This is a genomic window from uncultured Planococcus sp. (assembly GCF_947501725.1).
GTDB lineage: Bacteria > Bacillota > Bacilli > Bacillales_A > Planococcaceae > Planococcus > Planococcus donghaensis_C.
Map to the genome: position 1 here is coordinate 230,687 of NZ_CANMXD010000005.1, position 57,671 is coordinate 288,357.

The 57,671-nt window shown below is 46.7% G+C and carries 58 protein-coding genes (2 of these 58 running past the window's edge); 11 read left to right on the forward strand and 47 right to left on the reverse strand.

Going from position 1 to position 57,671, the window contains the following annotated elements; all coding sequences use genetic code 11:
* From parC to Q0785_RS09735, 3 genes are all read right to left on the reverse strand, one after another.
* Window positions 1-1,029 carry the 5' portion of a DNA topoisomerase IV subunit A gene (parC, locus tag Q0785_RS09725; protein WP_298829164.1) on the reverse strand. 1,398 nt of this gene lie to the left of the window's left edge, so only the first 1,029 of its 2,427 coding nucleotides appear in the window; the start codon lies at window positions 1,027-1,029; its stop codon lies off the left edge, out of view.
* A complete protein-coding gene (parE, locus tag Q0785_RS09730) occupies window positions 1,026-2,996 on the reverse strand; it encodes a DNA topoisomerase IV subunit B (protein ID WP_298829166.1) in 1,971 nt (656 codons plus the stop codon). The genes parC and parE overlap by 4 nt, the downstream gene beginning before the upstream one ends.
* Window positions 2,997-3,115: 119 nt before the next feature.
* Window positions 3,116-3,529, reverse strand: coding sequence for a CoA-binding protein (locus Q0785_RS09735; protein WP_298829168.1), 414 nt, complete (start codon window positions 3,527-3,529; stop codon window positions 3,116-3,118).
* Window positions 3,530-3,659: 130 nt separating this feature from the next.
* Here Q0785_RS09735 and plsY point away from each other — a divergent pair, with 130 nt between their 5' ends.
* Together plsY and Q0785_RS09745 are read left to right on the forward strand one after the other, a co-directional pair.
* The gene (plsY, locus tag Q0785_RS09740; protein WP_298829170.1) at window positions 3,660-4,250 is read left to right on the forward strand and encodes a glycerol-3-phosphate 1-O-acyltransferase PlsY; all 591 of its coding nucleotides are present in this window, start codon (window positions 3,660-3,662) and stop codon (window positions 4,248-4,250) included.
* Window positions 4,251-4,272: 22 nt separating this feature from the next.
* On the forward strand, window positions 4,273-4,563 hold the full coding sequence (locus Q0785_RS09745) for a HesB/YadR/YfhF family protein (RefSeq protein ID WP_298829172.1): 291 nt from the start codon (window positions 4,273-4,275) through the stop codon (window positions 4,561-4,563).
* A gap of 15 nt (window positions 4,564-4,578) precedes the next feature.
* On the opposite strand, the gene Q0785_RS09750 is transcribed toward Q0785_RS09745, so the two are convergent.
* From Q0785_RS09750 to Q0785_RS09765, 4 genes are all read right to left on the reverse strand, one after another.
* The gene (locus tag Q0785_RS09750) at window positions 4,579-4,887 is read right to left on the reverse strand and encodes a hypothetical protein (protein ID WP_298829173.1); all 309 of its coding nucleotides are present in this window, start codon (window positions 4,885-4,887) and stop codon (window positions 4,579-4,581) included.
* Window positions 4,871-5,311, reverse strand: coding sequence for a thioesterase family protein (locus tag Q0785_RS09755; RefSeq protein ID WP_298829175.1), 441 nt, complete (start codon window positions 5,309-5,311; stop codon window positions 4,871-4,873). The genes Q0785_RS09750 and Q0785_RS09755 overlap by 17 nt, the downstream gene beginning before the upstream one ends.
* A 224-nt stretch (window positions 5,312-5,535) precedes the next feature.
* Window positions 5,536-8,250: an aconitate hydratase AcnA gene (gene acnA / locus Q0785_RS09760; RefSeq protein WP_298829177.1), complete on the reverse strand. Its 2,715-nt coding sequence runs from the start codon at window positions 8,248-8,250 to the stop codon at window positions 5,536-5,538.
* 141 nt (window positions 8,251-8,391) lie between these two features.
* Window positions 8,392-8,883, reverse strand: a complete 492-nt coding sequence (locus Q0785_RS09765) for a DinB family protein (RefSeq protein WP_298829179.1) — start codon at window positions 8,881-8,883, stop codon at window positions 8,392-8,394.
* Window positions 8,884-9,107: 224 nt separating this feature from the next.
* Between Q0785_RS09765 and Q0785_RS09770 the strand changes: the two genes are divergently transcribed.
* The 3 genes from Q0785_RS09770 to Q0785_RS09780 all read left to right on the forward strand — a co-directional run bounded on the left by Q0785_RS09770 (window position 9,108) and on the right by Q0785_RS09780 (window position 11,143).
* Window positions 9,108-9,968 (forward strand): site-specific integrase, encoded by an 861-nt coding sequence (locus Q0785_RS09770; RefSeq protein ID WP_298829181.1) that lies wholly within the window; start codon window positions 9,108-9,110, stop codon window positions 9,966-9,968.
* Window positions 9,969-10,247: 279 nt separating this feature from the next.
* Window positions 10,248-10,790 (forward strand): isochorismatase family cysteine hydrolase, encoded by a 543-nt coding sequence (locus Q0785_RS09775; RefSeq protein WP_298829184.1) that lies wholly within the window; start codon window positions 10,248-10,250, stop codon window positions 10,788-10,790.
* 92 nt (window positions 10,791-10,882) lie between these two features.
* Window positions 10,883-11,143: a GlsB/YeaQ/YmgE family stress response membrane protein gene (locus Q0785_RS09780; RefSeq protein WP_298829186.1), complete on the forward strand. Its 261-nt coding sequence runs from the start codon at window positions 10,883-10,885 to the stop codon at window positions 11,141-11,143.
* A gap of 39 nt (window positions 11,144-11,182) precedes the next feature.
* On the opposite strand, the gene Q0785_RS09785 is transcribed toward Q0785_RS09780, so the two are convergent.
* The gene (locus Q0785_RS09785; protein WP_298829188.1) at window positions 11,183-11,821 is read right to left on the reverse strand and encodes a lytic transglycosylase domain-containing protein; all 639 of its coding nucleotides are present in this window, start codon (window positions 11,819-11,821) and stop codon (window positions 11,183-11,185) included.
* 154 nt (window positions 11,822-11,975) lie between these two features.
* Between Q0785_RS09785 and mscL the strand changes: the two genes are divergently transcribed.
* Window positions 11,976-12,365, forward strand: coding sequence for a large conductance mechanosensitive channel protein MscL (gene mscL / locus Q0785_RS09790; RefSeq protein ID WP_223639223.1), 390 nt, complete (start codon window positions 11,976-11,978; stop codon window positions 12,363-12,365).
* An 11-nt stretch (window positions 12,366-12,376) separates the two neighbouring features.
* Here the strand turns inward: mscL and Q0785_RS09795 are convergent, their stop codons facing one another.
* The 4 genes from Q0785_RS09795 to Q0785_RS09810 all read right to left on the reverse strand — a co-directional run bounded on the left by Q0785_RS09795 (window position 12,377) and on the right by Q0785_RS09810 (window position 13,674).
* Window positions 12,377-12,937, reverse strand: coding sequence for an SCO family protein (locus Q0785_RS09795; protein ID WP_298829191.1), 561 nt, complete (start codon window positions 12,935-12,937; stop codon window positions 12,377-12,379).
* 95 nt (window positions 12,938-13,032) lie between these two features.
* Window positions 13,033-13,161, reverse strand: a complete 129-nt coding sequence (locus Q0785_RS09800; RefSeq protein WP_142827916.1) for a YvrJ family protein — start codon at window positions 13,159-13,161, stop codon at window positions 13,033-13,035.
* A gap of 56 nt (window positions 13,162-13,217) precedes the next feature.
* Window positions 13,218-13,433, reverse strand: a complete 216-nt coding sequence (locus Q0785_RS09805; protein WP_298829199.1) for a DUF2922 domain-containing protein — start codon at window positions 13,431-13,433, stop codon at window positions 13,218-13,220.
* 22 nt (window positions 13,434-13,455) lie between these two features.
* Window positions 13,456-13,674 carry a DUF1659 domain-containing protein gene (locus Q0785_RS09810; RefSeq protein ID WP_223639232.1) on the reverse strand — a complete coding sequence of 73 codons (219 nt, stop codon included), beginning with the start codon at window positions 13,672-13,674 and terminating at the stop codon, window positions 13,456-13,458.
* A gap of 119 nt (window positions 13,675-13,793) precedes the next feature.
* Between Q0785_RS09810 and Q0785_RS09815 the strand changes: the two genes are divergently transcribed.
* Window positions 13,794-14,228, forward strand: coding sequence for a DUF2621 domain-containing protein (locus Q0785_RS09815; RefSeq protein ID WP_298829202.1), 435 nt, complete (start codon window positions 13,794-13,796; stop codon window positions 14,226-14,228).
* A gap of 14 nt (window positions 14,229-14,242) precedes the next feature.
* Here Q0785_RS09815 and Q0785_RS09820 read toward each other — a convergent pair whose 3' ends face one another.
* The 9 genes from Q0785_RS09820 to Q0785_RS09860 form a co-directional block, all read right to left on the reverse strand.
* Window positions 14,243-14,743 carry a cytochrome c biogenesis protein CcdC gene (locus Q0785_RS09820; RefSeq protein WP_298829204.1) on the reverse strand — a complete coding sequence of 167 codons (501 nt, stop codon included), beginning with the start codon at window positions 14,741-14,743 and terminating at the stop codon, window positions 14,243-14,245.
* The gene (locus Q0785_RS09825; RefSeq protein ID WP_298829206.1) at window positions 14,736-15,059 is read right to left on the reverse strand and encodes a thioredoxin family protein; all 324 of its coding nucleotides are present in this window, start codon (window positions 15,057-15,059) and stop codon (window positions 14,736-14,738) included. The genes Q0785_RS09820 and Q0785_RS09825 overlap by 8 nt, the downstream gene beginning before the upstream one ends.
* A 24-nt stretch (window positions 15,060-15,083) precedes the next feature.
* A complete protein-coding gene (locus Q0785_RS09830; protein WP_298829208.1) occupies window positions 15,084-15,794 on the reverse strand; it encodes a cytochrome c biogenesis protein CcdA in 711 nt (236 codons plus the stop codon).
* A 378-nt stretch (window positions 15,795-16,172) separates the two neighbouring features.
* Window positions 16,173-17,957 carry an ABC transporter transmembrane domain-containing protein gene (locus tag Q0785_RS09835; RefSeq protein ID WP_298829210.1) on the reverse strand — a complete coding sequence of 595 codons (1,785 nt, stop codon included), beginning with the start codon at window positions 17,955-17,957 and terminating at the stop codon, window positions 16,173-16,175.
* Window positions 17,957-19,711: an ABC transporter transmembrane domain-containing protein gene (locus Q0785_RS09840; RefSeq protein ID WP_298829212.1), complete on the reverse strand. Its 1,755-nt coding sequence runs from the start codon at window positions 19,709-19,711 to the stop codon at window positions 17,957-17,959. Before Q0785_RS09840 ends, Q0785_RS09835 begins: the two co-directional genes overlap by 1 nt.
* Window positions 19,712-20,059: 348 nt before the next feature.
* The gene (argH, locus tag Q0785_RS09845; protein WP_298829214.1) at window positions 20,060-21,433 is read right to left on the reverse strand and encodes an argininosuccinate lyase; all 1,374 of its coding nucleotides are present in this window, start codon (window positions 21,431-21,433) and stop codon (window positions 20,060-20,062) included.
* The gene (locus tag Q0785_RS09850; protein ID WP_298829354.1) at window positions 21,430-22,665 is read right to left on the reverse strand and encodes an argininosuccinate synthase; all 1,236 of its coding nucleotides are present in this window, start codon (window positions 22,663-22,665) and stop codon (window positions 21,430-21,432) included. The genes argH and Q0785_RS09850 overlap by 4 nt, the downstream gene beginning before the upstream one ends.
* 133 nt (window positions 22,666-22,798) lie before the next feature.
* On the reverse strand, window positions 22,799-23,359 hold the full coding sequence (locus Q0785_RS09855; protein WP_298829215.1) for a DUF3221 domain-containing protein: 561 nt from the start codon (window positions 23,357-23,359) through the stop codon (window positions 22,799-22,801).
* Window positions 23,360-23,555: 196 nt separating this feature from the next.
* Entirely contained in the window at window positions 23,556-24,503 is a 948-nt protein-coding gene (locus Q0785_RS09860; RefSeq protein ID WP_298829216.1) for an MBL fold metallo-hydrolase, read from the reverse strand.
* Window positions 24,504-24,876: 373 nt separating this feature from the next.
* On the opposite strand from Q0785_RS09860, the gene proC reads away from it, so the two are divergent.
* Window positions 24,877-25,680 carry a pyrroline-5-carboxylate reductase gene (gene proC, locus Q0785_RS09865; protein ID WP_298829218.1) on the forward strand — a complete coding sequence of 268 codons (804 nt, stop codon included), beginning with the start codon at window positions 24,877-24,879 and terminating at the stop codon, window positions 25,678-25,680.
* 45 nt (window positions 25,681-25,725) lie between these two features.
* Window positions 25,726-26,742, forward strand: coding sequence for an NADPH dehydrogenase NamA (namA, locus tag Q0785_RS09870; protein WP_298829220.1), 1,017 nt, complete (start codon window positions 25,726-25,728; stop codon window positions 26,740-26,742).
* A 389-nt stretch (window positions 26,743-27,131) separates the two neighbouring features.
* Here the strand turns inward: namA and rnz are convergent, their stop codons facing one another.
* The 5 genes from rnz to mce all read right to left on the reverse strand — a co-directional run bounded on the left by rnz (window position 27,132) and on the right by mce (window position 32,525).
* Entirely contained in the window at window positions 27,132-28,091 is a 960-nt protein-coding gene (rnz, locus tag Q0785_RS09875) for a ribonuclease Z (RefSeq protein ID WP_298829222.1), read from the reverse strand.
* Between the two features lie 7 nt (window positions 28,092-28,098).
* Window positions 28,099-29,340, reverse strand: a complete 1,242-nt coding sequence (locus Q0785_RS09880; protein WP_298829224.1) for a DNA polymerase IV — start codon at window positions 29,338-29,340, stop codon at window positions 28,099-28,101.
* 91 nt (window positions 29,341-29,431) lie between these two features.
* On the reverse strand, window positions 29,432-30,550 hold the full coding sequence (locus Q0785_RS09885; RefSeq protein ID WP_298829226.1) for a M20/M25/M40 family metallo-hydrolase: 1,119 nt from the start codon (window positions 30,548-30,550) through the stop codon (window positions 29,432-29,434).
* 20 nt (window positions 30,551-30,570) lie between these two features.
* Window positions 30,571-32,112: an acyl-CoA carboxylase subunit beta gene (locus Q0785_RS09890; RefSeq protein ID WP_298829228.1), complete on the reverse strand. Its 1,542-nt coding sequence runs from the start codon at window positions 32,110-32,112 to the stop codon at window positions 30,571-30,573.
* A gap of 14 nt (window positions 32,113-32,126) precedes the next feature.
* Window positions 32,127-32,525 (reverse strand): methylmalonyl-CoA epimerase, encoded by a 399-nt coding sequence (gene mce, locus Q0785_RS09895; protein WP_298829229.1) that lies wholly within the window; start codon window positions 32,523-32,525, stop codon window positions 32,127-32,129.
* Between the two features lie 168 nt (window positions 32,526-32,693).
* Here mce and prli42 point away from each other — a divergent pair, with 168 nt between their 5' ends.
* Window positions 32,694-32,789: a stressosome-associated protein Prli42 gene (gene prli42 / locus Q0785_RS09900; protein WP_223639336.1), complete on the forward strand. Its 96-nt coding sequence runs from the start codon at window positions 32,694-32,696 to the stop codon at window positions 32,787-32,789.
* Window positions 32,790-33,429: 640 nt separating this feature from the next.
* Here prli42 and Q0785_RS09905 read toward each other — a convergent pair.
* The 13 genes from Q0785_RS09905 to Q0785_RS09965 all read right to left on the reverse strand — a co-directional run bounded on the left by Q0785_RS09905 (window position 33,430) and on the right by Q0785_RS09965 (window position 50,769).
* Complete coding sequence (locus tag Q0785_RS09905; protein ID WP_298829234.1) at window positions 33,430-34,422, reverse strand: aromatic acid exporter family protein; 993 nt, start codon at window positions 34,420-34,422, stop codon at window positions 33,430-33,432.
* Between the two features lie 54 nt (window positions 34,423-34,476).
* Window positions 34,477-34,917 (reverse strand): BrxA/BrxB family bacilliredoxin, encoded by a 441-nt coding sequence (locus Q0785_RS09910; RefSeq protein WP_223637719.1) that lies wholly within the window; start codon window positions 34,915-34,917, stop codon window positions 34,477-34,479.
* Between the two features lie 65 nt (window positions 34,918-34,982).
* Window positions 34,983-36,050, reverse strand: coding sequence for a methylmalonyl Co-A mutase-associated GTPase MeaB (gene meaB, locus Q0785_RS09915; RefSeq protein WP_298829242.1), 1,068 nt, complete (start codon window positions 36,048-36,050; stop codon window positions 34,983-34,985).
* Window positions 36,050-38,197 carry a methylmalonyl-CoA mutase gene (gene scpA / locus Q0785_RS09920; RefSeq protein WP_298829244.1) on the reverse strand — a complete coding sequence of 716 codons (2,148 nt, stop codon included), beginning with the start codon at window positions 38,195-38,197 and terminating at the stop codon, window positions 36,050-36,052. The genes meaB and scpA overlap by 1 nt, the downstream gene beginning before the upstream one ends.
* Window positions 38,198-39,892 (reverse strand): methylmalonyl-CoA mutase family protein, encoded by a 1,695-nt coding sequence (locus Q0785_RS09925; RefSeq protein WP_298829246.1) that lies wholly within the window; start codon window positions 39,890-39,892, stop codon window positions 38,198-38,200.
* Window positions 39,893-39,990: 98 nt separating this feature from the next.
* On the reverse strand, window positions 39,991-41,328 hold the full coding sequence (locus Q0785_RS09930; RefSeq protein ID WP_298829248.1) for a dihydrolipoamide acetyltransferase family protein: 1,338 nt from the start codon (window positions 41,326-41,328) through the stop codon (window positions 39,991-39,993).
* A 520-nt stretch (window positions 41,329-41,848) separates the two neighbouring features.
* On the reverse strand, window positions 41,849-42,832 hold the full coding sequence (locus Q0785_RS09935; protein WP_298829249.1) for an alpha-ketoacid dehydrogenase subunit beta: 984 nt from the start codon (window positions 42,830-42,832) through the stop codon (window positions 41,849-41,851).
* Window positions 42,832-43,836 (reverse strand): thiamine pyrophosphate-dependent dehydrogenase E1 component subunit alpha, encoded by a 1,005-nt coding sequence (locus tag Q0785_RS09940; RefSeq protein WP_298829251.1) that lies wholly within the window; start codon window positions 43,834-43,836, stop codon window positions 42,832-42,834. The genes Q0785_RS09935 and Q0785_RS09940 overlap by 1 nt, the downstream gene beginning before the upstream one ends.
* 14 nt (window positions 43,837-43,850) lie before the next feature.
* Window positions 43,851-45,278 carry a dihydrolipoyl dehydrogenase gene (gene lpdA, locus Q0785_RS09945; RefSeq protein WP_298829253.1) on the reverse strand — a complete coding sequence of 476 codons (1,428 nt, stop codon included), beginning with the start codon at window positions 45,276-45,278 and terminating at the stop codon, window positions 43,851-43,853.
* Window positions 45,279-45,352: 74 nt separating this feature from the next.
* Window positions 45,353-46,435 (reverse strand): butyrate kinase, encoded by a 1,083-nt coding sequence (gene buk, locus Q0785_RS09950; protein ID WP_298829255.1) that lies wholly within the window; start codon window positions 46,433-46,435, stop codon window positions 45,353-45,355.
* Window positions 46,436-46,560: 125 nt separating this feature from the next.
* Window positions 46,561-47,655, reverse strand: coding sequence for a Glu/Leu/Phe/Val dehydrogenase (locus Q0785_RS09955; protein ID WP_298829257.1), 1,095 nt, complete (start codon window positions 47,653-47,655; stop codon window positions 46,561-46,563).
* Between the two features lie 2 nt (window positions 47,656-47,657).
* Complete coding sequence (gene yqiS, locus Q0785_RS09960; protein ID WP_298829259.1) at window positions 47,658-48,590, reverse strand: phosphate butyryltransferase; 933 nt, start codon at window positions 48,588-48,590, stop codon at window positions 47,658-47,660.
* Window positions 48,591-48,723: 133 nt separating this feature from the next.
* Window positions 48,724-50,769 (reverse strand): sigma-54-dependent Fis family transcriptional regulator, encoded by a 2,046-nt coding sequence (locus Q0785_RS09965; RefSeq protein ID WP_298829261.1) that lies wholly within the window; start codon window positions 50,767-50,769, stop codon window positions 48,724-48,726.
* Window positions 50,770-50,893: 124 nt separating this feature from the next.
* Between Q0785_RS09965 and Q0785_RS09970 the strand changes: the two genes are divergently transcribed.
* On the forward strand, window positions 50,894-51,127 hold the full coding sequence (locus tag Q0785_RS09970) for a DUF2627 domain-containing protein (RefSeq protein ID WP_223638459.1): 234 nt from the start codon (window positions 50,894-50,896) through the stop codon (window positions 51,125-51,127).
* A gap of 12 nt (window positions 51,128-51,139) precedes the next feature.
* Here Q0785_RS09970 and Q0785_RS09975 read toward each other — a convergent pair whose 3' ends face one another.
* From Q0785_RS09975 to dxs, 8 genes are all read right to left on the reverse strand, one after another.
* On the reverse strand, window positions 51,140-51,865 hold the full coding sequence (locus Q0785_RS09975) for a glycerophosphodiester phosphodiesterase family protein (RefSeq protein WP_298829263.1): 726 nt from the start codon (window positions 51,863-51,865) through the stop codon (window positions 51,140-51,142).
* Window positions 51,866-52,125: 260 nt separating this feature from the next.
* Window positions 52,126-52,638 (reverse strand): DUF6241 domain-containing protein, encoded by a 513-nt coding sequence (locus Q0785_RS09980; protein WP_298829265.1) that lies wholly within the window; start codon window positions 52,636-52,638, stop codon window positions 52,126-52,128.
* Between the two features lie 231 nt (window positions 52,639-52,869).
* Window positions 52,870-53,001 (reverse strand): hypothetical protein, encoded by a 132-nt coding sequence (locus tag Q0785_RS09985; protein ID WP_263298637.1) that lies wholly within the window; start codon window positions 52,999-53,001, stop codon window positions 52,870-52,872.
* Window positions 53,002-53,243: 242 nt separating this feature from the next.
* Entirely contained in the window at window positions 53,244-54,017 is a 774-nt protein-coding gene (gene spo0A / locus Q0785_RS09990) for a sporulation transcription factor Spo0A (RefSeq protein ID WP_298829270.1), read from the reverse strand.
* 90 nt (window positions 54,018-54,107) lie between these two features.
* Entirely contained in the window at window positions 54,108-55,805 is a 1,698-nt protein-coding gene (gene recN, locus Q0785_RS09995; protein ID WP_298829272.1) for a DNA repair protein RecN, read from the reverse strand.
* 16 nt (window positions 55,806-55,821) lie between these two features.
* Window positions 55,822-56,271, reverse strand: coding sequence for a transcriptional regulator ArgR (gene argR, locus Q0785_RS10000; RefSeq protein WP_142827854.1), 450 nt, complete (start codon window positions 56,269-56,271; stop codon window positions 55,822-55,824).
* A gap of 96 nt (window positions 56,272-56,367) precedes the next feature.
* A complete protein-coding gene (locus tag Q0785_RS10005) occupies window positions 56,368-57,189 on the reverse strand; it encodes a TlyA family RNA methyltransferase (RefSeq protein ID WP_223637788.1) in 822 nt (273 codons plus the stop codon).
* A protein-coding gene (gene dxs, locus Q0785_RS10010) for a 1-deoxy-D-xylulose-5-phosphate synthase (protein ID WP_223638462.1) crosses the window boundary here: on the reverse strand, window positions 57,186-57,671 show its 3' end. It continues 1,419 nt past the right edge of the window; 486 of the gene's 1,905 nt are visible here — the last part of the coding sequence; the start codon falls outside the window, past its right edge; the stop codon is at window positions 57,186-57,188. Before dxs ends, Q0785_RS10005 begins: the two co-directional genes overlap by 4 nt.

Sequence of the window (57,671 nt, forward strand, 5' to 3'; positions counted from 1 at the left end):
CATCATTGTCGGACGGCGTTTGTAGATGGCCACCATATTGAAGTTGTAGCTGACCTGCAGATCGGTATTTTTATAGAGATAGCTCAAAATTCCGTTTGCCTGGACATCTTTCTTCAATTCAATGACAATCCGCAATCCGCTTCTGTCCGATTCATCCCGTACTTCGGAAATGCCTTCAAGCTTGCGGTCGAACCGGTGGTCGTCAATTTTTTTGATCATATTGGCTTTATTGACTTCAAAAGGGATTTCTGTAATGACGATCTGTTCTTTTCCGCCTTTTAACGGTTCCACCCGGGCTTTTGAACGGACAATGATTTTGCCTTTGCCGGTTTCATAAGCTTTACGGATGCCATCCACTCCCTGGATGATGCCGCCGGTCGGGAAATCCGGTCCTTTAATGACGGTCATCAGTTCCGCGACTGTCGCTTGTGGGTTATCCATGCGCATCAATACCGCATCGAGTACTTCGTGAAGGGCATGCGGCGGGATATCGGTGGCATAGCCGGCAGAAATACCGGTCGACCCGTTGACCAGAAGGTTCGGGAATCGAGCCGGCAAAACAGTCGGTTCCATATCAGAATCATCAAAGTTTGGGATGAAATCCACGGTGCCTTTATTGATGTCCCGTAGCAGTTCAGATGAAATAGCAGATAGACGGGCTTCAGTGTAACGCATCGCAGCAGGCGAATCGCCGTCCATCGAGCCGTTATTGCCGTGCATTTCAACGAGCATGTGTCGGATTTTCCAATCCTGGCTCAAGCGCACCATCGCCTCGTAGACAGAGCTGTCTCCGTGTGGATGGTAGTTACCGATGACGTTACCGACGGTTTTAGCCGATTTACGGAACGCTTTATCATTGGTGTTGCCCTCGTGGTACATTGCATATAAAATACGGCGCTGAACAGGTTTCAACCCGTCACGTGCGTCCGGCAATGCCCGGTCCTGGATAATGTATTTACTGTAACGGCCAAACCGATCGCCGATTACTTCTTCCAGTGGCAAATCCTGAAATCTTTCGGTTTGTGTCATACAAGTTCCTCCTCAGCGTGAATCAAATCATTTTCAAGAATATTGCTGTCTTCTTCAAGTCCGAAGTCGACGTTGTTTTCGATCCATCTGCGCCGCGGTTCCACTTTATCACCCATCAAGGTAGTGATGCCGCGTTCTGCGCGTGCACTGTCTTCAATCGTAACCCGGATCAATGTACGGGATTCTGGGTTCATGGTCGTTTCCCATAACTGGTCTGCGTTCATCTCACCCAAACCTTTGTAGCGCTGCAGTGTATAGCCTTTACCGACTTTTTGGATCGATGCATCCAAATCCGATTCTGTCCAAGCGTAGTCGACCACTTCTTTTTTGCCGATGCCTTTGGAAACCTTGTATAGCGGCGGAAGCGCGATAAACACTTTTCCAGCCTCGATCAGTGGCTTCATATACCGGAAGAAGAACGTCAGCAGCAGCACTTGGATATGCGCTCCATCCGTATCTGCATCGGTCATGATGATGATTTTATTGTAGGCGATGTCGTCGATTGAAAAATCGGAAGATACCCCTCCGCCAATCGCGTGGATGATGGTTGAAATCTCTTCGTTCTTCATGATTTCCTCGAGTTTCGCTTTTTCCGTGTTGACGACTTTCCCGCGCAGCGGCAGGATAGCCTGGAAGGTCCGGTCGCGCCCTTGTTTGGCAGAACCGCCGGCCGAGTCTCCCTCCACCAGGTATAATTCGTTCTTCGAGGCGTTGCGGGATTGGGCAGGCGTCAATTTACCGGACAGCAACGCGTCCGATTTCTTGCGCTTTTTGCCGTTTCGCGCGTCTTCGCGCGCTTTTCTGGCGGCCACTCGAGCCTGTGACGCACGAATTGCTTTCCGCACCAAAGAAGCGCTGAGATCAGCATTTTCTTCCAGGAAATACATCAATTTTTGGGACACGACTGAATCGACGATGCTTCTTGCTTCACTGGTTCCAAGCTTGCTTTTAGTCTGTCCTTCAAATTGCAGCATGCCTTCGGGGATGCGGACGGAAACGATGGCTGCCAATCCTTCGCGGATGTCGGAGCCTTCAAGGTTTTTGTCTTTTTCCTTCAGCAAGTTGATTTTTCTGGCATAGTCATTGAAGACGCGTGTCATGGCCGCTTTTGCGCCGGTTTCGTGGGTACCACCATCGCGGGTCCGGACGTTGTTGACAAACGACAGGATCGTTTCGGAATAGCCATCGTTGAACTGGAACGAAAATTCAATCTCCATTTCGTCCTGCTGCCCTTCGATATAGGCTACTGGGTGCAGCACGTCTTTTTCCTCGTTCAGGTAAGATACAAACGCTTCAATGCCGGTTTCATAGTGAAAAATGTCCTTTGCTTCTGTCCGTTGGTCGAACAACTCGATCTTCAGCCCCTTCAACAGGAAAGCAGACTCGCGCAGACGTTCGGAAAGCGTTTCATAATTGTATTTGGACACGGAAAAAATAGCTTCATCCGGCAAAAAGTGGATCATGGTACCACTTTCTTTTGTCGATCCGATTTCTTCAAGCGTCGTGGCCGGCTTGCCGCCGTTTTCAAATCGTTGGCGGTACTTTTTGCCGTCACGGTAAATCGTCACTTCCAGAAATTCGGATAAAGCATTAACGACCGATGCACCGACGCCATGAAGGCCTCCACTTGTCTTATAGCCGCCCTGGCCGAATTTCCCTCCGGCATGGAGAACCGTCAGAATCACTTCCGGAGTGGGTTTTCCGCTTCGGTGCATTCCTGTAGGCATGCCGCGTCCATAATCCCGGACACTGATGCTGTTGTCTTCATGGATGGTTACAGTAATTCTGTCTCCGTATCCTGCAAGCGCTTCATCGACCGAGTTATCGACAATCTCATAGACCAAGTGGTGAAGCCCGCGTGTATCCGTCGACCCGATATACATCCCCGGACGCTTTCTAACGGCATCTAAGCCTTCGAGTACCTGAATTGCTTCTTCGTTGTATGCCGTATTTTGAATTTTAGCCATCTAATTCCCTCCAACAAACATTTGTTCGCATAATGATCTCTCTTAATCGTATTCTATTTCGTACTCATCTGTCAAACTTCATAGAAAAAGAGCGCTGAGCGCCCTTTAGCAGTAATGCCTTATTTCAGAATGGCGTGTTCCACTTTGATGCAACGGTCCATAATGACTGTGTAACCTGCATCAGCCAAGCGATTGAATACGTCTTCATCAACTACATTTAATTGTGTCCAGAACACTGGACAATCGATTTTCATGAACTCTTCAGCGATATCTTCTAAAAACTCACTGCGCCGGAAAACGTTGACGATATCCACTTTTTCTGGAATTTCACTCAAAGAGGCGTAACTTTTTTCACCCAGTACAGTATCTGCCTGCGGATTGACTGGGATGATGCGGTAACCGGCCCGTTGCATGGCTTCCGAAACGATATGCGAAGTTCGGCTTGGATTCGGGCTCAGGCCGATTACAGCAATTGTTTTCGCATTGTCGAGTACGTTTTTGATTTCTTCTCGGCTAGGATTGTTCAAGATCATCACCTGTCCTTTTTATTCTATCATACACGAATTCGTCCTGCCTGTTGAATAATTTGGCATCTATTGTTCAAAGAACTTCAGTCATGGTAAACTGATACTACAAAATAAGGTTGTTTTAAAGGAGTTCATGATGACTATACTGCTTCCCATTCTACTCGCTTACCTGCTCGGCTCGATTCCGTCTGCCTTATGGGTCGGGAAACTATTTTACAACACGGACATCCGCACACAAGGAAGCGGAAATTTAGGCGCAACCAACACATTCCGGACACTCGGGAAGAAAGCCGGAATTGCCGTCACGCTGCTGGATATCCTGAAAGGGACGGCCGCAACGCTGATTCCCCTCTACATCGCAACTGACATTCACCCGCTGCTGCTCGGGGTCATCGCAGTCATTGGCCACATCTATCCGGTGTTCGCTAAATTTAAAGGCGGCAAAGCAGTTGCGACTTCAGGCGGTATCCTTCTCGGCTATCAATGGCCATTGTTCATCATGGCGGTGGCAGTGCTGCTCATCGCTTTGAAGATCACGAAAATGGTGTCGTTGTCTTCTATTATCCTGGCTGTCGTTTTCATCATCTATACGACTTTTTACGGGATCTATACGGGAGACTACCTGTTTATGATTGTCATATACATTCTGGCTTTGTTCATCATTTTCCGCCATCGGGCCAATATTTCCCGGATCCGCGCAGGAACTGAGCCGAAAATCAACTGGTAACCCCAGTGGAAGGACGTGTGATATGCAGATTAACATTAGTCAAGACGCACTCGATTGGTTTAAACAAGAAATGGAAGTGGCTCCTGGAGAAGCAGTTCGCTTTTTCGTCCGCTACGGTGGTTCCAGCAAGCTGCAGCCTGGATTTTCATTGGGTGTAACCAAAGATCAGCCGTATGAAATGGCTGTCCAGGTGGAACAGAACAAAGTCACCTACTTTATTGAACAAACCGATGTCTGGTATTTTGACGGTCACAATCTACAGGTCAGCGTCAATGATGACTTGCACGAACTTGATTATTCATATACAAAATAAAAAAGCATGAGCTATTCATGCTTTTTTATTTTGCAGTTTATTCAGTTGCTCCAATTGCCCTTCCCGCTGCAGAATAGCCTTTTGGCGATCGCCGAACAAGTCAAAATGCGGGTAATTGCCGCGCAAATCCATCCATTCACGCTGCAGACCATACTGCTTGCCCCATGTCTCCAGCTTATCCAAATCGCAGCAACCGACTTTGGTGACCGTACTGCATCCCGGAAAGCGCTCATCCACCCAGTAATGGGTCAAAAATGAAATCTGTCCCTTGGCGACTCCCTGTTTCCAGCGCTCCAGCTCGTCCCGCTTAATTCCGAACGCCATCGGCTGCCTGCCTTTTGATCTCTTCGTATTTTTCATGCCATTCCGGATAGATTTTTTTGATGGAAACCGGACGGAACGACTCTTTTTTGACTACTACGTGCTCGGATGTTGCGGTTGCAGCAATCGCACCGTCTTCATGGACGATTTCATAGCCGTATTTGGTCCGCAGGCGCCCGTGCTCCTCAACCCAGGTCCGGACATAGGCTTTCTGTCCGTAACGGAGAGCCGCTTTATATTGAATGGAGATATCGGTAACTGGCGATAAGTAACCGTCTTTTTCCATTCCCGCATACGTGAATCCCAGATCTTCAATCAGTTTGGTGCGGCCGATTTCCAGCCAGATAATATAGTTGGCATGATAGACGACCCCCATTTGATCGGTTTCCGCATAACGGATTTCTATTTCTTTTTCGCTTATGTACATGTCCATTTCACCTCTTTATTCCGCTTTAACGGGCAGTAAGACTCCCGCTTCTACATGTGGGAGGTCCACTGACCGTATAAGTCCGATTGGATCAACTAACAATCAGTGGTGATGAAACCCCACTGATTGAAGTTTCTCTTTACCAGTATACAAGAAATTCGTTTTTAGATGTAAGAGAAAAGGCTGCCGGGGGAATTCCCCCGGCAGCCTTTTGGGTGTAGATTTTATACTTCCAGCAATTTGTTGCGCAGCACCATTTGCAGGATGCCGCCGTGGCGGAAATAATCCACTTCCACTTCGGAATCGAAACGTGCCAATACTTTGAACTCAGTCACTTTACCGTCTTCAGCAGTAGCTGTAACAGTAAGGACGTCGCGTGGTTTCACGTCATCAGACAAGTTGACGCTGATGGTTTCGTGTCCAGTCAATCCAAGAGAATCAGCGCTTTCGCCGTTGACGAATTGCAATGGCAGAACGCCCATCATTACAAGGTTCGAACGGTGAATACGCTCATAGCTTTCAGCGATGACTGTTTTGATGCCTAGAAGGAACGTACCTTTAGCAGCCCAGTCACGTGAAGAGCCCATGCCGTAGTCTTTACCAGTCAAGACAACAAGTCCTGTGCCTTGTTCCTGATACTTCATGGCAGCGTCGTAAATTGCCATTGTTTCGCCAGTTGGCCAGTAAGTCGTGTAACCGCCAGTTGTTCCTGGAGCTACCTGGTTACGGATACGAATGTTGGCGAATGTTCCGCGCATCATGACTTCGTGGTTACCGCGACGAGATCCGTAAGAGTTGAAGTTACGTGGCTCTACGCCGTTTTCACGAAGGTATAGTCCTGCTGGCGTATCTTTGCCGATGGCACCAGCTGGTGAAATATGGTCAGTCGTGATCGAGTCTGCGAATTTCGCAACTACGCGAAGGTCAGCCAACGGTTGGATCGGAGCCGGCTCTTTTGATAGACCTTCAAAGAACGGCGGGTTCTGGATATAAGTTGAAGTTGCATCGAACTCATACAAAGAATCGTCGTTCGTTTCAATCGCGTTCCATGCTTCGTTTTCATTGAATACGTGCTCGTATTCTTTGCGGAACAATTCTGGAGTGACTGTGTCTTTAACGACTTGTTTGATTTCTTCAGTTGATGGCCAGATGTCTTTGAAGAAGACGTCTTTGCCATCTTTGTCTGTGCCGATCGGCTCAACTGCGAAGTCGATATCCACTGTACCGGCAAGTGCATAAGCAACAACCAGCATTGGAGATGCCAAGTAGTTAGCTTTTACAAGCGGGTGGATGCGTCCTTCAAAGTTACGGTTACCTGACAATACAGATGAAACCAGTAAATCGTTGTCCAGAATCGCTTCTTCGATTTCAGGAAGCAATGGACCAGAGTTACCGATACATGTTGTACAGCCGTAGCCGACTAGGTTAAAGCCGATTTGGTTCATGTAATCCAACAAACCAGAATCATTCAAGTAACCCGTAACAACTTTAGATCCCGGAGCCAATGAAGTTTTCACGTAAGCAGGTGGAGTCAATCCTCTTTCGACTGCTTTTTTCGCTACTAATCCAGCACCAAGCATTACGTATGGGTTAGAAGTGTTTGTACAGGACGTGATTGCTGCAATCGCCAAAGCACCAGTCTTCATATCAACATTTCTGCCATCTTTGAAGTTAACTGTTGCAGTTTTTTCGATTTCAGCTGCATCAAGTGCAAAACCGTGTGGTCCTTCTTCGCCAGTTACAGCTTTGTTGAACTCAGGTTTCATTTGAGATAAAGGAATCAAATCCTGTGGACGTTTCGGTCCTGCAAGGTTTGGTTCGATTTCAGAAAGGTCGATTTCCACAAGGTCTGTGTAGATCGGATCTTCGTTTTCAACAGTGAAGAACATATCGTTCTCCTGCAGATACTTCTTGGTTACAGCAATTTGGTCTGCATCACGTGCAGTCAAACGCATGTAATCAAGTGCTTCGTCGTCGACTGGGAAGAATCCGCAAGTTGCGCCGTATTCTGGAGCCATGTTGGCAATTGTTGCGCGGTCAGCAAGCGGCAAAGTTGTAACACCAGGTCCGAAGAACTCAACAAATTTACCAACTACGCCTTTTTTACGCAATGTTTGAGTGACTTTTAACGCCAAATCGGTAGCAGTTGCACCGTTTGGAAGTTCGCCAGTCATTTTAACTCCGATAACTTCTGGAATTGGGAAATAAGAAGGCTGTCCAAGCATGCCAGCTTCAGCTTCGATACCGCCAACGCCCCATCCAAGAACACCGATTCCGTTGATCATTGTCGTATGTGAATCTGTACCGACCAATGTATCAGGGAATGTTTCGAATGTACCGTCTGCATTTTCAACTGCATGGACAACGTTTGCCAAGTATTCAAGGTTTACCTGGTGAACGATACCGGTTGCAGGTGGAACCGCACGGTAGTTATCATAAGCTTTTTGAGCCCAGCTAAGGAACTGGTAGCGCTCAGCGTTACGATCGAATTCAAGTTCCATGTTGATGCGAAGCGCATCTTCTGTTCCATAGTTATCAACCTGTACAGAGTGGTCAATTACAAGATCCACTGGAATTTCAGGGTTGATTTTGTTCGGGTCTCCACCCATTTCAGCCATTGCTGAACGAAGTGCAGCCAAATCGACGACTACTGGTACGCCAGTGAAATCCTGGAGGATAACGCGTGAAGGCTTGAATGGAACTTCCGCTTCTTTGTTGGCATCTTTGCCCCATTTTGCTAATTCTTCAACGTGCTCGTCTTTGATCACATATCCGTCATGCTGACGCAATACGGATTCCAATAGAACTTTAATTGAATAAGGGAGGCGTGATACTTTAGCGACTCCTGCTTCTTCTAATGCTGCTAAACGATAATAGTTATACGTTTTGCCATTTAGCTCAAAAGAAGTGCGGCTGTTGTGCAAACTGCTCTTTGCCATTTGTGTGTTCCTCCTTTGAATCTTCTGAAAAGGCTCGTGACAGCGCTTTTCTCCTCTTCCATCATACCGAAAGTGGGAGCATAAGTAAATTACATTAAAATTATACATTGTGATAAGTTTTTCGAATGACTATTCTGCGAATCAATCGAGTTTGCTTAATGTCTTTTCCAGCTGCTTGAAATGCCGCTTTTCATGCAATCCGACAAATGGAAACCATTGAAAGAGCGGCACTTTTCCAAACACCGGATGATCCATCGATTTTTGTTTCAGTTGTTCAGAGCCGGCGCTTGCATACACTTCATACAATAAATTATGGGAAGCATTCAAACGCTCTTTCATCTCTTCAAGCGTAACGAATTCTTCAGTCGGCACCACATGTTTCGGTGCTTTCACTTTGAAGGACCGGCTGACTGTCAATGCGATTGGCTTTTTTATCGCTTTGTGGCTGTCTTCTTTCGTGAGCTCGTAGGACACCCCTTTCGCAATGGTTTTTTCCATTAGTTGAAGATGATCCAGAATCTGAATTGGCGACCATTCTTCCGCTGACGGTTTTTGGTTCAGTTTTTCATCACTCAACCCCTCTACTGCCTGAAGAATCTGGTTTCTGATTTTTGCGTTATCTTCTTTGAACATCTCAATATCCACCTTCATTTCATCTAATTGCCTATCTCTATTAACATACCCTAATCTATCCGAATTATATACATGAATTGCAGCACATTCTGCCTTGTAGCCTCGGCTTACCAATAGCCAGTATCGCAGGTTTCCTTCGACCTTGTTCTATAAGGGAAAATACGTTCTATTTGACTGAATTAATGGTATAATTTAAGGAAATTCCTTAGAAGAGGTGACGCACGATGCCTTACGGTTATGAGAAATTCCGGTTGGACAATGGCATTAGTCCGAATACGGTTGTCCATGAAGTCCAATTGATCCGCTCGCTCTTCGCTTTTCTTCGGCATACCTATAAAAAACCGGTGGAGCCGCATGACATCCGCCCCTCCGATATCCAGCAGTTCCTGCAGGATCAGCATGCATCCGGCATTAAAGACAGCACTTTGAACCGAAAGCTGATCTATATCAGAAGATGGTTTGATTATATGTGGCAGATTGGGCGCATTCCCAATGATTTCATGCCAAAGTTTAAGTTCAGCGAAAAACTTGATTTGACACCTTCCGATATCTATTTGGACTATGAAGACCTATTGAAGAAAAAAGACGCCGTACTGGAGGCGGATCATCTATCATTAAATGCCAAGATCCTTTATATCCTATATTTGCGCGGACTTCGGCTGCGCGATATGGTGGCCATCGATGTGGATAATTTTGATGACCGCGATGGAAAACTGACATTGGCGGTCGAAAAGAAAGACGGTTATCAATGTCTTCTGGAATTTTCGGACAAGGAGATTCCTGTCATGCTTGATGGAATTGAACGCGCCGTATTCCGTGGCACGCCGTATTTGTTGTCGTCCAAAGTGAAAAACGAATACACAATGTTCCAGATGGGATCATTGTCTGATTACACTGAAGCGCTTTCCTCTTTTGTCGGCATGCCGATGCGATCCGGGGATATCCGTTTCGCTTATGTTCACTACCTCTATTCTGTTGAGCACAAGAACCTCGAGGAAATCCAGGAAATTCTGGGTGTTTCGCTCGACTCGGCATCACGTATCCTTAAGGATTCCCTGGTTCGCCTAAAAAGAGGCACACATTAAAACAGCCTGTCCCGGAGTATCGGGACAGGCTGTTTTTGGTTTCCAGTCATAAGAAAAAACCGAAATCCAAAGCAAAATTGAAAATGAGCAAAGTATGGATCACTACAAAAATCATTGCTTGCCGATCTAATTTCTCTACGTTTTCATATTGCATCAGGACCACCCCTTCTCTATATAATAGTCTGATTATACTGAAAACTTAGTCCTTTGGCAAGGATTATTACTTTCAGTAATTAAGGATTTAGGTTTATAATCAAGAAAAGAATTGGAGTGGATCACATGAAAAAAGCATTATTGGTTGTCGATTACACAGTGGATTTCGTTGCGGATGACGGAGCACTGACTTGCGGAAAGCCTGGACAGGCGATTGAAGAAACGATTTGCAGACTGACAGAAGAATTTCTAACCGAGAAAGAACTGGTGGTAATGCCGGTCGATCTGCATGAAAAAACCAATGCATTCCATCCGGAGGCGTACCTTTTCCCCCCTCATAATATTAGAGGGACTGCTGGAAGAGAGCTTTACGGCCGCCTTGCGGAAGTCTATAAAGCTAATGCGGACCACATCATCTGGATGGATAAAACGAGGTACAGTGCATTTGCCGGCACCAACCTGGAGCTGCTTTTGAGTGAACGGAACATCAAGGAATTGCACATTGTTGGCGTCTGTACGGACATCTGCGTACTGCATACGGCAGTCGATGCCTACAACAAAGGATACAAAATTTTCATCCATGAAAAAGGTGTTGCCAGCTTTGATCAAGCAGGCCATGACTGGGCTCTGCGGCACTTCACTACAACCTTAGGCGCACGAGTTTTATAATTTTTTTGCCTGTTTATGTTTCAAATGTCCTGTTTCTGGTTATACCTAGAGTGTAGCAATTATTCATTACATTCGAAAAGGAGCTGGAAAAAATGGGTTTTATTTTATATTTGATTATGGGTGGTATCATTGGTTGGATCGCGGGTATGATTCTTGGTAAAGATGTACCTGGCGGCATTATCGGTAACATCATCGCAGGTATCGTAGGTGCTTGGTTAGGTGGATTGATTCTTGGAGATCTAGGTCCAGTTGTTTGGGGCGTAGCTATTATCCCAGCATTAATCGGTGCTTTGATCTTTGTATTCGTTCTTAGCCTGATTATGGGATCTATGAGAAAAGGTCGTAGAGCCTAATAAAAAAGAGTGGACAATGTCCACTCTTTTTTTTTGCGTTCAATTGTATTCTTCTTCATACATATTGTAATAATGCAACACGTCAGCAACGTACTCTTCACTGTGATTGTATTGGAAAATTGCGCTTTCCAAGTCCCCTTCAACGGCACCGTTCTGTGACAGGTAATTCGCAGCGCTGTACAAAGCATCCGTTAAATTATATGGATCCGCAATGCCATCTCCGTTTCCGTCGACTCCATAACCTCCATAATAGGCAATTACATCAAGGTTTGTCTTATCTTCTTCACTGATTTCCCCTTGTCCTTTTCCCGAGCAGGTCGGATGGCTCCATCCCACAAAAGTGCAGGGCATAAACTGAAGATGTCCTTCTGCTCCCACTGGAGACAACAATGGATCCATCCTCGAAAACCTTGTTTCAACCCTGTGATGGGCAGCGAGTAAAGTCCAGGGAATGCTGTAGGCATCTGACGCTTCTTTATAGAGCGGAATGTATTCTTCCGGGACCTCCAGCTCCACTAAGTGGCTGGGTGCTTCTTTGATGGTATCGAATACCGAAGCGGAATTGACCATCGCGAAAACAAGGATTCCGATTGTCATCGTTACTATAGCCGCCGGTACGAAAAGAATCAGGCAACCAATCTTACGCTTCCACCTAATTGGTAATTTTTTCTTTTTCATTTCTCCACACCTATTTTTTATTTGTTTAAGTGTAGCATAAACTTTATTTTATTGCCGTTTCCTGATGAATAGCCGGCAATCTAAAACCCAATTCGTCTACTATATTAAATTTCTTATGATATGATTAACTAGTTGAAAACAGGAGGTGAGTTATATGTGGGAAGACTTTAAAAAATTCGCGTTGAAGGGGAATGTCCTTGACCTTGCTGTAGCAGTAGTCATTGGCGCCGCTTTCGGTAAAGTGGTTTCTTCTTTGGTGGAAGATATCATCATGCCGGTTGTCGGAATTTTGGTCGGTGGAATCAGTGTGGAGAATTGGAGTTATACGTTCAATGATGTTGTTTTGAACTATGGCCTATTTATCCAATCCATTATCGACTTTTTCATCATTGCTTTCTCGATTTTCATGGTTATCCGCATCTTCACCAAGATGAAACGCAAAAAAGACATACCTGCCGACGAAGAGCCGGAAGTGCTGGACAAAACCCAGGAAATCCTTCTCGAAATCAGAGATCTTTTGGGCAAAGAAAAAACCGGTCTATGACCGGTTTTTTACTAGTCTTCAACCAAATTACGTAAATCAGTTTTAATATCTTCCACTGGAACATTTTCGAAGCCATCGTAATTATTGACGACAACCCCTTCTTGGTCCACTAAATAAAAACTTGTTCCATGTATGACCTGGTCGCTTTCAGGATCATTGCGGACAAAGGATTTGAAATTATCTTTCGCAAACTCCGCTATCTCCGGTTGTGTATACCCAGTAAGCAAATGCCATTTCGATTCATCCGGCACCGAATATTGGGCTAAATACGCCTGCATCGTTTCCGGTGTATCCACACTTGGGTCCACACTGAATGCTACTATCTTATAGTCCTGCAAACCTTCTGCTTCCAGCTCTTCCTGGATCCCACTTAAATTGAACGTCATTGGCGGACAAACCGTTTCGCAATTTGTGAAAACAAAGGTTGCGAGCCAAGGTGTACCTTCCAGATCCTCTAAAGAAACCGGTTCTCCCCTGTGGTCTATAAAGGAAAAATCGTCTATCGCCGAATTGCCGCATGCCGATAACAATAGAACCAAGCTCAGCAAAACTGACAAAGAAATATATCTCATAAAAATTGCCTCCACTCTTTCATCATTCTTATCATAGCGAAAGTGTAGAATCTGCACAATACACGTTCCACTGCCATTGTCACGATTTTGTGAAGTCAGGACAATTTCAATGTAAGCAATGCATCATGAATGGCGACCAATTTCGTCTCCACACGATGCATCAAATAAAAAGATACAAAAATGGGGAATCCGAGTTCCTGAATCCATTGCATCCACTCAGCCATTGTCTTCACTCCTTTCTAATTAAAAAAAGCTCTCCCGACTCAGGAGAGCTTTTTGCTTATACTTCGTACTCCACAATATTCCGTTCGACGATTCGTGCACCTTTTATCGTACCGAGCGGCGAACCTTCCACCTCGAAGATATCCTGGGCGATGATGGTCTGCATTCCAGCTGCCAATTCCGCATCTGTAACATTGGCACGCGGCTCATCCACGGTCAACGTGACGTCTTTCCCTTCCGTATTCGTAAAAATCAGTTCCAATGTTTTAGCCATTCCCTATTCCCCCTTATGCTGATTATTGGTAGATCGACGTTGCGGATTGTTTCTCGATATCCATCAATGTCTTGGTTCCGAAGTTCGTCAATACGGCTGCCGTTTCGAAGATTCCTTCTGCAGCTGCTGTTTCTTTGACGTTGTGGTACGATTTGAATTTGCGTTTCACTTTGCCGTTGGCATCCAACCCGTTGTCGTATGTGCAGCGGATGCTGGCGTTCTTAAATTCACTAAAGGCCATGTTTCTCACCTCCTTTCATTCGCTATATAGACATAGTTGAGAAAAAGAGATACATTTTTAATGAATTTCTTTTCAAAGCCTTCTATAATAGAAGTAATGGAAAAATGAGGTGAAACAATATGGAACTAAGTGGCTGGTTTTTGTGGTTTATCCTATTTTGGGTAGTCGTGCTGGTGGGGCTTTTCGCAATTGGAGGATATTTTATGTTCAGAAAATTCCTGAAGTCCATGCCGAAGGAAGATGGTCTTTCGGATTTGAACTGGGAAGAATATTACGTCGATAAAACCATTCATTTATGGGGCGATGAAGAGAAAGCGATGTTGAACGAGTTGGTGCAGCCGGTTCCTGATTTATTCCGCCCGGTGGCAAAGCAGAAAATAGCTGGCCGAATCGGCCAAGTGATGCTTGAAGAAAAAGTCAAAAAGATGAAGCTAGAACACATCATCCGCGGCTATATCCTGGCAACACCGAAGCGTGACCATAAATTCCTGAGAAAAAAATTGGCCGAGATGGAGATCGATGTCCATCCGTACGAACAATATTTCGAACAGTAAAAAGCGCCATTCCCTTAAGTGGGAATAGCGCTTTTATCCTTTGATGCAATTTTTTTGTATTGCCACAGCATGGTGAGCCGCCATGGCCAAAGCATTCCGAATGCCAGGATCCAGAACATGCCCCCCAGTTCTCCAATATCGATGCTTGAACTTAACACCACTTTTCCAATTACGCGAACCAGCAGGAGCCCGAACAAAATAAATACAAATGCTTTCGATTGTTTCAAGTAAATATCGCCGTCACGTACTTCGAACTTGGAAGTCCAAATCAAAACAGTTGAAAACAGGATGCCGACCGCCAATGCTTCAAAAATCTGCAGAGGCGCCACACGGAAAAACGGAAAGATGAACATCAATGCACCAGTTGACATAAAAAATGGTGGAAGAATGATTTTCTTCACCGAGGCCGGTTTTTTAGCCGATTTCGAACGGACGAACATTGCGAGCAACCCCATGGCCAATGCACCAACGGTAGTGATGATTAAATACACTTCAGTAGGGATTTGATCAAGCATTTAAACTCCCCTCCAGCTCATCCAATCTGCGGCGCAACTCTTCGATTGGTACGAACCGGGCAAATCGATGGATTTCCTGTCCTTGCCGGAACAAGAGGACAACAGGTGCTGTAAACAGCATCAGCTGGCCTGCCAGTTCTGGTACCTCTGCGGCATTGACCAAGTGGAATGGCAGTTTGTAGTCAGTTTCGAATGCTTCGATCTGAGGACGCAAACCTTCACAGACTGAGCAGTTAGCCGTTTTGACAAAAAGCAGAAACGACTGCTCTTGACCAATTTTAGCTTGGTATTCTTCTATCGCTGAAATGGTTTCCATCTTTGTCACCTACTTGCTATCATTTTAAAATCCTTGAAAATCGCCGAAGAACGGGCTCAGGACCCTGATTAAATATGTCATGCCATCGAAAAACAGCAAGATGCCGACTCCAATCATAACATAACCGCCGATATTCATGATCTTGCGGTTATGCTTGCGCAGCCAACCCATCCGTGTTACGAAGAATGACAGAACGAAAAATGGAATGGCGAAACCGAGTACATAGGCCAGCATATACCAGACACCTGATCCCGGGTTGGTCGCAGCAAGAGCATAAATTGCGGCAGTAATCGGACCAGTACAAGGTGTCCAGCCAGCTGCAAACGCCAATCCGATGATGAATGTCCCTAAAAAGCCCGAAGGTCGGTTCTTGAACGAGAACTTACGGTCCTGCATCAGTAATTTAGGTGAGAAGACCCCAACAATCATCAATCCGAATAACACAATAAAAATCGCCCCCACTTGGCGGATCAATTCATCATAGCGGATAAACCACTCATAGAAGAACGACGTACTGAAACCGAGTGCGATAAATATAGTTGAAAATCCTAATAAGAAAAATAGCGTATGGAACATGCCCCGTCGTTGCATGACTTTTTTATCGTTCTTGATCTCATCCATGGTCATGCCTGTTATATAAGATAAAAATGCAGGATACAAAGGCAGCGTACATGGCGAAATAAAACTTAAAAAGCCCGCTCCAAAGGCTAAAAATAAATTAATATCAGATCCCACTGGGTATTCTCCTTCCTGTGCTCTTCCCATCTTACCAAATTTCCATTGAAAACACTGCCTCTGCGTCTGTGAAATCTTTGTGGACAAAATAACAGCCAATTGATTTCAGAGCTGACTGGATCGTCGGATTTCTACTTTTTTGCTGCTCCATAATCCCCTTCTATACTCTCCAGTAATTGTCATGCCTAACTGACTGCTTCAAAACTCTCTCTTTACTTTTTATCGTTTTCAATTTTATTGATTTTTTTCTTGTTGACGGTTTTGGTTTTTTCAGAAAAACCTTTTGTAATTTACTACATAGTAAGTAAAAACAAGCATTTTACTTCACTTAAATTTCTTTTCCCGCAAAAAAAGAACGGCCGGAGCCGTTCATTGATTTTATTCCACTATGCCGTTCTGCAGTAGATACATTTTATGGTATAATCCTCGCTGCTGAAGCAATTGTTGGTGAGTCCCCTGCTCTACAATCTCGCCATGATGCAGGACAAGTATCAGTTCAGCATCTTGAATGGTGCTGAGCCTGTGTGCAATCGCAATGGTCGTCCGTCCGCGCCGCATACGTTCGAGGCTCTCCTGGATCGCCACTTCCGTTTCTGTATCGATGTTCGCCGTTGCCTCATCGAGCACCAAAATCTTCGGATCCGTTGCCATCGTCCGAGCGAATGCCACCAATTGGCGCTGTCCACTTGAAAAAGTCGATCCGCGCTCAGTGACTTTCTGGCTGTAGCCTTCCGGCAAAGCTTCGATGAAACGGTTTGCTTGGACAAATTCCGCTGCTTCCCGGACTTCCGATTCCGTAATCGACTGATCGTAAAGCCGGATATTGCTTTCGATCGTTCCATAAAACAGGAATGGATCCTGCAGCACCAATCCCATTTTCCTGCGCAATTCGTCAGTTTGATAGTGCTTCACTGAAACGTCATCTATCAGGATTTCGCCTTTGCTGAATTCATAGAAGCGCATCAATAAGTTGATGATGGAGCTTTTTCCGCTGCCGGTGTGTCCAACAAGTGCGACAGTCTGTCCAGGCAAAGCCGTAAAAGATATATTCTTCAGAACATCAGCATGCCCGTCATAGGAAAAACTGACGTCCCTGAACTCGATTTTTCCTTCTTTGATCCCTTCCGCCACCTCAGCCTGCCTTGGAGTTTTCTCCTGTTCATCCAATAGCAGGAAAACGCGTGATGCCGCGACAATGGCCTGTTGAAATATTGACAGCCGCTGCATCACTTGATTGATAGGTTCAAAAAAGCGGTCGATATAAGTGACGAATGCATAAATGACGCCGACTTCAACGGTGTTCGAAAACGAAGTGATGCCGAAATAGCTCAGCAGCATGATCAGCGCCAATGCATAGACAAGATCGATTGCCGGACGCAACAGCAGGCCGTCGATTTTGATATTGCGTTTGCCCGCCTGCCAATGCTTATCATTGATTTCATTGAACTCATCCTTGAGGCGCGTTTCCTGGCCGAAAGCCTGAATCATGCCCATCCCTTGGACCGATTCGGATAATTTGGCATTCAGCTGTCCCAGGCGCTCCCGCAGATCCTGATAAAATGCTGAGCTGTATTTACGGTAAATATAGATAATCCACCCAAGAATCGGAAGCAGAGCCAATGTGATGAGCGCCAGTCGGACATTCAGGAAGAACATGGCGATATAGACGCCGACAATCAGGAATGCACTTTGGATAAAGCCGATCAGTACGGTGACGAACATTTCCTTGATCGCTTCCGTGTCATTGGTGACTCGCGACACGATGCCTCCTGCAGGGGTTTTGTCGAAATAACGCATGCCGAGTCCGTGCACTTTTGTAAAAACATCGATCCGCAGCTGCTGGATGATCTTCAGTGCAGCTACCTGGAATTTCAGCATCTGAAAATAGCTGATGATGACATTGGAAGCTTGAATGAACAAGTAAGCCGCTGCTAATCCAACAATCGGTCCAGTCGGAAAGGTTCCCGGAGTCAGGTAGTCATCGATGAAAATTTTTATGAGCAATGGCCCCAGTACATCCCCGAGTACAGTCAAAATCAGCAGCCCCATAGCCAATGCCAGCATTTTTTTATGCGGTGCCAAGTATTTCAATAGGCGCTTGAAGACGATCCATTGATCCCGGCCGGTCAGCTCCTGTTGTTTTTCGGTTTCTTTGGCCAGCATTACACCTCGCCTCCTTGTTCGACAAGCGCTTCCAATTGTTGCAGTTCATACATTTCGTAATAACGTCCTTTTTTCCGCATCAGTTCTTCATGAGAACCGATTTCCGCAACCGTCCCCTCATCCATCACCAGTATCTGATGCGCATGCTGAATGGCACTTAGCCGGTGCGAGGTGATGATGGTGGATTTCCCTGCCCGCGCCTGTTTCAATGATTTCAGTATCGCTTCTTCCGTCTTGGCATCCACAGCCGACAAAGAATCATCCAAAATCAGCAATTCAGGATCTGTCATCAACGCCCGCGCTATCGAAATCCGCTGCTTCTGCCCGCCGGACAACGATACGCCGCGCTCTCCGACCACCGTGGCATAGCCTTCAGTAAAGTTGCTGATGTCTTCGTGGATGTGTGCCAATAGAGCCGCATGCTCGACTTCATGCAGTTGTGCATCCGGCCGTGCAAAGGCGATATTGCCGGCAATGCTTGTTGAAAACAAAAAATGATCCTGAGGCACATAGCCGATCGCCTGCCGTAAACGCTGCTTTTTATAGGCATCGATGGAATTGCCGCCAAATAAAATGGACCCTCTATAGTTTTCGAACTCGCGCAGCAGCAAACGCAGTATAGTTGATTTTCCAGAACCCGTCTTGCCGGCAATCCCCAATGTTTCACCCCGTCTGAGCGTAAAATGAACATTCTGGAGCGCAGCCCGATCATCACCTGTAAATTTGAATTGCTCCAACGAAAAGAGAAGATCTCCAGCCGGATCCTCATCGATGGCATCTTCACGGTCATCGATGTCAATCGGTTCCGCCAATAGGGCACGGATGCGGTCATAGGAAGCCCGCCCGCGTTCCACGATATTGAAGAGCCAGCCGAACGCCAGCATCGGCCATACCAAAAGACCGAGATAGGCAGTAAAAGCGACCAGATCGCCGATGGTCATGTCGCCGTTCACCACAAAATAAGACCCGAAGCTGATGGTCAGGAAATAGCAGATGCCGATGATTGCGGAAATCGTCGGATCAAACAGCGAATCGACGCGCGCCACCCGGATATTTTCGTCGACAACATGTTCTGAAAGCTTTGTGAAATCTTCAATATCCTGCTCTTGCTGGCCGAACGTCTTAATGACTTTCATACCTGAAATGCTTTCCTGCGTCTTGTCGTTCAGTCCGGAAAAAGCCTGCTGTGCTCCATGAAAACGCTGGTGCATCAATTTCCCGTAATAATTGGTCATAAAAGCCATCAAGGGCATCGGCAACAGCACGATCAACGTCAATTTCCAATCGATGGTGATGGCCATGGCTGCGATGACAAATCCTCCCGTCGCAATCGAATCGACCAACGTCAATACACCTGCCCCGGCCGTTTGCTGAACTGCCTGCAGATCATTGGTCGCATGGGCCATCAAATCACCGACACGCCGTTTTTGATAGAAAGCCGGGGACATTTGGGTGAAATGCTGAAACAGCCGCTCTCTCAAGTTCCGCGCCAAAATAATGGACGAACCGAATATCAGCAGCCGCCACATGTATCTGAGGACATACATCGCCAAAGCCGCTCCGGCCAGAATTCCCAGCCATTGCAGCAGATACGCCGGCGTCAGAGTCCCCTGGCTGATGCGGTCGACCACAAAACCGATGATGCGCGGAGGCAAAACCCCTAAAAATGCCACAATGAGCAATAAAAAAATCCCTATGGCATATTGCTTTTTCCGTTCTTTGAAAAACCAGCCCAACTCCCAAAATACACGCATTGCATCTTACCCCTTGCTGTTTTAAGTTTTTGCCGTCATGCCCTTCGTACTCCAGGTGTGAGTTACAAAATGATAAATCTATTCGTCTTACGCTGTCCAGGCCGATTCATCTCAATTTATTTTAGCAAAACCTGCCAACTATTGGAAAGACAATAGTTCGATTTGTAAAATAAATCAGTCTTGCAGCTGAAGTCGCTATAAAGCGTAAATTCAGAATCACCGCTGCGGTCTCATTCTCAAAAAAAAAGACAAAAATAAAAACCAATTTTCCATAGGGGACTAGGAAAATTGGTTTTTATTGACCGATAGCGGGTACCAATCGCTGGCGGCTTTATAGAGATGGACTTTTTACCCGATGAGTTGCTTGGCAAGTCCCAATTGATGATGTACTTGTTCAAAACCTGTGCCGCCCAGTGAGTTTCTTCTCTCTACTGCCGTTCTCGGCATCAACGTAGTGTATATGTCTTCATCGATCAGCGGACTCGCTTCCTTCAAATCAGCGAGTGGTAAGTCTTTCAGGAAATAACCGCGTTGGATGCAGGTGAACACCAGCTTCCCAGTTACATCGTGCGCCTCGCGGAATGGCATGCCTTTGGCAGCCAGGTAATCCGCTAATTCCGTCGCATTGGAGAAATCCGAATGTACGGCTTTTTCCATGGAATCTGTGCGGACATTCATGGTGCGGATCATACCTTCGAAGATCGGCAAGGAGCCCATCAATGTATGGACCGTATCGAACATGCCTTCCTTGTCTTCCTGCATATCCTTATTGTAGGCCAACGGAAGGCCTTTCAATGTCGTTAGCAAGCCGAATAGATTGCCATAGACACGTCCGGTCTTGCCGCGGATCAATTCTGCCATATCCGGATTTTTTTTCTGCGGCATGATGCTTGAACCAGTTGAAAAGGTATCATCCAGTTCGATGAAACGGAACTCTTCGCTCGACCAAAGGATGATTTCTTCGGCAAAACGGGAAAGGTGCATCATCAACATGGACGAATTGCTGAGAAATTCAAGGATGAAATCACGGTCGCTGACAGCATCCAGGCTATTTTGATAGACACTTGAAAAGCCTAACAGCTGAGCTGACATTTCACGGTCGATCGGAAAGGTCGTACCCGACATCGCTCCCGCTCCAAGCGGGGAGATATCGATGCGTTTTACCGATTCCGTCAATCGTTCCTTGTCGCGCTGCAGCATCCAGAAATACGTCATCAAATGATGGCCGAATGAAATCGGCTGGGCACGCTGCAGATGCGTATAGCCGGGAACAATCGTTTCCACATGCGATTCCGCCTGTGTCACGATGGCGTCCTGGAAAGCCGTGATGGCTTCGATGATCTCCTGGACACGGTTTTTCAGATAAAGGTGCATATCGGTCGCTACCTGGTCATTACGGCTTCTGGCTGTATGCAGTTTGCCGCCGACGGGACCAATTTCATCGATTAAATGTTTTTCCAAGTTTAAGTGGATGTCTTCATTCGATACACTGAATTCCAAATCGCCATCTTGTGCTTTTTGTTTCAGCGTCGCAAGACCGGATAGGATCAGCTCTGCATCTTCTTCAGAAAGAATCTGGCAGGCCGCCAGCATTTTTACATGCGCTGAGCTGCCTTCCAGATCCTCCATCACTAATTTTTGATCGTAGGAAATTGAAGCGCCGAACTCATCGACCCACTGTTCGGCCGATTTTTGAAAACGGCCGCCCCACAGTTTGGTCATGATTTCACCTTCTCTTTCAAGTCTTCTGGAACTGCAACTTCTTTCTTGTTGACCATTGAGTTGACGACTGTCGGAAGGCCCCATAATTCGATAAAGCCGACTGCAGATTCGTGGTTGAATGTATCGTCTGTAGAATAAGTAGCCAATTGCTCGCTGTAAAGTGAGTTTGGTGACTTACGGCCTTCGATGATAGCATGGCCTTTAAACAGTTTTACACGTACGGTTCCGTTGACGAAAGCCTGTGTTTCTTTCAAGAATGCTTCCAGTGCTACACGCAATGGTGAGAACCAAAGACCTTCATAGATCAATTCTGTCAATTTCTTTTCGATGACCGGCTTGAAATGGGCCATTTCTTTAACCAAAGTGATGTCTTCCAATTCTTTATGCGCTGCAATCAATGTCATTGCTGCAGGAGCTTCATAGATTTCACGTGATTTGATGCCGACCAGTCTGTTTTCGATATGGTCAATTCTTCCCACACCGTGTTTGCCGGCGATTTCATTCAATTCAAGGATCAATTTAGAGAATGAGTACGAAACACCATTCAATTGAGTTGGAACGCCATTGACGAACTCGATTTCAACAATATCCGGAGTATTCGGAGTGTCTTCAAGCGCAGCCGTAATATCATATGCTTCTTCTGGTGGTGTTGCCCAAGGATCTTCCAGAACGCCACACTCGTTTGCACGGCCCCATAAGTTTTGGTCGATGGAGAACGGGCTGTCCAAATTCACAGGAATTGGAATATTATGTTCTTTCGCATAAGCGATTTCCTCATCACGTGACCATGCCCAAGCACGCACCGGCGCTACCACTTCAAGGTTCGGATTCAATGATTTGATGGAAACTTCAAAACGCACCTGGTCATTCCCTTTACCTGTGCAGCCGTGTGCTACAGCAGTAGAGTTGGTCGCTTCAGCGATTTCAACCAGTTTTTTCGAAATCAATGGACGAGACAAGGCTGATACCAATGGATATTTGCCTTCATATAAAGTATGGGCCTGCAGTGAAATCAATGCATATTCATCCGCAAATTCGTCTCTTGCATCGATCATATAACTTTCAACCGCTCCAACTTGAAGCGCTTTTTGTTTGATGAAGTCCAAATCCTTGCCTTCCCCGATATCCAGGCATACAGCAACGACGTCGTAGCCTTGTCCTTTCAGCCACGGAATGGCCACCGATGTATCTAATCCACCTGAGTATGCGAGTACAATCTTTTTATTCAATATGAAAACCTCCAATGTATTTTTATGCAATGTTTGAAATGAATATACAAACTATATCACGGATTTTTGCCGAGTGCAAGAGATACAACCATAATTTTTCATGAAAAAAAGCAGCTATAGCCGCTTTTTCTTTTCATCATTCGCTTTGTTCCCCGCCAATTGTATATTCATGAGTATCAAGGTCAATCCGAACTTCGGACATTTCCCCTGTTTCCATGTTGCTGAACAGGAAACCGATTTCGTTATCACGGACAATCGGCTGTCCCATCATGATCAACCTTGATAGTTGCTCTTGATTGATGAATGCTTCAAGTGCCTCCGATTGTTTGACGGAATCCTCATCTGTCAGGATCGTGATAGTTTCCGCTTCTCCTTGCATCGGAAAAGATTCGGCAAGCGGCCCCTGGTAATCCATGCTGACTTTCATGCCTGTACGGATGTCACGGACCACGCCTTCGGTCGTTTCTGCGCCGTCGCTGAATTGTACGTCGACATCTTCAGGAATGGTGAAGTAAATATTGTTGACCAGAATGTCTTCTCCACTGACTTGTGTGATGAATCCTTCTTCTGTCATGCTCTTCTGTTCCACCGCCATCTCGGTCTTATCCTCTTTCTCTGATTCAGCAGGTTCAGCTTCTTCACTAGAACACGCTGCAAGCAGCAGGGTACTGGCTAAAAATAAACTCCATTTTTTCAAAACGACCCATTCCTTTTCCTGTAGATTCGTGATGTGTAAACATTGATGATTCAATTTTACCTGTTATAAAGAATAGTTGCAATTATCAGCCTGGAGTATTGGTTGGCGACATTATAAAGGCGCTGCCGCTTCCTGCAGCAACGCCTTTTTCTTCTTATATTTATGGGAGATGATGCCCCAATCAATGAAGCTTCTTTTATGCCTTACTATAGTAGAAGATGCCTTCTTCACCCATTCGTTCAATGATCAGGCCATCCTCCAGCAGATAGTCGATTTGGCCGATTGTTTCCGATAAGGTCAGGCCGAGTTCCTTTTCGTAGGCATGAGCAAACAATTCTTTTGTCAGTTCGTAGACTGTACATTCTTCTTCGCTGATTATGCCAAGTGCCTTCATGGCCCGCTGGTGCTGTTTGGCAAGCCGTGCTGTAATCAATTCATCGACATTGCGGACTTCTTCTCCATGTCCGCTGTAGATCACGTCCACCGGCATTTTCAATAAGCGGCCGAGTGAAGCATTGTATTGAAGCAGCGATTTCGGACGTCCAAGCGCCGGATCGAGCGGCGGCTCAATCAGTGGATTGGATGATACCGCGGCAATGACGTGGTCGCCACCGATCATTTCATGCGTTTCTTTATTCCAAAAGGACAAATGGCTTTGTGCATGCCCCAGCGTTTCGAGAACTTCCCATTCGGGATGGCCCGGCAGCGTATCCCCTTCATTGATCGACATGTCGAGAGGGCGGTTGCCCATCAAGTTCAAGGGACGTTTCATTTTTTTGACCCAAAATTCCAGGTCTCCCGGAACTCCCTCTTCCTTTAAACGCTCCAAATAGAACGCATCGTGGTAATCGAAGAAATTCTGATCACGGCGCAGCCAGGGATCGTTATACGGGTGTCCGTATAATTTTGCATTTTCGAAGCCGTCCACCCAGCCAGCATGATCGGGATGATGGTGTGTCAACACAACCTGCTCCACATCTCCCGGTTCTGCACCAAACTCTTTGAGCCCCGCCTTGAGAGCCATCCATGCTTCAGGTGTTTTGGGACCTGCATCGATCAAAGTCAGCGTATCGCCCTTGATTAAATAAGAGTTGACGTCTCCAACAGCAAAAGGTGTTGGAATAATAATCTTATGTAAAGTCAATCCAGTCATCTCCTTTAAATGAATCACTATTCATCTATCATACATGGAAAACGGAACCCCGTCATCCCTTTAGTCCATTTGACAAAAGGGGTGTTTATCCGCTATAATTCACTAACATATGTGAGCGAAGATAAAGATCAGTACACGAAGTGATGGTGTAAAGAGAGTGCAGCTTTAGCTGAAATGCGCACCCCCTCTCCTTGGTGGAACCTGCTTTTGAGCTGCCGTGAAAACACGGCCGTTTGTCCGCGTTATGGATATCGAGTAGTGCCTTTTTGGCAAACTTAGGTGGTACCGCGGAAACAAAGCGTTTTCGTCCTTGTAAAAACAGGGATGATTGCGCTTTTTATTTTGAGGAAAGAGAGTGAGTTATATGAAAATAGTCTGTGTAGGGGCCGGATCGATGGCCGAGTCCATGATCCACGGCTGGATCAATAAGCGAATCATGAAGCCTGAAGAAATTTCTGTGATGAACCGATCGGATCAAGATCGATTGGAGTTTTTAAGTGATGAATACGGGGTTAATATCGTCTGCCAGGAAAAAACCGAGCTGAAAGACGCTAACTTTATCCTGCTGGCGATGAAGCCGAAAGATGTCGAAGCTGCGCTGAGCGGCATCAAAGACAAGCTGACCGGCAATACTGTAATCGTATCGGTCGCTGCCGGCGTATCGATTGATACCATCCAAAAGCATGTCGGGAATTTCCCGGTAGCCCGTGCGATGCCGAATACCTCTGCAAAAATAGGCAAGTCGGCAACAGGCGTAGCCTGGAGCAAACATGTATCGAAGGAGCAGCAGCATGAACTGCGGAATCTCTTATCTTCAATCGGCAGCGTAACAGTTGTAGAAGAAGAACAATTGCATGCTGTTACCGGCGTTGCAGGAAGCGGTCCGGCTTATATCTATTATTTCGCAGAAGCGATGACAGAAGCCGCAATCGCCAATGGCCTGTCCAAAGCGGATGCCAAGAAATTGGTGCGCCAAACCTTCGCCGGTGCGGCAGAGATGTTGCAGCAAGAGGATTTTGCCGAACTGCGGATTAAAGTGACAAGCCCGAATGGCACCACTGCCGCGGGCCTTAAGTCATTGGAAAAAAATAACTTCAAGGAAATCGTTGGAGAGTGTGTATCTGAAGCTTCCAAACGATCGCAAGAGCTTGGAAAAGAATTCAGATAAGTTCTTCTGTATAATTTGTAGTTGTATATAGAAGGGAGAATTCTAATGGCAAAGTTATTTGAACCTTATGTTATTAAAGGAACTACTTTTAAGAACCGTATCGTCATGGCACCGATGTGCATGTACCAAAGCGATCAGGAAGATGGCAAAGTAACCGACTGGCACCGCATCCACTACCCCACCCGGGCAGTAGGCGGCGTCGGCCTCATCATCACTGAAGCGACAGCTGTTCAGCCCCAGGGCCGTATTTCGACGAAAGACCTCGGCATCTGGGATGACAGCCACATCGATGGCCAAGCGGAAATTGTCCGCCTGATGAAACAGAATGGCGCCAAAACCGGCATTCAGTTGGCCCACGCCGGAAGAAAAGCCACAGTCGAAGGCGAGATCCAATCCTCGAGTGCCATCGCATTCGATGGCAATTATAAAATTCCTAAGGAAATGTCTTCAATAGAGATTCAAGAAACTGTCGAGGCGTTCAAAAATGGGGCGGTCCGCGCCAAAAAAGCCGGATTCGATGTAATCGAAATTCATGCGGCCCATGGTTATTTGATCAACCAATTCCTTTCACCATCAACAAATGAACGCAGCGATGAATACGGCGGCAGTTCCGAAAACCGCTACCGCTTTTTAGGCCAGGTCATCGATGCAATCAATGAAGTTTGGGAAGGCCCACTCTTTGTCCGGATTTCTGCACATGATTATTGTGAAGGCGGCATGACACCGGAACTTTATGTGGAGATGTGCCAATGGATGAAACAGCAAGGCGTTGATTTGATCGATGTCAGCTCCGGTGCTGTCGTCCCTGCAAAGATTCCTGTATTCCCTGGGTATCAGGTGCCCTTTGCGGAAACCATCAAAAAACGGACCCCGATAGCGACTGGCGCAGTCGGATTGATCACCAGCCCATTGCAGGCAGAAGAGATCCTCCAAAATGACCGTGCAGATTTGGTGTTCCTTGCCCGTGAATTGCTTCGGGATCCTTATTGGGCATATTCGGCGGCAAAAGAGCTTCAGGCTGATATAACGGCTCCAGCACCTTATAAACGCGGGTGGATATAAGGCGGTTGCAAAATGCTTCAGATTTAGTATACTAAAGGTAACGTAAAAAAACCGAATGCGTGAGCATTCGGCCAGCTGTATGCCGCCGCGAGAGCGGTTGGCTGGAATACAGGCTTAAAAAATAACCGTCATTCCACGCCACATGGGACGGTTATTTTTTTTTGTTTACGACCAAAATCATGGAAACGACTAGTGTCAAAGCGCTGATCGTTAACCCGATGCTCGTAAAAACGAGACCGAATAATTCTGCAATGGTCATGTCACCACCCCCTTTCCTGGGGAATGGCCAAACCGCCCTCATACAGCTGTATCTTTATTTTATCACAAAAAGAACATATGTTCTATTATTTCCATAAATAATTTTAACATTTACTAAAAAAAGCCATCTTTTAAGGATGGCTTACCTGTTTTTTCCTGATTTTTTTGTCATGATGCAACCACTCGAACTCCGAAAAATCATGTGCAATAAATCCACGGGTGTGGATTTCCTTCATCTGCTTCAGCAGAAGCCTGTCGTCCTCCGGCAGAAAACGCGCGCTGATATGATTCATGATCAACGTTTTGGCACCAGCTAAACGAGCTGTTTCTGCCGCTTCATAGACAGTGGAATGGCCGTATTCTGCCGCCATTTTTTTTGCGGTTCCATCAAATGTCGCTTCATGTACCAGCACATCTGCCCCGCGCCCTAATTCTATAGCCGCCTCACAAAATCGGGTGTCGCCTAATATCGTGACGATGAATCCCGGCTCTTCAGGTTCTGTAACATCTCTACTCCGGACCACTTGGCCCGTTTCGTTTTCCACATCTTCCCCGTTCTTCAGCTTCGCAAGCAGCGGACCTTTCGGAACACCAAGCGCCAGCGCCTTATTGATCAGTAATTTTGGAGGCAACGGCTTTTGGATGATGCGGAAACCATACGATGGAATCACATGGTTCAGCAACCGCGTCTCCACTGTCATCGAATCGTCTTCGAACAATACTCCTTCTGTCAGTTCACGATAGACGATCGGATAGGTCAAATGGGTGCGGCTGAACGATAATGTCATTTCGATGTATTCTTTGATCCCTTTAGGACCGTAAATTTCAAGAGGCTCTTCCCCTCCTTGAAATGAACGGGAGCCAAGAAGACCCGGCAAACCGAAAATATGATCACCATGCATATGCGTAATGAAGATCTTTTCGATTTTCCGCGGTTTTACCGTCGTATGGAGGATCTGATGCTGCGTCGCTTCCCCGCAATCAAATAACCATACAGTTCCCCGCTCTTCGAGCAATTTCAATACCAATGCCGATGTGTTCCGCTGCTTTGACGGCATACCGGCACCGGTGCCAAGAAATAATAACTGCATGCTTTCCCTACTTTCTCTCGTGGTCATGATCGTCCAGAAAATCTTTGCTGAAGCTTGTTTTGGAATCGTAATTGGGCTTTTTGATTTTGGTTCCCCGTGACAGGACACTTTTGCCGAAACGCGTCTCCAGTTTGGCCATCAAATCTAGGATCGGCTCTTCTTTAGCATGTTCCTGAAAGTTGAAAATCGACAATTGTTCCGTCATATCACCTTTTCCAGCAACATTCGAGACAGTCACCCCGATTAGCCGCAAAGGCTCTCCGTTCCAATGCCGCGTGAATAATTGCCAGGCATTCCGGTGAATATCATCCGCTTTCCAGACTGTATTGTTCAAAGTGACACTGCGCGTCCTATTTTTCCAGTCAGAACTCCGGGTTTGAATGCTGACTGTCGGTCCTGCCAGTTCCTTCGCTTCCAGCCGGTTCGCCACTTTTTCACTGAGCTGGCGAAATAAAACCTTCAGTTGCTGCTCATCCGTTTCATCCACCGGCAGCGTAGTCGACGTACCGACGCTTTTCGTATCGTAGATTGAATCAGGATCCACCAGGCGGTCATCCATGCCATTGGCGCGCGCCTGCAGACGGACACCATTTTTGCCCATTTTTTCCTTGATCAGACCTTCGTTCGCTGTCGCCAAATCCCCGATGGTATCAATTTTCAGGCTCTTCAGCCTGGCCGCAGTGCTTTCGCCGATGCCGTGCATATCAATCACCGGTTTCGGCCACAACAAAGTCTGTATATCTCGTTTCCGCAGAACGGTTATGCCCATGGGCTTTTTCATATCGGAGGCTGTTTTTGCAAGGAATTTATTGGGGGCGACGCCAATTGAACAAGGAAGATCCAATTCAGCGAGCAGCCGCTGCTGGATTTCGTCTGCAATCTCGAGTGCATGCCGCTGTTCCGCCAGTTCCGTGACATCTACATAGCCTTCATCAATCGATACCGGCTCCACTTGATCCGTGTAGGAGCGCAAAATTTCAAATATCGCCTTCGAGGCTGTCCGGTAACGTTCAAAATTTGGAGGCAAGAGCAGGAGCTCGGGATATTTCCGTTTGGCTTCGTGCACCTGCATCGTCGTATAGATGCCGTGTGCCCGCGCTTCGTAGGAACAAGTGACGATGATGCCTTTGCGTTCCTTCGGATTTCCGGCTATGGCAATCGCTTTCCCTTTCAATTCGGGGTTATGCGATTGTTCGACAGAGGCATAAAAACTATTCATATCAATATGAAAAATAACTCGGCTCGCCATGACAATCGCTCTACTTTCCGTTTTCTTTCAGTGTATCAAAAAAAGAGAGAACATACATCCTGTTCTCTCTTTTTTACTAAGCTTCCATTATTCAGTTTAAGGTTGATTCTTTGACGATTTCAACCAGCAATTCGGTCAATTTTTCAAGTTCCTCGATCGGCATGCGTTCATTTTTTGTATGGATTTCTTCGTATCCGACACAAAGGTTGACTGTCGGAATGCCAAATCCATTGAAGATATTGGCATCACTGCCGCCCCCGCTTGTCAGAATCGGCGATGGGCGGCCAATTTTGGCAGCGGCCTTTTGTGCGATCTCCACGACTGGATCCATATCATCGAAATGGAAGCCCGGGTACATCAACTTGACTTCTGTTTCGGCACGTCCTCCAAGTTTTGCAGCAGTCTGTTCAAAGACAGATTCCATATGAGTGGTTTGTGCCGCCAGTTTGTCTTCGCTGATCGAACGTGCTTCCGACAAAATATTGACTTCGTCACAAACGATGTTGGTGGCTCCCCCACCTTCAAAATGTCCGATATTGGCCGTTGTTTCTCCATCAATGCGGCCAAGCGTCATTTTAGCGATGGCTTTTGCAGCGATGGTGATGGCAGAAATGCCTTTTTCTGGCGCAACACCGGCATGCGCGGTTTTCCCATGGATGGTGGTCCATAATTTCGCCTGGTTCGGAGCGGCAGTTACGATTCCGCCCACTTTGCCGTCGCTGTCTACAGCATAGCCGTACTTCGCGATCAACAGGGAGGAATCCAGTTCTTTGGCTCCGACCAATCCACTTTCTTCTCCGGCAGTAATCACCAATTGAATATCTCCATGGTCGATTTGCTGTTCTTGAAGCACCCGGATCATTTCGAACAAAGCCGCAATTCCCGCTTTGTCGTCAGCACCAAGGATCGTAGTACCATCTGAATAGACATAGCCATCTCGGATTTCAGGCTTGACGCCGACTCCCGGAGTGACGGTGTCCATGTGGACAGTGAAATAAATGGCAGGAATTTCGCTCAGGCTGCCACGCAGCGTCGCGATGATATTGCCTGCTCCGTGCCCTGTAACTGAAGCCGACTCATCAATCACGACATGGAAACCCATCGCTTCCAATTTGGTCTGTAAAACAGCGGCGATTTCGCCTTCGTTTTTGGTCTCGGAATCGATTTGCAGCAATTCCAGAAATTCGTTCATCAGTCTTTCGTTATTCATTTAAAGCACCTCTTCTATACTTAAAGCGGCATATTGCCGTGTTTTTTTGCAGGACGCGTATCTTTTTTATTGCGCATCATTTCCAATGCCTGAATCAGTTTGATGCGGGTTTCGCGCGGATCGATGACGTCATCGACCATGCCGCGGGCTGCAGCCACATAAGGATTAGCGAATTTCACACGGTACTCCTCAATTTTAGCTGCCCGTGTTTCTTCCGGATTATCGCTAGCAGCGATTTCGCGGGCGAAAATGATATTGGCTGCACCATTTGGTCCCATTACCGCAATTTCCGCATTCGGCCATGAATACACCAGATCAGCCCCGATGGATTTGGAATTTAATGCCACATAGGCGCCACCGTAAGCTTTTCTTAAAATGACAGTCATTTTAGGCACAGTTGCTTCCGAATAAGCATATAAGATTTTTGCTCCGTGACGGATGATGCCGCCGTGCTCTTGCTTGATGCCCGGGAAGAAGCCGGTAACATCCTCAAAAGTGATCAATGGAATATTGAATGAATCACAGAAACGGATAAAACGCGCTGCCTTATCGGAAGAATCAATGTCAAGTCCACCTGCCATCACTTTTGGCTGATTGCAGACAAGGCCGACTGTCTCGCCTTTGATGCGTCCGAGTCCGACAACGATGTTGCGGGCGAATTCCGGCTGCACTTCCATAAAGCTGTCTTTATCGACCACTTGCTCAACGACTTTCCGTACATCATAAGGACGGATCGCTTCATAAGGCACGACATCCGCCAAATCAGGGCGGTAATCGTCTTCTTCCCCATTTTCCAGGCGCGGAGGCATTTCCTGGTTGTTCTGTGGCAGGTAGCTGATCAGCTGACGCACCATTTCAAGCACTTTCTGTTCTGAATCACCGCGGAAATGGGCGTTGCCACTAATTGCTGTATGTACTCTCGATCCTCCAAGATCTTCGGAAGAAATTTTTTCACCTGTTACTGTTTCAATGACTTTAGGTCCGGTAATGAACATTTGGCTCGTCTTATCGACCATGAAAACAAAATCAGTAATGGCTGGTGAATATACCGCGCCGCCTGCAGAAGGTCCCATGATGACGGAAATCTGCGGAATAACGCCTGAATAAATGGAGTTCCGGTAAAAAATCTGACCATACCCATCAAGCGACAAAACGCCTTCCTGGATACGGGCACCGCCTGAATCATTCAATCCGATGAACGGGGCACCATTACGTGCCGCCAAATCCATGACATTGGCAATTTTTTTGGCATGCATCTCACCGAGAGCTCCACCGAAAACCGTGAAATCCTGTGAAAATAAGTAAATAGGGCGGCCGTTCACTTTTCCGTATCCTGTGACAACGCCTTCGCCAGGGCCCTTGGCCATGCCGAAATCTGTGGTGCGGTGTTCAACAAATGGGCTCAGTTCAACAAAAGTTCCTTCATCAAGCAATAAATCGATTCGTTCACGTGCGGTCAATTTTCCTTTTTCATGCTGTTTGGCGATCCGTTCTTCACCACCGCCAAGTTCAATTTCACGCTTGCGGTCATACAATTCATTTATTCTTTCGTAAATATCCATTTTTCCACTCCCAATCACTCTTTTTCACAAAGTTCGTATAATACTCCGTTCGATGATTTTGGATGCAAAAATGCAACCATGGCTCCGCCTGCTCCAGGATTCGGCTTATCGCTCAACAAACGCACTCCGTTTTCACGCAGTTCTTCCATCCGTTGTTCGATGTCGACAACTCCAAAAGCGATATGATGGATGCCTTCTCCTTTTTTCTCCAAAAACTTGAAGATGGCACCGTGCTCATCCATCGGTTCCAGCAATTCCAGTTTGACATTGCCGGCATCGATGAATGCAACTCTCACTTTCTGAGATTCCACTTCTTCGATTTTCAGCAGCGGGAGCCCGAGTGTGTCTGTGTAGTAAGGAAGGACGGCATTCAGATCCTTCACAGCGATTCCGATATGATCTACTTTTTTCATCCTATTTTCACTTCCTTTTTTGACTTCTCTCTTATTGTACAGATTCAGCATCAAAAACTCTAGGCTGTTAGCGAATATTGTGAATTCAATAGGCGCCCCTCTTCAACTTGGAGCAGAAATATGTTATGATTTATAAAATGATTTGATTGATAAAGGAGTTTTCCATTAATGAGAAACGCAGCTTTCCGCAAGTTTATCGTCTATACCATGATCGGCATCATGGTGCTGTCAAGTTTACTGATGGGCCTGAGCTTTGTAATTTAATTCATATGCAAAAGACAGCAGTAGCCTTAGTGCTCCTGCTGTCTTTTTTGGTTTGAGTAAGTTTTTGTATATGCGAATTCTAGATAGGGCACTTCTGTTTTTCTTTTGTCCAGACTCCAGCGCCCAGATTCTAGTGTCATAAGCCAACCCAGCCGCGTGGCAAAGAGCGCCACACTGCTGGTCTGTCTTATGCCCGTCGAATCTACACGGGCGCTTCCGCTTTTCTCATTGTCCAGACTCCAGCGCCTAGAACCTCGGGGTCTTAAGTCCGCTTGCCTGTGCGGCTGAAAACACGCCGCTTCGGCAAACTGCCTTAAGCCTGTCGGTTCTATACAGGCGCTTCCGCTTTTCTTATTGTCCAGCTCCAGCAGCCAGCTCCTCGAGTCGCTTCAGCCTTTCCAGCAATGGCTGAAGAACGCCATTACCGGCAAGGCTTCCAGCGCTTGTCGGAGGCACGCAGGATGCGGGTCAGCTAACCGTTGCGACAGGAAGTCGCGCTCTTAGGTTAGCTTCTGCTGTTGGCTGCTTCCGCTTTTCTCATTGTCCAGACTCCAGCGCCTAGAACCTCGGGGTCTTAAGTCCGCTTGCCTGTGCGGCTGAAAACACGCCACTTCGGCAAACTGCCTTAAGCCTGTCGGTTCTATACAGGCGCTTCCGCTTTTCGGGTATGAAACCCCTTATAGGATTGCTTGATTTCTAAGTAGGTTTCCATTTCGTGGATGACTTGGTACAGTTCGGCCATTGCCAGGAATTTTTCGTGGCGGTCGGGCAGTGGCAAAGCGGCAAAATTCTCTTTGACTTTATCCAACTTCGTAATATAACGGTACGCCGTATTTCCGGAATGGACGTGTTCAGCTAAATCTTCCAGGAAATCTGCAACCAGATCTGTTTGATCCACAATCATCGGTAATGCCGTGATTTTCGGCAAGATGCGTTCGATGATTTCCAGTTGCTGTTCGCGCATTTCAAAATAATGATAATACTTATTTTCGTGGCGCGTTATGTGGTTTTCAACATCCTGATAAGCCAATGCCTTCGCTTTTTCCAGCAGTTTTCTGGCTTCCATCAATTCTTTGCCGCTCCAGCCGGATTCCCCTTCGCGCAAGTAGACGACTATTTCGCGGAAAATGGAAGCATAGATATTTTCAATCTCATGCCGGTAACTGTCCAGCTTTTTTTCAATGCTCGGCATATACATATTGACTGCAAGTGCCGTCCCGAAACCGACCAGCATTAAAATCAATTCATTGGTCAATAGATCAAAATCCAGGTTTTTCGCATCATAGAGATGTAGCAGAATGACAGAACTTGATACAAAGCCATCCTGGAACCGAAGTGTCACCAATAGGGGGATAAAGAGCACAATCAGGATGCCGAGTATAACTGGATGATAGGCAATTCCTTCAAAAAAGATGAAGGCGTATAATATGCCGATCAGACTGGCGATAAATCGGGAAAAAGCTGCCCTTATCGACTTCTTTTTGGTCGGTTGGATGCACAGGATCGTCAGGATGCCGGCAGACACATAATAATCGAGCTGCAGCCATTGCGCTAAAGTAATAGCGATTGCTACGCCCAAAGCGGTTTTCATTGTTCGGTAACCAATTGAATATGGCCTCAAATTCAGCTTCATTTTAACCTCCAAATTTCGGCATGAAAAAAATGCCCCCATAAGAGGCATCTTTTCTTAAACTTCGTCGCAATGCTGTTCGAATATTGCTTGAATATGCGTAATAACAGACATTGGGTCATGGCCTTCAATTTCATGACGGCCAATTTCATCAACCATTTTCCCATCTTTCATAAAGACAAAAGAAGGCGAAGATGGCAAATGATCGTCACCGAAAATCGCGCGTGCCTGAGCAGTCGCTTCTTTGTCCTGTCCAGCGAAAACTGTGTACAGGTTATCCGGTCGTTTGTCATAATGGATGGAATGCAAAGCAGCCGGGCGTGCAATGCCGCCTGCACATCCGCATACAGAGTTGACCATGACAAGGCTTGTTCCTTTTTGTGAAAATGCTTCGTTTACAGCTTCAGCCGATTCAAGCTGTGTGTATCCTCCATCAATCAATTCCTGACGGGCTTGTGTAGCTATATCATTCATTAGGAAGTTAAAATCCATACTCATCAAATATCACTCCTTATCATTGCTTCTTTTATCATAGCAGGTGTTCAATGGACTTGCAAAAAAGCTTACTCAAATAATTGCATAATCGCTTGGGCCACAGTCAATTCATCGTTCAGCACCTGTGTTTCCAGTTTTCTGACCAATTGGCGCCGTTCTGCATTGTCAAAAAAGCGGCTGTGCAGCTCATCCGTAATCATTGAGCGGAACCAATCCTTGGTCTGTTCCTGGCGGCGCTTTTTCCAATATCCGCTGACTTTCACCGTGTCTTCGAATTCTTTGACCATTTTCCAGACTTCCGGGATACCGGTTTCTTCCATCGATGAAACGGCAAGCGAACGCGTTTTCCAACTTTCCGTAGCGGGTTGCAGAAAATGCATCATCTGTTTGTATTCTGAAACGGTTTTTTTCGCCAGCTGCGCGTTTTCCCCATCCGCTTTATGGACGATGATGGCATCCGCTAATTCCAGTATCCCCTTTTTCATGCCCTGCAGTTCGTCTCCGGCACCTGTCAGCACCAATAACAGGAACATATCGACCATTCCCCGGACCAGTGTTTCGCTTTGGCCGACACCGACCGTTTCCACTAAAATGACATCGTATCCCCCTGCTTCACACAGGAGCATCGTTTCCCGTGTCTTTTTATGGACGCCGCCAAGCGTTCCTGCTGTAGGGGAAGGACGGATAAACGCTTGTGGATTCCGAGCCAGCTGTTCCATCCGCGTCTTGTCTCCAAGAATACTGCCTCCCGTTAGAGAGGAACTTGGATCGATCGCCAGGACAGCAACCCGATGTCCAAGCTTAGTCAGCATTTCGCCGAACGTTTCGATGAATGTGCTTTTACCTGCTCCTGGAACACCCGTAATTCCAATGCGAATGCTGTTGCCGGTGAACGGCAGCAATTGATTGAGCAATTCCTGTCCATTCTTTTTATGTTCAGGATTTGAACTTTCCAGCAAGGTGATCGCTTTGCCCAAGTATAGACGCGAACCGCTCCGGACCCCATCTCCAATCGCCTGGATATCCAAGATCTCGTCTGCTGGCTTCTTGAACTTCTTCCGTGGCAAGGCCTTCATGCCATCATGTGCCTCGTGGACACCTTCCATGACACGCCTGGAATTCTTTTTGCGGCTCATCAGTCTGCCACTTCCTCATATCCAAGGCGCACATAGATTTCCTCGATGACTTTCTGTGCTGCCACCGGTATGACTGTACCCGGTCCAAAAATCGCACTGGCTCCGTTATTGCGGAGGAATTCATAATCCTGAGCCGGTATAACTCCGCCGACCACAATCAGAATATCTTCACGGCCAATTTTCGCAAGTTCCGCTTTCAAATCCGGAACCAAAGTCATATGCCCTGCTGCAAGCGAGCTTACGCCAATGACATGGACATCATTTTCCGCTGCCTGTTGAGCTGTTTCTGCAGGCGTCTGGAACAACGGTCCGATATCGACATCGAAGCCCAAGTCGGCAAATGCTGTCGCAATGACCTTCGCTCCACGATCATGTCCATCCTGCCCCATCTTGGCAATCAGGATACGAGGACGGCGCCCTTCGTTTTCAATGAAATCTTCCGTCATTTCCTTGACGACTTCCATTTCCTGCTGGTTAGAGAAATTCGAACTATAGACTCCGCTCACTGAACGAATCACCGCCTTATGTCTTCCGGATGCTTTCTCGATCGCATCGGAGATTTCACCAAGTGATGCCCGGTGCCGTGCCGCTTCTACAGCGCAGGCCAGAATGTTTTCTTCGCCGCTTTGCGCCGCTTTCGTCAATGCTTCCAGAGCCGCTGCCACTTTATCGCTGTCGCGTTCGGCTTTCATGCGGTCCAAGCGTTCAATCTGTGTTTTACGGACCATCGTATTATCGATGTTCAGGATATCGATCGGATCCTCCTGATCAAGACGGTAGCGGTTAACCCCGATGATCACTTCTTCATTGGAATCGATTTGCGCCTGCTTTTTCGCAGCTGCTTCCTCGATGCGCATCTTCGGCAAGCCCGTTTCGATGGCTTTCGCCATTCCGCCCAGCTCTTCGACTTCTTCAATCAATTCCCATGCTTTGTCCATCAATTCCTTGGTCAACGATTCTACATAGTATGAGCCGCCCCACGGATCGATGACATTGGTCATCATGGTCTCTTCCTGAAGGAATAATTGGGTGTTACGGGCAATGCGTGCCGAAAAATCCGTCGGCAACGCAATGGCTTCATCCAGCGCATTGGTATGGAGTGACTGTGTATGCCCCATTGCTGCTGCATTCGCTTCAATCAGGGTGCGGGTAACGTTATTGAATGGATCCTGCTCGGTCAAACTCCAGCCGGATGTCTGTGAATGTGTCCGCAGCGCCAACGCCTTGTCGTTTTTCGGATTGAAGGTTTTCATCATTTTTGCCCATATTTCACGGCCAGCACGCATTTTGGCGACTTCCATGAAATAGTTCAGACCGATGCCCCAGAAAAAGGACAGACGCGGTGCAAAATGATCGATATCAATACCTGCGGCAAGTCCGGTACGGACATATTCAAGTCCGTCTGCCAAGGTGTAAGCCAATTCAAGATCCGCTGTCGCTCCAGCTTCCTGGATATGGTAGCCGGAAATTGAAATCGAATTGAATTTCGGCATCTGATCGGACGTGTACTTAAAGATATCCGCGATGATCTGCATCGACATAGCCGGCGGATAAATATACGTATTGCGGACCATATACTCTTTTAAAATATCGTTTTGGATCGTTCCCGCCAATTGGTCAGGAGAAACTCCCTGCTCTTCAGCAGCTACAATAAAGAATGCCATGATCGGCACTACTGCACCATTCATCGTCATGGAAACAGACATCTGATCCAACGGAATGCCGTCAAACAGGATTTTCATGTCTTCGACACTGTCGATGGCAACGCCGGCCTTGCCGACATCTCCGACAACGCGTTTATGATCGGAATCGTAGCCGCGGTGCGTTGCGAGGTCAAAGGCAACAGATAAGCCTTTTTGCCCCATCGCTAAATTGCGGCGGTAAAAGGCATTGCTTTCTTCCGCAGTCGAGAATCCAGCGTACTGGCGCACAGTCCAAGGACGTGACACGTACATCGTCGGATAGGGTCCGCGGACATTGGGCGCAAATCCTGGTAGGCTTTCTTCCAGGAATTCAATATCTTTCTCTGTATAAACCGGTTTTATGTCAATTCCTTCATTTGTAGTAAAGGCGCTTTGCTGTGTGACCTTCTGAGAAGCAACAGTCAGCTCATCGAGTGTGACTTTCGAAAAATCGGGTTTAGCCATTTAGAGCGCCTCCTTTCCTAGAGCGAGAATTTTCTCGAGTTTTGACGTAATATGTTTACCGGAATACAGGCTGTCGACGATGCCAAAGCTTGCCCATTCAGAAAGTTGTTCTTTCGGGTATTTGCCAGCCAGATCAATGCTGGATTGCGTATTTAAACCAGGGACTATGGCTGCAACTGCTTCTGTTGATCCACATAATACGGCATAATCAATTTGTTCATCAGCCAGGAATTGATTGATTTCTTCAGCAGTCGCCAAATGAGGGCTAACCAATGGTTCGATTCCGCCAACTGCAAGGAAACCTGATACGAAGTCTGCTTGGGCTTTAATCTTCTTTAATGGTTCGATCAAAACAATTGCCGATTTCAGGCCGGTCATCTTGCTTTGTGCACGAATATTTTCAAAAGGCGTCGCCAGGCGTTTTGCCGTCATGTATTCCAAATGCCCATCGTCGATTTTGGCGTCTTTAACCGGTTCCTGTGGATTTGCGTAAATATTGGTGCCGATCAGCGACTGTTTGCGTGTCGCTACATTTTTTTCCCGTTCAATCCATTTCGCCTGAATATCATCTGTCAGCCAGCCCGACTTGATGACTTCGGAATAGCCGCCCGCCTCTTCGATCTCCAGGAAGTAATTCCATGCGGCTTCTACGTACTCTTTCGTCAAAGTTTCAATAAAATAAGAACCTGCGGCCGGATCGATTACATGGGAGACATGCGCTTCTTCTTTGATGACCAGCTGCACATTGCGTGCGATACGCCGGCTCGATAGGTCAGGTTCCGTCAAGAAGTCATGAGGATGGACAGTATGCGCATCCGTGCCGCCAAGGACTGCAGCAAAAGTTGAATTTCCTGCACGCAATAAATTCACGTAAGGATCCAGTTTTGAATAGGAGCGGACGGAAGTTTCCGTAAACAAAGGAATCGTCGGTGCTTCTTCTCCATAAGCGGAACTGAACGCCTGCCACAATACACGGAACGCGCGCAACTTAGCAATCTCCTGGAAAAACTGGGTATCCACCGCAAAACGGATCCACGTTTTTTTTGTGGTTTCTGCGAAGTCAGCATCTTCCATGCGCTCTGAAAAGATGCTGAGGGCAACTCCCAGTTCATGTACTGCCGTTCCTCCAGCATGGTGGATCGGAATCGTATCCACTAATCGGGTACGGACGTTTTCAGGTGCCTCAACGGCCTCTTCGGAAAAGATGACGCCTTGAACCTTTGAAATCCGTTCTGGAGATACAAAATCGAAAACCCGCAGAATATTCTGGTCGTCACCCGTCAGTTTAAAGTAAATAGGATACTGGACAATTATTTCTGCCAATTCAGTCAATTGTTCATCCGTCCAGTCAAATTTACGGAATCCCGTATAGACAACCGTTTCATTTCCGCGGAGAATATCGTCTTTCATCAACGCCAGGTATTCCTGGGCTGAGTCTGCCGTCACTTCCTGGGAAACAAGCCAGCTTGGCTGATGCTTGCCGTTCTGGATAGCGGCTACTTGTGCCGGCACGTAACGGCCCAATCGATCAAGCATTTCTTTAGTGTATAACGGTTCCAGTGTTACATCTTCAATAGTTGGTGTTTTCAAAGTCTCATCAAAAGGCTTGCCCTTAATCGCTTTTTCAGCTGCTTGTTGCCATTCACTGTATGTATGCGTTGGAAATTGTGTTCTTTTCATCGATTCGATTGTCAAACTATTCCCTCCTCAAAGGCTATCTGCTTTCATTTTACCTGACTGAACGCCGACATTAAAGGGAAAAAAAGCTGGAAGTCCGAAGACTCCAGCTTTTCTTAATAAACAGACGTATTTTCTTTTGACATATTTTCTAATATTTCTTTGACGCGTGCCAGGAATTGACCACATACGAGGCCATCAAGTACACGGTGATCAAGCGATAGGCAAAGGTTGACCATGTCACGTGCCGCAATCATCCCATTGTCCATGATGACCGGACGTTTAACGATCGACTCCACCTGCATAATGGCTGCTTGAGGATGATTGATGATGCCCATCGACTGGACAGAACCAAATGATCCGGTGTTATTGACAGTAAACGTTCCACCTTGCATATCAGCGGATTTCAATTTTCCTGAACGCGCTCTGAGCGCCAGTTCATTAACTTCCTTGCCAATGCCTTTAACCGACTTTTCATCAGAATTCTTGATGACCGGAACAAACAAAGCATTGTCTGACGCGACAGCGATAGAAATGTTGATGTCTTTTTTCTGGATGATTTTATCTCCAGCCCACATGGAATTCATCATCGGGAATTCTTTCAAAGCCTGTGAAACAGCTTTAACGAAGAAAGCGAAATAGGTGATATTGAAACCTTCTTTTTTCTTGAAATCTCCTTTGATGGAATCACGGTACTGAACCAGGTTTGTGACATCCACTTCGATCATCATCCATGCATGCGGCGCTTCGTGCTTGCTCTTCAGCATATTGGCAGCGATTGCCTTGCGCACGCCTGTGACCGGAATTTCAATATCCCCAGGTGCACTTTCAATCGGTGCAGCTGCTGGTTTCGGCGTTTCCGGTGCCGGTGGTTGTGCAGCTGGCTGATCGGTTTGCGGAGCTTGTTTCTCAGCTGCAGGAGCGTCTCCCACTTTCGGAATATTGCCGCTGTCAATCAAGGCCATCAAATCTTTGCGGGTGATGCGCCCTTCGTTTCCTGAGCCTTCCACTTGGGCCAAATCGATGTCGTTATCCTGTGCTAGACGAAGTACTGCGGGTGAGTAACGGCCTTTCGATCCCGATGGTTTCGCAGGCTGGGAAGATCCTTTGGTCCCTTCAAGCTTATCTGTCGGCTTCGCGCCGGCTGCCGGCATTTCTGTCGCCTTTTCGCCGCTCGCCGGTTTTGCTTCTTCAACAGGAGCCGCGTCCCCGCCTTCTGTTTCGATCGTGCAGACGATTTCGCCGACCGCCAAGGTTTCACCTTCTGCAGCAATCAATTCTTTGACTGTACCAGTGAACGAGGATGGGACTTCCGCAGTTACTTTATCCGTATTGACTTCTGCAAGCGGATCGTATTTATTCACATGATCACCCGGCTGGACGAGCCATTTTTCAATGGTGCCTTCTGTAACACTTTCGCCCAGCTGAGGCATTTTGATGTTTTCAATAGCCAAGAGAGTTCCTCCTTTACTTGATGGTGTCTATTTTTCTGTTTGAACGTTTTATGCCTGTCGGAGGCCCACAGGATGCGGGTCATGTAAGCGTTGCGACAGGAAGTCGCACTTTTAGCTTACGTTCCTTTATTAGGCGCTTTCGCTTTTCTTTTAGTCCAGCTTCGGCGCCCAGCTCTTTGGGTCATAAGCCAACCCGGCTGTGCGGCAAAAAGCGCCACTTCGCCGGTCCGTCTTATGCCCGGCAGAGCTACATGGGCACCTACGCTTTTCTCACTGTCCAGCTCCAACAGCCAGTCCCTCGAGTCGCTTCAGCTTTCCCGGCAATGGCAAAGAACGCCATTACCAGGAAAGCTTCCAGCGCTTGTCGGGACTAACCGGCTGTTTCCGCTTTTCTCTTTGTCCAGCTCCAGCGCCCAGATTCTAGGGTCATAAGCCACTCTGGCTGTGCGGCTGGAAACACGCCGCTTCGCCAGCGCGTCTTATGCCCGTCGAATCTACATGGGCGCTTACGCTTTTCTTTTTAAAACTCCGCCAATTCTCTCATCGCTTTTTCCACTTTATCCGGGTTGATCATGAAGAATTTCTCCATGGTCGGCGCATAGGCCATTGCCGGGATATCAGGGCCCGCGAGACGTTTGATTGGAGCATCCAGATCGAATAGGCAGTTTTCAGCGATGATCGCCGCTACTTCTCCGATGATGCTTCCTTCTTTATTATCTTCTGTAACGAGCAGCACTTTTCCGGTTTTCTTCGCGGCTTCGATGATGCCTTCTTTATCCAAGGGATAGATCGTACGCAAGTCGAGGACGTGCGCAGAGATTCCATCTTCCGCCAAACGTTCTGCTGCCTGCAATGCAAAGTGGACAGCCAGTCCGTAAGTGATGACGGTGATGTCTTCGCCTTCGCGTTTTACATCCGCTTTACCGATTTCAATTGTATAATCTTCTTCCGGCACTTCGCCTTTTATCAAACGGTAAGCGCGTTTGTGCTCGAAGAACATAACAGGATCTTCATCGCGGATCGCCGCCTTCAAAAGACCTTTAGCGTCATATGGAGTGGATGGAATAACGATTTTCAAACCAGGCTGGTTCGCAAATATCGCCTCCACCGACTGTGAATGGTAAAGGGCGCCGTGGACGCCGCCACCAAATGGTGCACGAAAAACAATTGGACACGACCAATCGTTATTTGAACGGTAACGGATACGGGATGCTTCAGAAATGATCTGGTTGACGGCAGGCATGATGAAATCCGCAAATTGCATTTCTGCAATTGGACGCAATCCATACATCGCTGCACCAATTCCGACTCCGGCAATCGCCGATTCCGCAAGAGGAGTATCCAAGACACGGTCTTCGCCGAATTGATCGTAGAGACCTTGTGTCGCTTTGAAGACCCCGCCTTTTTTACCAACATCTTCTCCGAGAACGAAGACGTTTTCGTCACGTTCCATTTCTTCTTTCATGGCAAGCGTGATGGCATCGATATAAGACATAATAGCCATTATTCGTCTCCTCCTTCTTCGGCATAGACATATTTCATCGCATGTTCCGGTTCTGCATATGCTGCATTTTCTGCGTAATCTGTCGCTTCATTGACTGTTACCATAATGCGGTCATTGATTTCTTTTTCAATCTCGTCATTCATGATGCCATGTTCTTTCAAATAGGCACCGAACGTCAAGATTGGATCCGTCGATTTTTGTGCAGCCAATTCGTCTGCTGAGCGGTACTGGCGATGATCATCATCCGAAGAGTGTGCCGTCATCCGTTCAGAAACGGTTTCGATCAGGCTTGGCCCTTCACCGCGGCGTGCGCGGTCGGCAGCCTCTTTGACATGCTTATAAACTTCGATTGGATCATTGCCGTCGATTGTCACTCCCGGCATGCCGTAGCCGATTGCGCGGTCTGAAACGTTTTTGCTGGCCAATTGGCGTTCAACCGGTACCGAAATCGCATATTTATTGTTTTCGACCATGATGACCACCGGTAATTTATGGACGCCGGCAAAGTTCATGCCTTCGTGGAAATCACCTTGGTTGGATGAACCTTCACCAAGAGTCGTGAATGTAATGAAATCTTTTTTCTTCATTTTGCCTGCTAAAGCGACACCCACTGCGTGTGGCAATTGTGTCGTAACTGGTGAAGATCCAGTCAGAATGCGATTGCTTTTCTGTCCGAAATGGCCAGGCATCTGGCGTCCGCCTGAGTTCGGGTCTTCAGCTTTTGCAAAAGCTGAAAGCATCAGGTCTTTCGGTGTCATCCCAAAGTGAAGGACCACACCGATATCGCGGTAATAGGGAGCGATATAATCCTGTGTGTTATCAAGTGCGAAAGCCGCACCGACTTGCGCAGCCTCTTGACCCTGGCATGAAATCACGAAAGGAATTTTACCTGCCCGGTTCAAAAGCCACATGCGTTCATCCACACGGCGTGCCATCAACATCGTTTCATACATTTTCAATAAGTCATCGTTTGTCAAACCGATTTCTTCATGTTTAGAAGCCATTGTTTGTTCCTCCTTCAACTATGAATTGCTTTACCGTCAACTGCCAGTGCCGCTTCGCCCATAACCTCTGAAAGTGTAGGGTGCGGATGGATCGTTTCAGCAATTTCCCATGGTGTTGCATCCAATACCATCGCCAGGCCAGCTTCTGAAATCATATCCGTCACGTGGGGACCGATCATATGGACGCCGAGAATATCGTTTGTTTCTTTGTCAGCAATAATTTTGACGAACCCATCAGATTCACCGTATACCAGCGCTTTGCCGATGGCTTTAAAAGAAAACTTGCCAACTTTGACATCATGCCCTTTTTCTTTTGCCTGATCTTCTGTGATGCCGACGCTTGCTGCTTCCGGATTGGAATAGATGCAGCGTGATACCAGATCGTAATCGATGGCATGCGGGTTATTGCCTTTAATGTGTTCAATGGCTGTGATGCCTTCATGGGAAGCGACATGCGCCAATTGCAGGCCGCCGATCACATCACCAATTGCATAGATATGGGACTCTTTTGTCTGGAAGGATTTTTTCACTTGAACAAAACCTTTTTCGACGATGATGTCCGTATTTTCGATGCCGATGTTTTCAATATTCGCTTGGCGACCAACAGAAACCAGCATTTTTTCGGCAGAGAAACTTTCATTTTCACCGTTGATTTCCGCTTGGATCGTTACGCTATTCTCGCCTGTTTCCAAGGTATCCGCCATCACTTTTGCGTTTGTCGCAAACTTGATGCCTTTTTTCTTCAATAGCTTCAGCATTTCCTTGGAAATGTCTTTGTCCTCTGTCGGGATGATGCGGTCCGCATACTCAATGACCGTAACGTCAACACCAAAATCATTGAGCATGGAAGCCCATTCGATTCCGATGACTCCACCACCGACAATCAGGATCGATTGCGGCAGGCTTTCCATTTTCAACGCCTCATCGGAACTCATGACAAACTCGCCGTCAATTGTCAGACCCGGCAACGTGCGTGGACGTGAGCCGGTAGCGATAATGACATTGTTCGGAATCAACATTTCGTTTTCTTCCCCATTTTTCATCTCTACAGAAATAGTTCCGGCGTTCGGTGAAAAAATAGAAGGCCCAAGGATTCGACCGATGCCTTCGTAGACATCAATCTTCCCTTTTTTCATCAAACCTTGAACACCTGCGTGCAATTGGTCGACAATTCCTTGTTTACGTTGCTGGACACGTCCAAAATCAAGTGTGACTTCACCAGTCTGAACACCAAAATCCGCTGCATGGTTTTTGGTGGTTGAGTATACTTCCGCACTGCGGAGCAATGCTTTGCTTGGTATACAGCCTCTGTGCAAGCAAGTGCCACCCAATTCGCCTTTTTCGACGATTGCTGTTTTCAATCCGAGTTGTGCAGAGCGAATCGCCGCTACATAACCGCCTGTTCCGCCGCCTAAAATGACAACATCATAATTTTGAGCCATGGATATATCCTCCTTTATACGCTTTAATCAACGTTCATATCTGTTCATCCTGCTGAATGAAGGTTCTCCGTCGATTAATACGGATAGATCTTTACACGTTCTTCTCCATTCAATACCCTTGCTGCACCTTCTGCCAATGCTTGAAGTTCATTTTCACCTGCCTGGACCTCGACGTCCGCAATCCAGCTGACTCTTTCGGAAATCGATTCGACAAAGGATTTTCCGTAAGCCAGGCCGCCTGTCAGGATGATGGCATCGACCTGCCCCTTTAAGACAGCACTGGCAGAGCCGATTTCTTTGGCAATTTGATAAGCCATCGCCTGATAGAACAACTCTGCTTTTTCATCACCTTTTAAAATCCGCTGCTCCACCTTCACCACATCGTTGGTATCCAGATAGCCGAACAATCCACCTTGCCTCACCAATTTCTTCATGATTTCATGGCGGCTGTACTGTCCGGAAAAGCATAATTCCACTAAATCGCCTGCCGGTACAGTTCCAGCGCGTTCAGGACTGAAAGGGCCATCACCGTGCAAACCATTATTGACATCAATGACGCGCCCACCTTGGTGGACTCCAACCGTTATGCCGCGCCCCATGTGGGCAACAATCAATCGCATCTCTTCATAGGAGCGGCCAACTTTATGAGCGTATCGCCGCGCAACCGCTTTGTGGTTGAGCGCATGAAAAATGGACTTTCGTTCGATGGAGGAAAACCCGGATATCCGCGCAATCGGCTCCAATTCGTCTACAACTACCGGATCGACGATAAATGACGGAATATTGAGGGCATCCGCAATTTCAAAAGCGATGATGCCGCCTAAATTGGAAGCATGCTGCCCTGAAAATCCTTCCTGGAGATCTTTTATCATTCCATTGCTGACTGCATAGGTCCCGCCTTGAATGGGGCGGAGCAAACCGCCTCTTCCACATACTGCCGACAGGTTGGAGACGTTCATACCTTCTTCATCCAGCGCTTCGAGAATGGTGTTTTTCCTGAAAAGATGCTGGTCCGAGATGCTTGGGAATCCTCCGATATCTTCACCCGAATGGCTGATCATCTTTTCCATAATCAGGATATCGTTGTCAAAAACGCCGATCTTAGTCGAAGTGGAGGCAGGGTTAATGACTAGAATACGATTCAGCTGTTTTTGCACATCGATCCCCCATTTCTTCTGTTTTGCTTCGCAAAATTAGTCATAGTTGTTTGAATTGATTTGAATCGGAATAGTTGAGAGAAAAACAGCAGGTGAAAATGACTGGCTCACCTGCTGGACATTATTTATCTTCTGCTTAAAATATTGTGTTCGTTTCTCAGGAACTGAGTTCTTGAATTACGGACACGGTCAATGCGCTCTTCAGCCATACGGTCTGCAGCGATATAACTAGGAACATTATCACGCTTGGAAATCGCGAAGATTTTCGTGATGCTGTCGTAGATGGTTTCGACGCGCTTCATCGCACGTTCGTTATTGTATCCGTATAATTCATCCGCAACATTGATGACACCACCGGAGTTGATGACGAAATCAGGGGCGTAAACGATGCCGCGAGCTTCAAGTTCGTCGCCGTGGCGTTCTTCTTTCAGTTGGTTGTTGGCAGAACCGGCAACCACTTTCACTTTCAATTGAGGAATCGTATCGTCATTGATGATGGCTCCCATTGCACATGGAGCGAAAATGTCCGCTTCTTGTGAGTAGATGTCATTTGGTGCGACTGCTGTAGCGCCAAATGCAGCAACTGCACGCTGCACCGCTTCTTCGTTGATATCCGTAACGATCAATTTCGCGCCTTCTTTGTGAAGGTATTCGCAGAGCGGGTAAGCAACGTTGCCGACGCCTTGTACAGCAACTGTCTTGCCTTCCAATGAATCATCGCCGAATGCTTCGAGAGCAGCGGCTTTCATGCCGATGTATGCGCCGTAGGCAGTTACTGGAGACGGATTGCCTGAAGAACCGAAAGCTGGCGAAATGCCTGTTACGTAATCCGTTTCTTCATGGATCAAATCCATATCCGCAACTGTTGTACCAACGTCTTCAGCAGTTATGTAGCGGCCATTCAACCCTTGGATGAAACGTCCGAATGCACGGAACATCTCTTCGTTCTTGTCTTTCAACGGATCACCGATAATTACCGTTTTACCGCCGCCCAGATTCAATCCGGCTGCAGCATTTTTATATGTCATTCCGCGGCCAAGGCGGATTGCGTCTTCAATCGCTTCTTCTTCTGTTGCATAATTCCACATGCGCGTTCCACCAAGGGCCGGCCCGAGAGTTGTGTCATGAATGCAGATGATCGCTTTAAGTCCTGAGTTTTTATCCTGGCAGAAAACCAACTGTTCGTAATCGCCCTGTTCCATTCTTTTGAAAATTTCCATTGTCAATTCCTCCTAATAGTTGTTCCTGAAGTTGATGATGAGCAAATGGCCAAAGCCAATGAATATAATTTGCTTTCGGCGCTGTCGGCTCGAGATGACAAAACAATCGGTGCCTTTGCCCCCGCTACTATACTGCCGACTTTCGCCTTCGAAAAAAAGACCAGTGATTTATACAGGATATTGCCGGATTCAATAGTTGGAACAAGCAGGATATCGGCTTTGCCGGCATTGTCGCCTGCTATTCGTTTATGTTTGGCTGCATCGATGGATATTGCATTATCGAGGGCAAATGGCCCGTCTACAATGCAATTCTTGATTTGGCCGCGCTGATTCATCGCAGTCAACGCCGCAGCATCCAGCGTAGCTTCCATATTCGGATTGATTACTTCCACACCCGCGAGTGGTGCGACGATCGGCATTTCAACACCGACTGCGCGCGCTATCTGAACAGCGTTTTGAATAATTTGTACTTTTTGAGATAAATCAGGATGGATATTCATGCCCGCATCCGTCACAAAAATCAACCTGTCGAAACCAGCAACTTCAAAAGCGGCAATATGGGACATGACAGATCCTGTCCTCAGGCCATAATCTGGATTCAGCACGGCTTTCAATAGCACTGCCGTAGCAATCTGGCCTTTCATCAGGATATCGGAATCATTCCTGAATACTGATTTCACCGCTTCTTCTGCAGCCATTTCCACAGAGCTGACATGATGGAGCTGAACATGGGGATGGTTGAGCAGCTGCGGAAAATGTTCCCGCATCATTGCTGTTGCCGCCAATTCATCATCGTACAGGCGAAAATGTGCCATCTTTCGGTCGACAGCCATGTTGACCGCCTCCAAAACAGCCCTATCTGCCGCTGCGGCTACTGCCACCGTGTGGCCGAAACCGTTTGGCGCATTTTCGAGTAAATAATTTAATGTGGCCATTCTTGCTCACCTCATTCTTCTTAATTAAAACAGAATGAATGGCGATTTATAAGGGATGAAAGCGTTTTATTTGCGTTTCCACCGCTAATACTTTGCAAATACTTGCAAAACCCTGCAAGAGTTTGCAAAACGCTTACATCAAACCATATTTTTCTAATTTGTAATACAACGTCCGAAGGGAAATCTCCAATTGTTTTGCCGTCTTGGATTTATTGCCATTAAATTGAGTTAATGCGTGATGAAGAATTCCGCGCTCTACCGTGTCCAACTGTTCCTGCAGCGATACTGATGATTGGATCACCACCTCGTTTTTCGCTTCGGCGACCCGCAGCATATTGAGCGGGATATGTTCTTCGGTCAACACGCGGTCGTTCATCTGCATGAAAATCATCGAGCGGCTCAGCACATTTTCAAGTTCCCTGACATTGCCCGGCCAATCGTAGACGCGCAAATACTGCAAAGCCTTGTCAGAGATGGATTCGACACTGCGGCCATATTCCTGGTTCAGCTTCAGGAGCAGCCGTTCGACGATTCTTGGGATGTCCTGCTTGCGGTTGCGAAGCGGCGGAATGAGGATTGGCATACGGTTCAGGCGGTAGTACAGATCTTCACGAAATTTGCCTTCTAATAATGCTTTTTCCATATTGGCGTTTGTCGAGGCGATGACCCGCACATTGACAGGTATCGGTTTGGTCCCTCCGATGCGCAAGGTTTCATGCTCTTGCAGCACACGCAATAACTTGCTTTGCAGTGCAGATGACAGTTCACCGATTTCATCGAGGAAAATACTGCCGTTGTTCGCTTCTTCAAACAAGCCGCGCTTTTCTCCAGTTTTGATGCCAGGAATCGCCCCTTCCTCGTAGCCGAAAAGCTCACTTTCGAGCAATTCTTCGGACAAGGCAGCACAATTGACACGCACGAATTTATTGTATTTCCGTTCACTCGCACTGTGTATCGCATGAGCAAAAAGTTCTTTGCCTGTACCCGATTCACCACGCAAAAGCACGGTCACCAGCGTTTGGGCCGCCAGTTTCGCTTGTTGCAGCGATAATTGCATTTCTGAGGACAGGCCGATGATGTCATCGAAGGTATATTTGGACTCCAATGTCCGGATGATGCTGCGGGCACGGTCCAATTCTTTCATCAAAGAACGGATTTCTGTCGTATCATGGATGACGCCTACGCTGCCTTTCAATTTATTGTCGACGATGATCGGTGCGACATTGACAATGACTTCCCTATTCGATGGCCCGACCTTTAAATTGACGCCCCGTACAGGTTTGCGTGTCTGCAGGGCTTTGAGGTGCATGCTTTCCCCTTCAGATATATCCGCCGATGCGGGCTGGCCGATGACATCCTCCACCTGCAAGCCGGTGATGCGTGTATAGGCCGGATTGACGAGCAGGCCATAGCCTTTTTCATCCACGACCGAAATGGCATCGTCGCTCGATTGGATGATGGCTTCCAGCATCGTCTGAATTTCTTTCAGATCCGTGATTTCCTCTGCCAGGGATACGACTTCTGTAATATCCTTGAAGACCGCAAATGCACCGATCGTTTCTCCGTTATCGTCGATCATCGGAAAACGGGAAGTGACAATTTTAGAGCCATTTTTCAGCTGCAGCTCCCTGTTCAATTCGATGCGCCCTGTTTCATAAATCCTCGGCAGTTCACTTAACGAAATAAATTCGTGGATATGCCGTCCGATCGTTTCATCAGCTGCCACTTCAAGCATTCGTGCCGCACTTTTGTTCATAAAATTGATATGGCTCGTTTTGTCGATGCCGATCATGCCTTCTTCTATCGAGTTAAAAATGATTTTCTCACGGTGGCTTTCCTTGCTGAGGCGATTGATGAAATGTTGCTTCTCTTCCAGCAGACGAACAAACACATTTGCAAGGCTACCAGGGATGATAACGGTATTTTTCAAAAAATGCCCTTGCAGTTCCTCGTAGAGTGAATTGCTTCCTGTGACATTAAAGACAATGTCGATGTCCCTCTTATTGAACTCCCGGTAATCTTCTGCGACCGGAATACCGTTTGACTTTGCAGTCAACATGGCTCCAGCCTCAGGGTTCAAATCGACAACGCCGCGCACATGCAAGTAATCAGTTTCCAAAAGAGTGTTTAAAATGGCTGAGCCTCCAACGCCGCCGCCTATAATCAGTACAGTTTGCAAATTGATTCAACCTTTCTCTGCTGTTTTGCAAGTAATTGCAAGAATGTTTTAAGCGTACATCAGGAAGGTTTTCTTGACAACTTTGACGGAATTGGAAACAATAGATACAGAAGGATGTGGAAATATGGGTCGTCTAGTGGCATTTATCATCTTGCTGATCCCTGGAATCATGGCGGCGTATGGCATAAAATTGATGCGTGATACCTTGTTTAATAAATTGCTTGAGCCTTATCCGGCTCTTTGGCTTCAATTTACACTCGGCACCGTTTTTGTCGTTCTAGGCATCGGTTTTTTCGCAGGCTTCCTGCTGAACCGCGACCGCAAAAAAGGAACCGTCTCAAAAAGATTCCAGAAGTAAAAAAAATTGCGTCTACCCTACAAGGGGAGACGCAATTTTTCTTTTGACCCGGTCCGGGTAATTGGTGATGATTCCGACCATTTGTGGATCCAGGCGATTCATAAGCGACTCTGATCCAAGGATTCCGTATAACCGAACTTTTTTGTCCAGCTTCAGGATTTCGCCACAAAAAGATTTGGCCATCAGCCGTTTGTGGAGATGAATGCTGTCCACCCAGTCCATGTCTTTGATACGAGACAACTGCGTACTCTTTTTGATGATCCATGCCATTTCCGTTGAAGGCATCAATTTCTTCATCTGCTTCAACAATTGTGGGTTGAAAGAAGATAGATGGACATCTTCCATCCCTTCCAGCATAGCCGCAAGAATCTGAGGCCCTTTTGAATTTTTCACAAAAGATTCCTTCAGCTCGACATTCAAAGGGATCTTCTTTTTCTTCGCCCATTGGAATACTTCGTAAGCCAGCGGCATTTGATGATGAGAGAAATTCCGCATCCATTTCCTGCCTATCCGGAGTTCCTTTATCTCTTCATACGCGAGCGTATGGATACCAGCATTGATACCGGTGAGACGACGCAGGTTGTCGTCGTGATAGACCACCACCACTCCATCTTTGGTGATCTGCACATCAAGTTCGATGCCGACACCGAATTCACAGGCCTTAAAAAAAGCATTCCATGTGTTTTCCAATGCATATCCTGAAGCGCCTCGGTGTGCATACACTTTGACTTCAGACAATAAAATCATCCTCTTCCATTTCTGAAATCGATTCGATCAGTAAGTCGGGGTCTGCCCAAGCTATACTGCCCTTTCGTACTTAGTTTCTCAACCATTTTAACATCTTTGGCAAGAGACTAAAAGTCTTGCCGGTTATTAAGGTTTATGGATGTCTTTAATTTCTTATTACGAATTTGGTTTTCAAACACTAACCTTATGTAAGTTCTTACATTGGAAGCTGGGAACAACAAAATCCAGTCAATAACTGGATTCCGAAAACACTATTCGCTGGTAAAATTATTTTCAATGAATTCTTTTTCCTGTTCCTCAGTTAAAATGCCTCTAGCTTCTCCAATACTGCCGCCCTGCATACCCCAGATAAAATTGTGTTCATCATCCACTTGGTCAAACTGGCCATTCTTCCACCGTTCGATTATTTGAAGCAGATCTTCTTTTGAGTTGAAGTCGGAAGCCAGCAAAATTTCTTCGGCTTTGGCGATGGATTCGTCATTCATACGGATCAAGCCCCATTTTTCAGAAGCTACGACTTTTTGATGGGTCATTTTATGCATCATCGCCCATAGAGCATTTTCAGACGCATTTTTTGGCACCGATTGAGCAAATTCCAAGCCCTCCATTTTCTGTGTGCTTTCCTTCATCGCTTTTTCATCAGATACTTGCGCCGATTTTGAGCTTTCAGCATCCCCTTGTTTATCCGAAACTTTGAATGCTCCAAATCCGATAAAGCCAAGAGCAATAAAAGCGGCCGTTAGATAGACTATTGTTTTTTTCATCATCAAACTCCTTCAGTCAAATTTCCTCATAGTTTACCCTAGCATTAGGGCATTAAGTACCACTATAACAAATGTATGACCTTCTATCTACGCTTTTCTCTCAATTTCCTTTTAAGCAAGTCGAGCCTATGAAGTTTCATTGCGAATATTTCGCATAACAACGGCATACAAAAAACCAATGAACTGAAGCTTCATTGGTTTGGAAATCTATCGGTTATGCTTGGATTTTTTTCATAAGGACAGCATTGTAAAGAACGCAATCAGTATGCTGACGCAATAAACACCGTAAAAATACAGCCGGTCGACGACGGTCCCTTCGCCATTCCCCAAAAAGTAGTCATCAATTTGCCTGATCAATTGCAATTGCGCTCGCCTCTTTTCATTCTGCTGGATTTGCCGGTTTTCGCTTCAATCTGCATGTCCTACTTTTCTTCTATCCAGAAAAACGGCGTCTTAATCTTTTCCTCTATTCTGTTTTTCTTAAACCCTTTTTTCTCTCCTAAAATTAGATTGATTCCAGAAAAGCCGAACGATACAAGGCACCGCTGCAACTGCTAAAAATAAAAAAATCTCCTGCCGATCGGCAGAAGATTTCAAGAAAATGTTTAGTTGTGTGGATCATCCCGCATTTCCAGCCGCAGGCTATCTGCGACCATCGCAATGAACTCGGAATTGGTCGGTTTTGATTCTAAATGGGCTACGCTGTAGCCAAAGATTTTAGAAATATGCTCTACGGTTTCGTGGCGATTCCATACTTGTTCAATGGCATGCCGAATCGACCGTTCGACCCGTGTCGAAGTCGTATCAAACTTGGAGGCGATTCCTGGATACAGCACTTTAGTGACTTTGTTCAGGATTTCAGGTTGTTCTAATACTAAAGAGACTGCTTCCTTCAAATAATTATAGCCTTTCAGATGGGGAGGAATGCCGATATCTTTAACGATATTGGTGATCCGGTCTTCTTTCGTCAACCTGCTCTCAGGCTGCCCCGGCGTCTCGCTCCGGGCTTTCATAATATGATTGATCTGCACGGCCAGACGATCAGCTTCAAAAGGCTTCATGATGAAATAGGAAGCCCCGTATTCTGCAGCTTGGCTCATGATGGATTCCTGTCCGAAAGCAGACAGCATAATCACATCAATCCCCTGTAGATCACCGTTTTCCTTGATGGCATCCAACACGGCGATGCCGTCCAAATAAGGCATGATGATGTCCAGCAGCAAAATATCGACTGTCTGGTTATGAAGCATTTCGATGCAGGTCTTGCCGTTATAGGCAACATCCACCACTTCCATATTGGGTTGCGCATTTAAATAATCTTGCATCAGTCCAACCAATTCGCGATTATCATCTGCAATTGCGATTTTTATTTTGTCCATTCGACTCTCTCCTTGGTGACTGACTCTAGCAGTTTCCGGTACAGCCTTCAGGCAACGGGTCGATCAATCTTCTTCCCACTGCCAAATAGCTTATTTCATCATTAACTTACGGTCTGCTGCGAGCGACAGCAGTTCTTCCGCATGCTGCAGGGTCAAATCCGTGATTTCGGCCCCTGATAGCATCCGGCTCATTTCTTCTGTCCGTTCGCGTCCATCCAGCTCTGTGACTGCAGTTGTCGTGCGCTGCTTGTCGACTTTCTTCTCAATGAATAGATGCTGATCGGCCATTGCCGCGACTTGAGGCAAATGCGATATGCACAAGACCTGGGAATGGACTGAAATGGCAGCAATCTTCTCAGCAATCGCCTGTGCCACCCGTCCGCTGACGCCTGTATCCACTTCATCGAAAATGATGGAGGTGATGCCTTGATGCTTAGAGAAAATAGTTTTTAAGGCCAACATCATTCGGGACAATTCCCCGCCTGAAGCCACTTTCGTAAGAGGTTTCAACGGTTCCCCAAGGTTTGTCGAAATATAGAAGGAAATTGCGTCATGGCCATTCCGGTCGAATCGGCCGTTCGGCAACACAGAAAAGTTCACTTCAAACGAAGCTTTCGCCATATGTAACTCTTTCAATTGTTCCATGATGGCCTTGCCCAAACTCTTCGCGGCTTTTTTGCGGAGAATTGTAAGTTCTTCCGCTTCCACACGCAAATCTTCGGTCAACTCTTTCAACTTTTCCTGATCCAGCTGGTAACGCTGATCGCGGTTGACCAATTTATCCAATTCATCTGTCTGCTTTTCATGATACAGCAAAATGTCTTCTACGGAAGCACCATATTTTCTTTTTAAAGATTGAATGACCGCTAAACGTTGCTCGATCTCATTTAAACGCGCTGGATCAAACTCCATATCATCCAAAATCCGCTTGATTTCAGTTCCTGTATCTTGAATGAGGTAAAAAGCGCTCGACAGCGTTTCCGAAGATCCGCTGAAGGTTTCATCCACTGCCGCCGCGTGTTCAAGTTCAGACATGGCAGAGCCGATCCAGTCCAGGCCTTTGCTTTCGCCTTGGATCGCTTCATGCGCAGCTGAAATGGATTCGTAGATTTTATTGAAATTCTGCAATTTTTTGCGCTCTAATACCAATTCTTCTTCTTCGCCTATCACCAATTCCGCTGCTTCAATTTCCTGCAGCTGGAAAGTCAGTAAATCGATGCGCTGGGCAATCTGTTGTTCGTTTTCCGTATAAGAGGAAAATTCCCGCTTTAATTTAGTGTATCGATCGAATGTTTGGCTATAGCTCTCCCTGGACTTGGCCAGGCTTTTTCCGGCAAATTGGTCCAACAGGTAAAGATGCTGTTTTTCATCCATCAATTCCTGTGTTTCATGTTGGCCGTGAATATCAATCAGCGAGGCGCCAACTTCACGCAGGATGGAGATGGTCACCAGTTTTCCGTTGATGCGGCAGACATTTTTCCCTTTGTCATTCAATTCACGGCGCAGCAAGATATCGCCATCACTCCAGGAAATGCCGAATTCCTCTAATCTGCGAAATACCGGGTGCTGTTCGTCTTCCAATGAAAACAAGCCTTCGATTTCAGCTTTTTTTGCACCATGCCGAATAAACTCCTGGCTGCCCCGTCCACCAGCCAAAAGATGGACTGCATCTATGATAATGGATTTACCGGCACCGGTTTCCCCTGTCAAAACAGTCAGCCCTTCAGAAAAACTGACGGTCAGGGCGTCGATAATGGCAAAATTGCGTATATCTAATTCCCGAAGCATATCCGTTCACCTCTTCTTAAAGCATTTCGATTAAACGCTGTTTTAAAATTTCACGATGTTCGGTGTCTCTGCAGATGATCAGGCACGTGTCATCGCCACAGATGGTCCCGAGAATCTCTTCCCAGTCCAAATGATCGATCAATGAGCCAATTGCATGGGCATTCCCCGGCAAGGTCTTCATGACCAGAAAATGGCTGGCTCCGTCGATGCTGACAAACGCATCCGTCAATGCACGATGAAGTTTCTGCATCGGATTAAAACGCTGATCCGCAGGCAGGCTGTATTTGTAGCGGCCGTCCTGCAATGGAACTTTCACTAAATGCAATTCTTTTATATCACGCGATACGGTTGCTTGAGTCACTTCATAGCCGGCTGATTTCAACAGGTCCACGAGCTCGTCCTGAGTTTCGATTTCGCGATTTGAAATAAGATCGCGAATTTTAATGTGGCGCTGTCCCTTGTTCATGGTGTTCCCCCTTGGATGAATAATTATTCCATATACTTAATATTCTACAGTTATACCATACATTAGACAAGAAAACACATCCCTTTTGGAATGTGTTTACAACAATTCATGTGCTTTCTTGACCGTTTCATCAACCAATGATTCAGAAACTTCGGCGATTTCACTGCCTTCAGCACTGGATTGAAGATGGAATAAAAACTCAATATTGCCTTCCCCACCGGTAATCGGCGAAAACGACATGTTTTTTACATGAAATCCGGAATCAACTGCGAATTTACCGACTTTGTTCAATACATCGCGGTGTATTTTCGGATCGCGGATGATGCCTTTTTTCCCTACATTTTCCCTGCCGGCTTCAAATTGGGGTTTCACCAATGCAATAACATCGCCACCAGGTACCAGAACCTGCTTCAAGACCGGAAAAATAATGCGCAAGGAAATAAACGAAACATCGATCGTAGCAAACTCCGGAAGCCCTTGATTGAAATCTTCAGGTTTGGAATGGCGGAAGTTGACACGCTCCATTACGGTCACGCGTTCATCCTGCCGAATTTTCCAGGCCAATTGGTTATAACCGACATCAAGTGCATAGCAATGCTTGGCCCCGTTTTGAAGGGCGCAATCCGTAAATCCGCCCGTCGAAGAACCGATATCGAGCATCAGTTTTCCGTCAACCGATAAATCGAACTCCTGTAAGGCTTTTTCAAGCTTTAAGCCACCGCGGCTGACGTATTTCAAATCATTGCCTTTCATCTGCAGCGGAGCATCCTCCAGGATTTTTTCGCCAGGTTTGTTCATCCGTTCAGATCCTGAATAGATGATTCCGGCCATAATGGCCCGTTTTGCTTTTTCACGTGTTTCACAGATGCCCCGCTCGACTAACAGGACATCTACACGCTCTTTTTTAGGTTTGTTCATAGAATAGTCGAACCTGCCTGCGTTTTGGATTGCGTCCATTTCTTGACAACACGGACAACTTCATCGCTGTTCAGATGGATTTCATCCATCAATTCAGAGACGTCGCCGTGTTCGATGAATTGATCCGGAATCCCCAGACGGTCAATAACCGACTCACGATAATTATTATCTTGTGCAAATTCCAGAACAGCGCTCCCGAATCCGCCTTGAAGAACGGCTTCTTCAATCGTTACAACCGGTACTTTAAGTTCGAAAATGCTGTGAAGCATCGCCTCATCCATCGGCTTGATGAAACGGGCATTGACCACTTGTGCTGAAATGCCTTGCTCAAGCAATTGTTCTGCCGCATGCATCGCCATTGGAATGGTGGTACCAAATGTCAGGATTACCGCATCGGTTCCTTCGTTCAATACTTCCCATGAGCCGATCGGCAATGCCTGAAGCTCTTCGTCCATCGGTACGCCTAGGCCATTGCCTCTTGG

Coding starts and splice junctions, on each gene's coding strand:
- Q0785_RS09785 (WP_298829188.1), bottom strand. CDS start 11,821: ATGAAAAAGAAAAAATTACCAATTAGGTGGAAGCGTAAGATTGGTTGC.
- Q0785_RS09880 (WP_298829224.1), bottom strand. CDS start 29,340: ATGGCGAGCCGAGTTATTTTTCATATTGATATGAATAGTTTTTATGCC.
- Q0785_RS09935 (WP_298829249.1), bottom strand. CDS start 42,832: ATGGCTATTATGTCTTATATCGATGCCATCACGCTTGCCATGAAAGAA.
- mscL (WP_223639223.1), top strand. CDS start 11,976: ATGTGGGAAGACTTTAAAAAATTCGCGTTGAAGGGGAATGTCCTTGAC.
- Q0785_RS09955 (WP_298829257.1), bottom strand. CDS start 47,655: ATGGAAATTTTCAAAAGAATGGAACAGGGCGATTACGAACAGTTGGTT.
- Q0785_RS09815 (WP_298829202.1), top strand. CDS start 13,794: ATGGAACTAAGTGGCTGGTTTTTGTGGTTTATCCTATTTTGGGTAGTC.
- Q0785_RS09750 (WP_298829173.1), bottom strand. CDS start 4,887: ATGGCGTTCGGAATTAAGCGGGACGAGCTGGAGCGCTGGAAACAGGGA.
- plsY (WP_298829170.1), top strand. CDS start 3,660: ATGACTATACTGCTTCCCATTCTACTCGCTTACCTGCTCGGCTCGATT.
- Q0785_RS09755 (WP_298829175.1), bottom strand. CDS start 5,311: ATGTACATAAGCGAAAAAGAAATAGAAATCCGTTATGCGGAAACCGAT.
- namA (WP_298829220.1), top strand. CDS start 25,726: ATGGCAAAGTTATTTGAACCTTATGTTATTAAAGGAACTACTTTTAAG.
- Q0785_RS09825 (WP_298829206.1), bottom strand. CDS start 15,059: ATGGAAACCATTTCAGCGATAGAAGAATACCAAGCTAAAATTGGTCAA.
- parE (WP_298829166.1), bottom strand. CDS start 2,996: ATGGCTAAAATTCAAAATACGGCATACAACGAAGAAGCAATTCAGGTA.
- Q0785_RS09780 (WP_298829186.1), top strand. CDS start 10,883: ATGGGTTTTATTTTATATTTGATTATGGGTGGTATCATTGGTTGGATC.
- yqiS (WP_298829259.1), bottom strand. CDS start 48,590: ATGGCCACATTAAATTATTTACTCGAAAATGCGCCAAACGGTTTCGGC.
- Q0785_RS09840 (WP_298829212.1), bottom strand. CDS start 19,711: ATGCGTGTATTTTGGGAGTTGGGCTGGTTTTTCAAAGAACGGAAAAAG.
- mce (WP_298829229.1), bottom strand. CDS start 32,525: ATGAAAAAAGTAGATCATATCGGAATCGCTGTGAAGGATCTGAATGCC.
- Q0785_RS09910 (WP_223637719.1), bottom strand. CDS start 34,917: ATGAGTATGGATTTTAACTTCCTAATGAATGATATAGCTACACAAGCC.
- acnA (WP_298829177.1), bottom strand. CDS start 8,250: ATGGCAAAGAGCAGTTTGCACAACAGCCGCACTTCTTTTGAGCTAAAT.
- Q0785_RS09980 (WP_298829265.1), bottom strand. CDS start 52,638: ATGAAAAAAACAATAGTCTATCTAACGGCCGCTTTTATTGCTCTTGGC.
- argR (WP_142827854.1), bottom strand. CDS start 56,271: ATGAACAAGGGACAGCGCCACATTAAAATTCGCGATCTTATTTCAAAT.
- Q0785_RS09765 (WP_298829179.1), bottom strand. CDS start 8,883: ATGTTCAAAGAAGATAACGCAAAAATCAGAAACCAGATTCTTCAGGCA.
- Q0785_RS09970 (WP_223638459.1), top strand. CDS start 50,894: ATGGGTCGTCTAGTGGCATTTATCATCTTGCTGATCCCTGGAATCATG.
- Q0785_RS09770 (WP_298829181.1), top strand. CDS start 9,108: ATGCCTTACGGTTATGAGAAATTCCGGTTGGACAATGGCATTAGTCCG.
- spo0A (WP_298829270.1), bottom strand. CDS start 54,017: ATGGACAAAATAAAAATCGCAATTGCAGATGATAATCGCGAATTGGTT.
- prli42 (WP_223639336.1), top strand. CDS start 32,694: ATGAGAAACGCAGCTTTCCGCAAGTTTATCGTCTATACCATGATCGGC.
- recN (WP_298829272.1), bottom strand. CDS start 55,805: ATGCTTCGGGAATTAGATATACGCAATTTTGCCATTATCGACGCCCTG.
- Q0785_RS09775 (WP_298829184.1), top strand. CDS start 10,248: ATGAAAAAAGCATTATTGGTTGTCGATTACACAGTGGATTTCGTTGCG.
- Q0785_RS09795 (WP_298829191.1), bottom strand. CDS start 12,937: ATGAGATATATTTCTTTGTCAGTTTTGCTGAGCTTGGTTCTATTGTTA.
- Q0785_RS09890 (WP_298829228.1), bottom strand. CDS start 32,112: ATGGATATTTACGAAAGAATAAATGAATTGTATGACCGCAAGCGTGAA.
- proC (WP_298829218.1), top strand. CDS start 24,877: ATGAAAATAGTCTGTGTAGGGGCCGGATCGATGGCCGAGTCCATGATC.
- Q0785_RS09745 (WP_298829172.1), top strand. CDS start 4,273: ATGCAGATTAACATTAGTCAAGACGCACTCGATTGGTTTAAACAAGAA.
- meaB (WP_298829242.1), bottom strand. CDS start 36,050: ATGAGCCGCAAAAAGAATTCCAGGCGTGTCATGGAAGGTGTCCACGAG.
- argH (WP_298829214.1), bottom strand. CDS start 21,433: ATGACCAAACTGTGGGGCGGCCGTTTTCAAAAATCGGCCGAACAGTGG.
- Q0785_RS09820 (WP_298829204.1), bottom strand. CDS start 14,743: ATGCTTGATCAAATCCCTACTGAAGTGTATTTAATCATCACTACCGTT.
- Q0785_RS09940 (WP_298829251.1), bottom strand. CDS start 43,836: ATGGCTTCTAAACATGAAGAAATCGGTTTGACAAACGATGACTTATTG.
- Q0785_RS09805 (WP_298829199.1), bottom strand. CDS start 13,433: ATGGCTAAAACATTGGAACTGATTTTTACGAATACGGAAGGGAAAGAC.
- Q0785_RS09800 (WP_142827916.1), bottom strand. CDS start 13,161: ATGGCTGAGTGGATGCAATGGATTCAGGAACTCGGATTCCCCATTTTT.
- Q0785_RS09835 (WP_298829210.1), bottom strand. CDS start 17,957: ATGCTGGCCAAAGAAACCGAAAAACAACAGGAGCTGACCGGCCGGGAT.
- lpdA (WP_298829253.1), bottom strand. CDS start 45,278: ATGGCTCAAAATTATGATGTTGTCATTTTAGGCGGCGGAACAGGCGGT.
- Q0785_RS09885 (WP_298829226.1), bottom strand. CDS start 30,550: ATGAATAACGAAAGACTGATGAACGAATTTCTGGAATTGCTGCAAATC.
- Q0785_RS09735 (WP_298829168.1), bottom strand. CDS start 3,529: ATGATCTTGAACAATCCTAGCCGAGAAGAAATCAAAAACGTACTCGAC.
- Q0785_RS09810 (WP_223639232.1), bottom strand. CDS start 13,674: ATGGCCTTTAGTGAATTTAAGAACGCCAGCATCCGCTGCACATACGAC.
- Q0785_RS10005 (WP_223637788.1), bottom strand. CDS start 57,189: ATGAACAAACCTAAAAAAGAGCGTGTAGATGTCCTGTTAGTCGAGCGG.
- scpA (WP_298829244.1), bottom strand. CDS start 38,197: ATGGCTAAACCCGATTTTTCGAAAGTCACACTCGATGAGCTGACTGTT.
- rnz (WP_298829222.1), bottom strand. CDS start 28,091: ATGCAGTTATTATTTCTTGGCACCGGTGCCGGTATGCCGTCAAAGCAG.
- Q0785_RS09905 (WP_298829234.1), bottom strand. CDS start 34,422: ATGAAGCTGAATTTGAGGCCATATTCAATTGGTTACCGAACAATGAAA.